Annotated in this window: 44 protein-coding genes (1 of these 44 cut by a window edge); 12 read left to right on the top strand and 32 right to left on the bottom strand. The window is 60.0% G+C overall.

What is annotated here, in order from left to right:
- From AD663_RS27730 to AD663_RS27755, 6 genes are all read right to left on the bottom strand, one after another.
- Window positions 1-435 carry the 5' end (the start) of a DUF3142 domain-containing protein gene (locus AD663_RS27730; protein ID WP_053214892.1) on the bottom strand. Its footprint begins 759 nt before the window's first position, so 435 of the gene's 1,194 nt are visible here — the first part of the coding sequence; its start codon is at window positions 433-435; the stop codon falls past the left edge of the window.
- A 62-nt stretch (window positions 436-497) separates the two neighbouring features.
- Window positions 498-1,319 (bottom strand): class I SAM-dependent methyltransferase, encoded by an 822-nt coding sequence (locus tag AD663_RS27735; protein WP_003187148.1) that lies wholly within the window; start codon window positions 1,317-1,319, stop codon window positions 498-500.
- Window positions 1,313-2,467 carry an acyltransferase gene (locus tag AD663_RS27740; protein WP_053214893.1) on the bottom strand — a complete coding sequence of 385 codons (1,155 nt, stop codon included), beginning with the start codon at window positions 2,465-2,467 and terminating at the stop codon, window positions 1,313-1,315. Before AD663_RS27740 ends, AD663_RS27735 begins: the two co-directional genes overlap by 7 nt.
- A complete protein-coding gene (locus AD663_RS27745) occupies window positions 2,464-3,348 on the bottom strand; it encodes a bifunctional 2-polyprenyl-6-hydroxyphenol methylase/3-demethylubiquinol 3-O-methyltransferase UbiG (protein WP_053214894.1) in 885 nt (294 codons plus the stop codon). Before AD663_RS27745 ends, AD663_RS27740 begins: the two co-directional genes overlap by 4 nt.
- Complete coding sequence (locus AD663_RS27750; RefSeq protein ID WP_003187151.1) at window positions 3,345-4,637, bottom strand: glycosyltransferase; 1,293 nt, start codon at window positions 4,635-4,637, stop codon at window positions 3,345-3,347. The genes AD663_RS27745 and AD663_RS27750 overlap by 4 nt, the downstream gene beginning before the upstream one ends.
- A complete protein-coding gene (locus AD663_RS27755) occupies window positions 4,631-6,268 on the bottom strand; it encodes a glycosyltransferase (protein WP_053214895.1) in 1,638 nt (545 codons plus the stop codon). Before AD663_RS27755 ends, AD663_RS27750 begins: the two co-directional genes overlap by 7 nt.
- A gap of 424 nt (window positions 6,269-6,692) precedes the next feature.
- On the opposite strand from AD663_RS27755, the gene AD663_RS27760 reads away from it, so the two are divergent.
- Genes AD663_RS27760 through AD663_RS27795 form a run of 8 tightly spaced genes read left to right on the top strand, consistent with a single transcriptional unit; the run spans window position 6,693 to window position 15,696 of the window.
- On the top strand, window positions 6,693-7,607 hold the full coding sequence (locus tag AD663_RS27760) for a GDP-mannose 4,6-dehydratase (RefSeq protein WP_003187153.1): 915 nt from the start codon (window positions 6,693-6,695) through the stop codon (window positions 7,605-7,607).
- On the top strand, window positions 7,604-8,572 hold the full coding sequence (gene gmd, locus AD663_RS27765; protein ID WP_003187154.1) for a GDP-mannose 4,6-dehydratase: 969 nt from the start codon (window positions 7,604-7,606) through the stop codon (window positions 8,570-8,572). The genes AD663_RS27760 and gmd overlap by 4 nt, the downstream gene beginning before the upstream one ends.
- A gap of 3 nt (window positions 8,573-8,575) precedes the next feature.
- The gene (locus AD663_RS27770; RefSeq protein WP_053214896.1) at window positions 8,576-10,018 is read left to right on the top strand and encodes a mannose-1-phosphate guanylyltransferase/mannose-6-phosphate isomerase; all 1,443 of its coding nucleotides are present in this window, start codon (window positions 8,576-8,578) and stop codon (window positions 10,016-10,018) included.
- Window positions 10,018-10,815 carry an ABC transporter permease gene (locus tag AD663_RS27775; RefSeq protein ID WP_003187156.1) on the top strand — a complete coding sequence of 266 codons (798 nt, stop codon included), beginning with the start codon at window positions 10,018-10,020 and terminating at the stop codon, window positions 10,813-10,815. Before AD663_RS27770 ends, AD663_RS27775 begins: the two co-directional genes overlap by 1 nt.
- On the top strand, window positions 10,815-12,080 hold the full coding sequence (locus AD663_RS27780; RefSeq protein WP_003187157.1) for an ABC transporter ATP-binding protein: 1,266 nt from the start codon (window positions 10,815-10,817) through the stop codon (window positions 12,078-12,080). Before AD663_RS27775 ends, AD663_RS27780 begins: the two co-directional genes overlap by 1 nt.
- Window positions 12,077-13,444 carry a glycosyltransferase family 1 protein gene (locus tag AD663_RS27785; RefSeq protein ID WP_053214897.1) on the top strand — a complete coding sequence of 456 codons (1,368 nt, stop codon included), beginning with the start codon at window positions 12,077-12,079 and terminating at the stop codon, window positions 13,442-13,444. The genes AD663_RS27780 and AD663_RS27785 overlap by 4 nt, the downstream gene beginning before the upstream one ends.
- Window positions 13,435-14,565 (top strand): glycosyltransferase family 1 protein, encoded by a 1,131-nt coding sequence (locus AD663_RS27790; RefSeq protein ID WP_053214898.1) that lies wholly within the window; start codon window positions 13,435-13,437, stop codon window positions 14,563-14,565. The genes AD663_RS27785 and AD663_RS27790 overlap by 10 nt, the downstream gene beginning before the upstream one ends.
- The gene (locus AD663_RS27795) at window positions 14,566-15,696 is read left to right on the top strand and encodes a glycosyltransferase family 4 protein (RefSeq protein WP_053214899.1); all 1,131 of its coding nucleotides are present in this window, start codon (window positions 14,566-14,568) and stop codon (window positions 15,694-15,696) included.
- Between the two features lie 78 nt (window positions 15,697-15,774).
- Here the strand turns inward: AD663_RS27795 and AD663_RS27800 are convergent, their stop codons facing one another.
- Together AD663_RS27800 and AD663_RS27805 are read right to left on the bottom strand one after the other, a co-directional pair.
- Window positions 15,775-16,401: a glutathione S-transferase family protein gene (locus tag AD663_RS27800; RefSeq protein ID WP_053214900.1), complete on the bottom strand. Its 627-nt coding sequence runs from the start codon at window positions 16,399-16,401 to the stop codon at window positions 15,775-15,777.
- A 125-nt stretch (window positions 16,402-16,526) separates the two neighbouring features.
- Window positions 16,527-17,429 carry a LysR family transcriptional regulator gene (locus AD663_RS27805; RefSeq protein WP_003187164.1) on the bottom strand — a complete coding sequence of 301 codons (903 nt, stop codon included), beginning with the start codon at window positions 17,427-17,429 and terminating at the stop codon, window positions 16,527-16,529.
- Between the two features lie 267 nt (window positions 17,430-17,696).
- On the opposite strand from AD663_RS27805, the gene AD663_RS27810 reads away from it, so the two are divergent.
- The gene (locus AD663_RS27810) at window positions 17,697-19,910 is read left to right on the top strand and encodes an LTA synthase family protein (RefSeq protein WP_172680646.1); all 2,214 of its coding nucleotides are present in this window, start codon (window positions 17,697-17,699) and stop codon (window positions 19,908-19,910) included.
- Between the two features lie 76 nt (window positions 19,911-19,986).
- Here the strand turns inward: AD663_RS27810 and nudK are convergent, their stop codons facing one another.
- The 4 genes from nudK to AD663_RS27830 form a co-directional block, all read right to left on the bottom strand.
- A complete protein-coding gene (gene nudK, locus AD663_RS27815) occupies window positions 19,987-20,583 on the bottom strand; it encodes a GDP-mannose pyrophosphatase NudK (RefSeq protein WP_003187166.1) in 597 nt (198 codons plus the stop codon).
- A gap of 130 nt (window positions 20,584-20,713) precedes the next feature.
- Window positions 20,714-21,547: an ammonia-dependent NAD(+) synthetase gene (gene nadE, locus AD663_RS27820; protein ID WP_053214902.1), complete on the bottom strand. Its 834-nt coding sequence runs from the start codon at window positions 21,545-21,547 to the stop codon at window positions 20,714-20,716.
- Between the two features lies 1 nt (window position 21,548).
- Window positions 21,549-22,778 carry a nicotinate phosphoribosyltransferase gene (gene pncB / locus AD663_RS27825; protein WP_053214903.1) on the bottom strand — a complete coding sequence of 410 codons (1,230 nt, stop codon included), beginning with the start codon at window positions 22,776-22,778 and terminating at the stop codon, window positions 21,549-21,551.
- A 9-nt stretch (window positions 22,779-22,787) separates the two neighbouring features.
- Complete coding sequence (locus AD663_RS27830) at window positions 22,788-23,435, bottom strand: isochorismatase family protein (protein WP_053214904.1); 648 nt, start codon at window positions 23,433-23,435, stop codon at window positions 22,788-22,790.
- Between the two features lie 180 nt (window positions 23,436-23,615).
- On the opposite strand from AD663_RS27830, the gene AD663_RS27835 reads away from it, so the two are divergent.
- Both AD663_RS27835 and AD663_RS27840 read left to right on the top strand, forming a co-directional pair.
- Window positions 23,616-24,161, top strand: a complete 546-nt coding sequence (locus AD663_RS27835) for an adenylyltransferase/cytidyltransferase family protein (RefSeq protein WP_003187172.1) — start codon at window positions 23,616-23,618, stop codon at window positions 24,159-24,161.
- Window position 24,162: 1 nt separating this feature from the next.
- Window positions 24,163-24,870 carry an NUDIX hydrolase gene (locus tag AD663_RS27840; protein ID WP_053214905.1) on the top strand — a complete coding sequence of 236 codons (708 nt, stop codon included), beginning with the start codon at window positions 24,163-24,165 and terminating at the stop codon, window positions 24,868-24,870.
- Between the two features lie 110 nt (window positions 24,871-24,980).
- On the opposite strand, the gene AD663_RS27845 is transcribed toward AD663_RS27840, so the two are convergent.
- From AD663_RS27845 to mnmG, 20 genes are all read right to left on the bottom strand, one after another.
- A complete protein-coding gene (locus tag AD663_RS27845; RefSeq protein ID WP_053214906.1) occupies window positions 24,981-26,114 on the bottom strand; it encodes an alkene reductase in 1,134 nt (377 codons plus the stop codon).
- Window positions 26,115-26,144: 30 nt separating this feature from the next.
- A complete protein-coding gene (locus AD663_RS27850) occupies window positions 26,145-27,614 on the bottom strand; it encodes an NAD-dependent succinate-semialdehyde dehydrogenase (RefSeq protein WP_003187175.1) in 1,470 nt (489 codons plus the stop codon).
- Between the two features lie 106 nt (window positions 27,615-27,720).
- Window positions 27,721-28,410 carry a type 1 glutamine amidotransferase domain-containing protein gene (locus AD663_RS27855; RefSeq protein ID WP_053214907.1) on the bottom strand — a complete coding sequence of 230 codons (690 nt, stop codon included), beginning with the start codon at window positions 28,408-28,410 and terminating at the stop codon, window positions 27,721-27,723.
- A 365-nt stretch (window positions 28,411-28,775) separates the two neighbouring features.
- Window positions 28,776-29,378, bottom strand: a complete 603-nt coding sequence (locus AD663_RS27860) for a TetR/AcrR family transcriptional regulator (RefSeq protein WP_003187178.1) — start codon at window positions 29,376-29,378, stop codon at window positions 28,776-28,778.
- A gap of 179 nt (window positions 29,379-29,557) precedes the next feature.
- On the bottom strand, window positions 29,558-31,390 hold the full coding sequence (gene glmS / locus AD663_RS27865) for a glutamine--fructose-6-phosphate transaminase (isomerizing) (protein ID WP_003187180.1): 1,833 nt from the start codon (window positions 31,388-31,390) through the stop codon (window positions 29,558-29,560).
- A gap of 1 nt (window position 31,391) precedes the next feature.
- Complete coding sequence (locus AD663_RS27870) at window positions 31,392-32,171, bottom strand: DeoR/GlpR family DNA-binding transcription regulator (RefSeq protein WP_172680647.1); 780 nt, start codon at window positions 32,169-32,171, stop codon at window positions 31,392-31,394.
- Window positions 32,172-32,419: 248 nt separating this feature from the next.
- Window positions 32,420-33,787, bottom strand: a complete 1,368-nt coding sequence (glmU, locus tag AD663_RS27875) for a bifunctional UDP-N-acetylglucosamine diphosphorylase/glucosamine-1-phosphate N-acetyltransferase GlmU (protein ID WP_003187184.1) — start codon at window positions 33,785-33,787, stop codon at window positions 32,420-32,422.
- Between the two features lie 114 nt (window positions 33,788-33,901).
- The gene (locus tag AD663_RS27880; RefSeq protein ID WP_003187185.1) at window positions 33,902-34,327 is read right to left on the bottom strand and encodes a F0F1 ATP synthase subunit epsilon; all 426 of its coding nucleotides are present in this window, start codon (window positions 34,325-34,327) and stop codon (window positions 33,902-33,904) included.
- A gap of 45 nt (window positions 34,328-34,372) precedes the next feature.
- Window positions 34,373-35,749, bottom strand: coding sequence for a F0F1 ATP synthase subunit beta (gene atpD / locus AD663_RS27885; protein ID WP_003187186.1), 1,377 nt, complete (start codon window positions 35,747-35,749; stop codon window positions 34,373-34,375).
- Window positions 35,750-35,776: 27 nt separating this feature from the next.
- A complete protein-coding gene (gene atpG, locus AD663_RS27890) occupies window positions 35,777-36,637 on the bottom strand; it encodes a F0F1 ATP synthase subunit gamma (RefSeq protein ID WP_003187188.1) in 861 nt (286 codons plus the stop codon).
- A gap of 50 nt (window positions 36,638-36,687) precedes the next feature.
- Entirely contained in the window at window positions 36,688-38,232 is a 1,545-nt protein-coding gene (gene atpA / locus AD663_RS27895; protein WP_003187190.1) for a F0F1 ATP synthase subunit alpha, read from the bottom strand.
- Window positions 38,233-38,253: 21 nt separating this feature from the next.
- Complete coding sequence (locus AD663_RS27900) at window positions 38,254-38,790, bottom strand: F0F1 ATP synthase subunit delta (protein WP_003187192.1); 537 nt, start codon at window positions 38,788-38,790, stop codon at window positions 38,254-38,256.
- A gap of 12 nt (window positions 38,791-38,802) precedes the next feature.
- Window positions 38,803-39,273, bottom strand: coding sequence for a F0F1 ATP synthase subunit B (locus tag AD663_RS27905; protein ID WP_003187193.1), 471 nt, complete (start codon window positions 39,271-39,273; stop codon window positions 38,803-38,805).
- 58 nt (window positions 39,274-39,331) lie between these two features.
- The gene (atpE, locus tag AD663_RS27910) at window positions 39,332-39,589 is read right to left on the bottom strand and encodes a F0F1 ATP synthase subunit C (RefSeq protein WP_003097235.1); all 258 of its coding nucleotides are present in this window, start codon (window positions 39,587-39,589) and stop codon (window positions 39,332-39,334) included.
- A 132-nt stretch (window positions 39,590-39,721) separates the two neighbouring features.
- Window positions 39,722-40,591 (bottom strand): F0F1 ATP synthase subunit A, encoded by an 870-nt coding sequence (atpB, locus tag AD663_RS27915; RefSeq protein ID WP_003187195.1) that lies wholly within the window; start codon window positions 40,589-40,591, stop codon window positions 39,722-39,724.
- A gap of 16 nt (window positions 40,592-40,607) precedes the next feature.
- The gene (locus AD663_RS27920; protein WP_033046359.1) at window positions 40,608-41,015 is read right to left on the bottom strand and encodes a F0F1 ATP synthase subunit I; all 408 of its coding nucleotides are present in this window, start codon (window positions 41,013-41,015) and stop codon (window positions 40,608-40,610) included.
- 148 nt (window positions 41,016-41,163) lie between these two features.
- Window positions 41,164-42,036, bottom strand: a complete 873-nt coding sequence (locus AD663_RS27925) for a ParB/RepB/Spo0J family partition protein (RefSeq protein WP_003187197.1) — start codon at window positions 42,034-42,036, stop codon at window positions 41,164-41,166.
- Window positions 42,037-42,045: 9 nt separating this feature from the next.
- Entirely contained in the window at window positions 42,046-42,843 is a 798-nt protein-coding gene (locus AD663_RS27930; RefSeq protein ID WP_003187199.1) for a ParA family protein, read from the bottom strand.
- Window positions 42,844-42,861: 18 nt separating this feature from the next.
- Complete coding sequence (gene rsmG, locus AD663_RS27935; protein WP_172680648.1) at window positions 42,862-43,497, bottom strand: 16S rRNA (guanine(527)-N(7))-methyltransferase RsmG; 636 nt, start codon at window positions 43,495-43,497, stop codon at window positions 42,862-42,864.
- A 5-nt stretch (window positions 43,498-43,502) separates the two neighbouring features.
- On the bottom strand, window positions 43,503-45,395 hold the full coding sequence (mnmG, locus tag AD663_RS27940; protein ID WP_003187201.1) for a tRNA uridine-5-carboxymethylaminomethyl(34) synthesis enzyme MnmG: 1,893 nt from the start codon (window positions 45,393-45,395) through the stop codon (window positions 43,503-43,505).
- Between mnmG and AD663_RS29200 the strand changes: the two genes are divergently transcribed.
- On the top strand, window positions 45,348-45,581 hold a 234-nt coding region (locus AD663_RS29200; protein ID WP_218187231.1), incomplete at its 3' end, for a hypothetical protein. The genes mnmG and AD663_RS29200 overlap by 48 nt on opposite strands.

A 45,581-nucleotide genomic window follows, 5' to 3' on the forward strand; every position in this document is an offset into this window, starting at 1 on the left:
TCGACCCAGGAATGATTCATAGGCGGGCAAACGTGCGTTGCCCGCGTCGTGGTCGATCTCCACGCCCACCGGCGCCAGGCCCTGGGCGCTCCAATCAGCCAATACCTGCTGAATCTGCCCGATCACATCGTTCTGGTCCAAGGACTTGAGCTGGCCGTCCAGGCGAATCACAGCGATCAGCGGGCGGCCGTCAGCCTTGAGCAAGGCCGGATCGATCCGCGCACGACTCCAACCCGCCCCGGGAAAAGCTTGCAACGCCAGCACCCGCAGGCTCGAGAAATCGCCCCGACTCTGGCGCAGCGCCTGCTCGTGAGCCGGTGTCCACTGGCGCTGCCAGATATAGAGTTGTTGATCGAGCGCCGCAGTAGGTGGCTTTTCGCAGCCGCTCAAGAGCAAGGCGGCGAGGGCCAGCGAAAGCCGGGGAAGTACAGTCATGAAGCCTCACCGCAAAAGCCGAGCAGATTACCGTCACCCGGGCACCGCGAAAACAGCGGCTATCAAACCCCGCCAGGCTTACGCGCAATAATGACCTGACTCTTGGCCACCACCCCATCGAGCGCCTGCTTGATCTGCGCACCGCGGGGCGAATTCAACACGGCCTGCCATGTGTCGGCCCAGTGGTTGAGCAATGGATGATCGGCGTTGCTGAAGTCGACCTTGGCCTCCCAGAACAAGAGCATCCACATCGACCAGTAAAAGCCGTATTGGCTATGGCTCAACACCTCCAGCCCGGCCTCGCTGACCATCGCCTTGAACTGCTCTTCGCTGATGATGCGAATGTGGTTGGGCTTCTGGAAATACTCCGGCGCGGCGATGTCCTTTTGCAAGTCCTCGGAGCTTGGGTGCGGCACGCTCAGCAGGTACAACGCGCCGGGTTGGCCGACCCGCACCAGTTCAGCAAGAAATTGCGCCGGATCGTCGACGTGCTCGATGACCTCGGTGGAGACCACGCGGGTGGCCGTGGCGTCGGCGATGGGCAACGGATTGCAGTCCGTCACGTGGCACTCGATGTCGCGCGCGGGTGTATCGCCCAGGCGCTGGCGGGTGGCTTCGACCTTGGCCGCGTCGATGTCGGCAATGATGATCTTTGCCCCGCGCATGCCGCAGAAATGCACATTACCGCCGTCGCCACAGCCCACATCCAATAGCGTGTCCTGGGCGGTCACCGGGAAACCGCTGAACAATTCGCCGGTCTGCTGGTTGAACCAGCCACTGAGCATCGCATCGTGCAGCCCGAGCATGTACGGATCGACTTTTTCGACCGCAGGCGTTGCGGGTGCGGGCGCGCCCGTGGCGAGTTTCTTAAAAAGGCTCAGCATGAAGGGGCTCCAGAGACGGGAAGGACGGTTCGAGCGGCGGACAGGCGTGCAACGAGGCGGGCGCCTCGGTTACGCATGGGCATTTCCACCCAACGGTAATTGAGTTCGCTCAGCAGCCCGATCAACAGCAAGGCGCAGGCCAGGGCCAGCCAAGGGTGGCTCGCCGGGTCCGGCGAGCCCAAGGGCGAGAAACGAAACCACAGCTCGCGCAACAGGAAAAACACCGGGATGTGGATCAGGTAGATCGCGTAGGAACGACTGCCGACCCAGACCAGCGCTGTTTTCAACCGGCCACGGGGCATCAGGTAATCGCGGTCATAGGAGGCCACCCACACCAGTACGGCACTGGACACTGCAATGACGCCGAGGCGATAGAACGACAGATTGAAATGCTCGGTGGCGATCCAGGCCATCAACCCACCGAGGAGCCCGATCAGCAGCACGCCCAGTCCAGGCCAGCGCAACCATGTGGGCTCGAACCGCCAATAGCTGGAGCGCAAGCTCCAGATCGACAGCAACACCCCGAGGGCCAGGGCGTCGGTGCGGATGACCGACAGCCACAGCGCCCGCCAGGTGAAAAACTGCACCAGTACCACCGCCAGCAGTACCCAGATCAGGTACCGGCGCGAGACAAACACCAGCAGCGGCAGGATCAGGTAGAACTGCTCTTCCAGCGACAGCGTCCAGTACACGAAGCTCGCTCCGTATTCATAACGCATGAACGCGTCGGCAAAACGCAGGTTGGCAAATTGCAGCAAGCCGGCCACGGTCGCCTGCAGGTTGGCCTCGACGCTGCCGAACGCGCCGGAACGGTTGAGGAAAAACACGGCGAACAGCACCAGCAGCAGCCAGAGCCAGGCCGAGGGCAACAGGCGGAAGGCGCGGCGAATCCAGAAATCCCGTGTCGTGGCCCAGAACTGCCGTCGCGTATCACAACGGCGCAGCTGCGCAATCAAGCTGCGCCCGATGACGAACCCCGATATGGCGAAAAACAGGTCCACGCCCCACCACAACTGAAAACTGCCGGACAGGGCCGTCAGTCGCGGCCATCCACCAGGAAACGGCATGCCTTGCAGGTGGTGGAACAGCACCCCTATCACCGCGACGGCGCGCAGCAACTCGATGTCCATGATCCGCTTGCTGCTCATGAAGTTCTCCCGGACAAAGGGTCGGGCTTGCGCGCGATGATCACCTGGCTCTTGGGCATGAACCGGTCCAGTACCTGCTTGACCGCCAACCCGCCGGGTTGCGTCAACAAGTCTTGCCAGACGCCCGCCCAGCTCTCCATCAGGGGTGGATAAGGAGCGTGGATGCGGTCGCGCACGGCGCCCTCGGGATTGCGCCCCGCCGCCTGTTCGCTGGCCCAGAAGAAAATCATGCCCATGACCCAGAAAAATCCACTGGCCTGGCGATGCTCGATGACCAGCCCGGCATCCTCCACCAGGGCGGCAAATCGTTCGGCGCTGAAAACCTGAACATGGTTGGGCGACTGGAAGTAACTCGCCGGTGCGATGCCTCGCTGTAGATCTTCTCCTACCGGCGCTGGCACGCTGAGAAGGTACTGTGCCCCCGGCCGGCCCATGCGCACCAACTCCGCCATGAACGGTTCGGGATCATCGACGTGTTCGAGCACCTCCATGCAGACGATTTTGTTCGCGCAGCCATCAGCCAGGGGCAGCGGCAAGCTGTTGCTGACCAGCCCCAGGAAAGGCGCGGCGCCCTGGGCTTCGACTTGGCGAGCCAACTCTCGGACCTTGTCCTGTTCGCTGTCGGTAAAGATCACTGAAGCGCCTTGGCGCACCGCGAACAGCGTCGCCACGCCCTCGCCGCAGCCGACGTCGAGCAAGGTGTCACCCGCCGTGATGGCAAAGCCCTTGAGCAACTCGCCGGTTTCATTGCGGAACCAGCCATCGAGCATCGCGTCGTACAGGCCGGCGTCGCGGGGCGAAACAGCCGCCGCGGATGGCGCCGTCGACGGCGGCGACGGTTCGACCGGCGGCCTGAGCCAGGACAGTAATCGCCGGATCATGGCTGCGGGGCGTTCCGGCGACGCTCGCAGGCCTGTTCAATAAATGCCCGCAAGCCTTGCTCGGCGTTGGCCTGGCTGCAGAATTTTTCCAGGCTGGTCACGGCATGGGCCGACATCCGGCGATAGCGCTCGGGATCATTGATGGCCACGTCGTAGCTCGCGCGGTAGGCCGAGCACAGCGAGTCCCAGTCGGTGACGTAGCGCAGGGTCCGATAGGCCGCTCGTGGGTCGTGGGGCCAGGCGGTCAGTTCTTCAGTCGAATCCACCACGAAGGCATTGTCGTGATCGATGTAGTCGGCCATCGCCGTGTTCAAGGGTGCGATGGCCGGACGGCCGCAGGACATGAACTCCATCAGCGGCAAGCACTGCCCTTCTCCGTAGGAACAATTGACCACGTAGCGGGTGGCTTCCACCAGTCGCTCGTAGTCCGCGTCCGCCAGGTAGCCGTGGATCAGCACAATGCGGCAACGGTAGGACTGGTTCTTGTAGACGTGATGCAACATGTCGGTCAGCGCAGCGCTGACGTCGTGGTGGGTCAGCTTGAGCACCAGGGTCGCGTCAGGAACGTCGCGGAACGTCGTGCAAAACGCGCTGATCATGTCCTTCCAGTTCTTGCGCCCGTCGTAGGGGTTGAACACCGAGGTGTAGATCACGCCGTCCAGCAGCAACTCACAATCCTGCGCCGGGCCATCGAGCACCAGCGGAGTACCAGCCTGATGCGCCGGCGGGCCGTAGGGCCGCAAGTCAGTGGTGCGGCTGTCGATCAGCAGGCCACGCAATTGCAGGCGCATGTGATCGACCGTCGGCCGCTGGGCCAGCAGCGCGCCCCGGGCGGCAAACCGGTCCCAAACCGGCGCCGCGATGGCGACAATGGGGAAATCCGCGCCCATCGCTTCCCGGACGGTATCGACGGTGAAACTGGAATGTGTGATTGCCATGCCGGTTGTGCCAAGCACCACTCGCCAGTCATGGCGGGGTTCGCCCTGCCAGCTTTCGGTCGGGATGGTGCTGAATTCCCAGGCAAACACGGGGATGGTCGGGCAGGCATAGTGCACTGCGGTGCGATGAGGTGGTGAGAACGACAGGAACACGCAGTCTTCGCCACGCCGCAGGCAATCGGCATGCAGCAGGTCGACCTCTTCGTCCGGCCGGGTCACTTCCACGACTCGCCCCAGCCGTTCGAGTACCGGACGGAACTCCTTGAGCACGAAGTAGTAGCTGTACTCGGGCTTGCCAAGGTTTTCGAGGATGTTGCTCTGGTTGGTTTCCGAATGAATGATGATCAGCATGATGCGGACCCCGCCTCGACCACCAGCGACAACTCATCGCCTTCTGGCACCGCGAGAAAATCAACCAGGCGCTGCTGCACCGGAGCAAAACCGCAATAACGGCGCATGCGCTCGTTGGCGGCCACGGCCATGGCCTGGTAGGCCTGCGGCTGGAGTTTGGCCAGGGCATAACTCTGCTGGTAGGCAAGCTTCAATGAACCCCAGTCGGGCCGATGGCGCAGGGTGCGGTACAAAATGCGCGAATCTTCCGGCCAGATGGTCGGTTCGCGGCTGGACTTGACGATAAAGGCCACCTCGGCGTCGATGTAGTCGCGCATCGCCGTATGGTCCGGCGCAATGACCGGTCGCCCGCTAGACATGAACTCCATCAGCGGCAGGCACAGGCCTTCGCAGCGGGACGCATTGACGTAAAAACTCGCCGCACCATACAGCCGGGCGAATTGCTCGTCCTCCAGATAACCGTGCATTACCACCACTCGACAACTGAACGGCGACAACTGGGACAGCAGCGTCAGCAGTTCGACGTAATAGGTCGACAGGTCGTTCTGGGTCATTTTCAGCACCAGCGTGGCGTCCTCGACATCCCGCAGGGCCCAACAGAACGCGGTGATCAGGTGATGCCAGTTCTTGCGCCCGTCATCGGGGTTGAACACGCTGACATACACCACCCCGTTGACTTCGATTTCCACCACCTGACTGGTGTCCGGCAGCACGGCTTGGGGATGATCAACGGGAGCTGGCTCTGGATCTGGCGCCGGCAATGGCTCGACAATCGGCAGTGACGGCGCCGAGCGCCCCCTCAGGATCCGGCTGACCAGCACACGTGCAGGCACCGGCACCAAGTCGCGGACCGCTTCGCGGTACCAGCACAGCAGATTGTGCTTGAACAACCACAACGGACCCTGCTCGGCCTTGCCGGTGAAGGCACGAATGACCTCACGCAAATAATGACGGGAAATGAACGCGCGGCGCCGCCAGGTCAAGGGTGGCGGCTCGATGATCGGTTCTGGTTCTGGTTCTGGTTCCGGCTCCGGTTCTGGCACCGGTGTGTCTTCCAGCATTGGTGCGATCAAGCCATCGGCAGAGAGCCCGAGGGGGCGGCTATCGATAATGCAGCCCTTGATCTGCAGGACTATCCCCGGGTTGACCGGCCTGCTCGGAAATTGCTCACGAACCGTCGCGAAACGCTCCCATAGCGGCGTCGGCAAGACCAGTACCGGGAATTCCTCGCCCAAGGTACGGCGGATCGCTTCGGCCGTGTGGCTGGACAAGGTAATCACCCGGCCATGACGGGCCAGGGTGCGGCTCCAGTCGTGGCGCAGGTCATCGTCCCAGTGCTCGGCCGGGATCGAATCGAACTCCCAGGCCACCACGCAGACCATTGGGCAGAGCAGATCGACAGGCGTCTTGTGGGGTGGGGAAAACGAAAGGAACAAGCAGTCCTGGCCGGCCTGCCGCAATTTCTGGTAAAGCGGATCGACTTCCGCGACCGACGACACCACATGCACCGGGCCCAGGCTTTCAAGCACGGGCCGGTAAGCCTTGAGCACGAAATAATAGCTATATTCAGGGCGGCCAAGGCTCTGGCTGATGGAGTGATCGTTTACGTCCGAGTAAAGAATGAAATTCATGGCATCCCATCATGGAGCCGCCATCCCGGCCACTCCACTTCATGACGGTCGAGTCTCGAATCGAACCGGCCTGGGGCCGCATCCATTCGATCGTCTTCTGACCCGTCTCGTTCTTGTTTTTAGTAGCCCTGGCCGTGCGCTTCGATCCGAGAATCAGAATCGGGCCGGCGTAGTGACGAGGGCATTCTAAACACATCCACCAAGCGTTCGTGAACCGCTCGATGAGAATAAACCGGCTATAAATATGAGAACTGACCGGTCACGGTCTGCGCTGTTGAAATTGCGTTGAAATTGGCACAAATTGGCAACCAAACAACTACAACAAACGCTTCTCTACGCTGATTGTTGAGTGACTTTTCCCCGAACTTACGGAAATTTCCCACTCAGTTTGCGATAGACGAGGCAACCGTACGGGGGCTAGTGCTTGAAAAAACGTCTGTTCGTTACGGGCCTCAGCGGTTTCGTTGGACGCCACCTCAAATCTCGACTCAATGGTCATGATTCGACGTGGCAGTTGATGCCTGTCGCCGCCCGCTATGACCTGACAGAGGCAAAGACCCTGGAAGGCCTCTGGCCCGAGATTCCCGACGCCGTCATCCACCTTGCCGGCCAGACGTTTGTCCCCGAAGCCTTTCGCGATCCGGCGCGCACCTTGCAAATCAATCTGCTCGGCACCCTGAATCTGCTTCAGGCCCTCAAGGCCCGGGGGTTCACCGGGACATTCCTGTATGTCAGCACCGGCGATGTCTACGGCCAAGTCGCTGACAACCAACTGCCGATCACCGAACTGCACGCCCCGGCCCCACGCAATCCTTATGCCGTGAGCAAACTCTCGGCCGAGCTGCTGAGCCTGCAATGGGGCATGAGCGAAGGCTGGCCGGTGCTGGTGGCCCGCCCGTTCAATCACATCGGTCCCGGCCAGAAAGACAGCTTCGTCATTGCCAGCGCCGCCCGGCAGATCAGCCGTATCAAGCAAGGACTGCAACCGGCGCGTCTGCAAGTGGGCGATATCGACGTGACCCGCGATTTTCTCGATGTCAGCGACGTGATCTCGGCCTACCTGGCGCTGCTGGAAAAGGGTATGGCGGGGCAGGTCTACAACATCTGCTCGGGTCGCGAGCAGAGCATTCGCAGCCTGATCGAACAACTGGGCGACATCGCCCAGGTCGATGTGCAACTGATCCAGGACCCGGCGCGTCTTCGCCGTGCAGAACAGCGTCGCGTCTGTGGTAGCCCCGCCAAGCTACGACAGGCAACGGGATGGACGCCTGAAACAACAACACAACAATCCTTGCGGGCGATCCTGTCCGACTGGGAGATACGGGTACAAGAAGAATGAAAAGTGCACTCATCACAGGGATCACCGGCCAGGATGGCGCGTATCTGGCCAAGCTGCTGCTCGACAAGGGTTACAAAGTCCATGGGCTGGTGGCGCGACGAAGCAGCGATTCACGCTGGCGGTTGCGCGAGATGGGGATCGAGCACGACATCGTTTACCTGGACGGTGACATGGCCGACGCCTGTTCGGTGCAGCGAGCCGTGATCAAGTCGGCGCCGGACGAGCTGTATAACCTCGCCGCGCAAAGTTTCGTTGCCGCATCCTGGGACCAGCCGGTAACCACCGGCATCGTCGACGGGCTGGGGGTCACCCACCTGCTCGAAGCCATTCGCCAGTTCAGCCCGCATACCCGCTTCTACCAGGCGTCCACCAGCGAAATGTTCGGCTTGATCCAGGCCGAGCAACAGGACGAACACACGCCGTTCTACCCGCGCAGCCCGTATGGCGTGGCGAAACTGTACGGCCATTGGATCACCGTCAACTACCGTGAAAGCTTCGGCCTGCATGCCAGCAGCGGCATCCTGTTCAATCACGAGTCGCCCTTGCGCGGCATCGAATTCGTCACCCGCAAGGTCACCGACGCCGCCGCGCGTATCAAGCAGGGCAAGCAGCGGGAATTGCGCCTGGGCAATATCGACGCCAAGCGCGACTGGGGCTTTGCCGGCGACTATGTCGAGGCCATGTGGCTGATGTTGCAACAGGACAAGCCCGACGATTTCGTCGTCGCCACGGGCGTTACCACGACCGTCAGGGACATGTGCAAGATCGCCTTCGAGCACGTGGGCCTGGACTACCGTGACTTCGTGAAGATCGACCCGGCGTTTTTCCGCCCGGCCGAAGTCGAGGTGCTGCTCGGCAACCCGGCCAAGGCCCAACGGGTATTGGGCTGGAAGCCCAGGACTGACCTCGACACCTTGATCCGCATGATGATGGATGCGGACATGAAACGCGTCGCCAAGGAGTAGGCCATGCTCATTCCCGTAATTCTCTCCGGCGGCGCCGGGACGAGATTGTGGCCGGTGTCCCGCGAGGGCCATCCCAAGCCATTCATGATCCTGCCCGACGGCCAGTCACTGCTGGGCAAGACCTATCGACGCGCCGCCGGGTTGTTCGACGGCCGGGGCGACATCGTCACTGTCACCAATCGCGAGTACTACTTCCAGAGCCGCGACCACTATCAAAGCGCTCATCTGGAGCGTTATCGCGGGCACTTCGTGCTGGAACCGACGGGGCGCAACACCGCGCCGGCCATCGCCGCCGCTACCTTGGCGGTGCAGGCCCTGCACGGTGACGACGCCATCCTGGTGGTCATGCCCGCCGACCACCTGATCCAGGACGAGGCGGCTTTCAAGGCCTCCGTGGGGCACGCGGTGGAGTTGGCAAAAAGCGGTCACCTGGTGACTTTCGGTGTGTTGCCCACGACACCGGAAACCGGCTTCGGCTACATCGAACGGGGCAAGCCCCTGGACACCAAGGGCGCGGCCAAGGTCGTGCGCTTCGTCGAAAAACCCGACCTGCCGACCGCAACCCAGTATCTGGAAAGCGGCCGCTTCCTGTGGAATTCGGGCATGTTCTGCTTTTCGGTCAAGACATTGCTGGCGGAGCTGCAAGCCCATGCGCCCGACTTGCTCGAACAGGCTCGTGCCTGCGTCGCGGCCAGCACGGCGGTGGAAACCTCAGGGTGCGTGCAACAGGAATTGTCGGCAACGCACTTCGCCGAAATGCCGGACATTTCCATCGATTACGCCCTCATGGAACGCTCCGCCAACGTGGTGGTGATTCCAGCCGCATTCGACTGGAGCGATATCGGCTCCTGGAGCGCCGTCGCCGGCCTGGTGCCCGCCGATGCTCAGAACAACCGCGCCACGGGCGAGACCTTGTTCATCGACAGCCAGAACAACTTCGTCCAGAGCGACGGACGATTGGTGGCCGCGCTGGGTGTGGAAAACCTGATCATCATCGACACCGCCGACGCCGTACTGGTGGCCCATGCCGACCGCGCCCAGGATGTGCGCCGCGTCGCCCGGCAACTCAAGGACAAGGAACACGAAGCCTATCGCCTGCACCGCACGGTCAGCCGCCCGTGGGGCAGCTACACCGTGCTCGAGGAAGGCCCGCGCTTCAAGATCAAGCGCATCGTGGTCAAGCCCGGCGCGTCGCTGTCCCTGCAAATGCACCATCACCGCAACGAACACTGGGTGGTGGTGGAGGGCATGGCCAAGGTCACCAACAACGGTTCGGGTTCGCACCTGGTGGCCAAGAACGAGTCGACCTTCATTCCCGCCGGCCACAAGCATCGCCTGGAAAACCCCGGTGTCATCGACCTGGTGATCATCGAGGTGCAGAGCGGCGAATACCTGGGCGAAGACGACATCGTTCGTTTCGAAGACCATTATGGCAGGGCCGTCTGATGTTGCTGACCTTGCAACGCACACTGTGGAGCTATCGCGGCTTCGTCCTGGGTAGCGTCAAGCGCGAGTTCCAGGCGCGGTATCGCAACTCGCTGTTCGGCGCGTTGTGGACGGTGCTCAATCCGCTGTCGATGATCCTGGTCTACACGGTGATTTTTTCCCACATCATGCGTGCCCGCCTGCCCGGGGTCGAAGACGGCATGGCCTACAGCGTCTACCTCTGCGCCGGGCTGCTGACTTGGGGCCTGTTCGCGGAGATCACCACCCGCAGCCAGGGCATGTTCCTGGAAAACGCCAACTTGCTGAAGAAGATCAGCTTCCCGCGGATCTGCCTGCCGGTCATTGTCTTGTTCAATGCCGGCATCAACTTCGCGATCATCCTCGGGCTGTTCCTCGGTTTCCTCCTCATCACCGGGCGCTGGCCGGGCATGGCCTTGCTGGCGTTGGTGCCGTTGCTGGTCTTGCAAGTGCTGTTCGCCGCCGGGCTGGGCATGTTGCTGGGGATTCTCAACGTGTTTTTCCGCGATGTCGGGCAACTGTTCGGTATCTGCCTGCAGTTCTGGTTCTGGCTCACGCCGATCGTCTATCCAATGACAATCCTGCCGCCGTCGATCCAGCAACTGCTCGCCTTCAATCCCATGACCGCGCTGATGCAGAGCTACCAGAACCTGTTTCTGTACAACCAGTGGCCGGTCTGGAGTTCGTTGGTACCGTTGCTGGTGGTCGGCCTGCTGTTATGCACCTTGGGCTTGCGCATGTTTCGCCGGCGCGGCGGTGAAATGGTGGATGAACTCTGATGGGACATTTGCGCGTCACTGGCCTGGGCAAGGCCTATAAGCAGTATCCGAACCGCTGGAGCCGGCTGTTCGAATGGTTGATTCCCTTTTCCCGGCCGCGCCATCAGTTGCACTGGATCCTGCAAGGCGTGGATTTCGAGATCCAGCCCGGCGAAGCGGTGGGCATCGTTGGGGTCAATGGCGCCGGCAAGAGCACCCTGCTCAAGATGATCACCGGCACCACCCAACCGACCTGCGGCCACATCCAATTGCAGGGGCGCGTCGCCGCGTTGCTGGAACTGGGGATGGGCTTTCATCCCGATTTCACTGGCCGGCAGAACGCCTTCATGGCCGGTCAACTACTGGGCATGCAGGTGGAGGAAATCGAAGCCCTGATGCCAGAGATTGAGGGGTTTGCCGAAATCGGCGACGCCATCGACCAACCGGTGCGCACCTACTCCAGCGGCATGCAGATGCGCCTGGCGTTCAGCGTCGCCACCGCCCGGCGTCCAGATATTCTGATCGTCGACGAGGCGCTGTCGGTGGGTGATGCCTACTTCCAGCACAAGAGCTTCGAGCGCATCCGCAGCTTTCGCAAGGCCGGCACCACGTTGCTGATCGTGTCCCACGACCGTTCGGCGATCCAGTCGATCTGCGACACCGCCATCCTGCTCGAACACGGGCGCATGGCCATGCGCGGCAAGCCGGAAGAAGTGATGGATTACTACAACGCCATGCTGGCCCAGCGCGAGGGACAGGTGGTGCGCCAGGAGATGCTCGCCAACGGCCAGGTACGCACCATTTCCGGCACCGGTGAGGCCGGCATCCTCGATGTGCAATTGCTCAACAGCCAGGACCAGCCGGTGGAAGTGGCCGAGATCGGCCAGCCGATGGTGTTGCAGGTACGCGTGGAAATCCGCCAGGACATCGAGCGTCTGGTGCTGGGTTTCCTGATCAAGGATCGCCTCGGCCAGCCCATGTACGGCATCAATACTCATCGCCAGGACAAAGCCGTGACCGACCTCAAGGCCGGCGAACAGATCACCTTCCGCTTCAGCTTCGACATGCGCCTGGGCAAGGGCAACTACTCCGTAGCCCTGAGCCTGTCACGGCTGGATTCGCACCTGGACCGCAACTTCGAATGGCGCGACTACGGGCTGGTGTTTCACGTCATCAACAATCGCCAGGAAGACTTCGTCGGCTGTTCCTGGCTCCAGGCGCGGACCAGTATCCAGCGCTCGAGCCAGACTGCCGTCCAAGCGTTGCCGCAAAAGGAGCTGCCATGACCCGTCTACTGGTGGAGTGCACTTACGTATTTGAACATCCGGAAATCAATTCCGGCATCCAGCGCGTCGTGCGCAATGTGATTCGCGAATTGCCCGCCAAGGACGGTGAGCAAGAATGCATCCCCGTGGTCATGCTGGAAGGAAAGTTATACGAGGCCAAGAGCCTGGCACCGCTGTCGACCGATAAACTGGACCTGGTCAGCCTGCGGATCCGCTGGGAACAGATGGCCAACCTGTTCTGGTTCTGGCACCGGACACTGGCACGGCAGTGGCCCTTCGGCCGATCATCGTGGGCCCGCCGAATCCTGTATGTCGGCTGCCGCCTGTTCGCCCTGGGCTGCTTGAGCATTCCGATACGCTTGCTCGACCGCGCGCTCAAGGGCAAAGAACTACCGAAACGTTGCGTACCGCTGAAACATCGGGCAGGCGATCAACTGGTCTTGCTCGATTCATCCTGGCATTCGGATATCTTCCCCCTGGCCGAACAGCTCAAGCGTGATGGCGTCGGGATCATCTCGGTGGTCTACGACCTGATTCCCCTGTCCCATCCGCAATTTTGCGACGCGGGTCTGGTCAAGGTGTTCAACCATTGGTTCGACTGGATTGCCCGTACCGCCGACGGCTACATCGCCATCTCCGCCACCATCCGCGACCAGCTTCGCCAGGAAATGGTCCGACGCATTGGCGAGGAGCAGGTGCAGGAACGCTGGTTCGACTATTTTCATCTGGGCAGCGAGCTGGACCAGATTAATCCCGCCCACGCCGTCGATACGCAATTGCTGCGACTGTTCAAGCGCCCCGAGCCGGTATTCCTGATGGTCAGCACCATCGAGCCGCGCAAGAACCATGCTTATCTGCTCGATGCGTTCGAGCGGGCCTGGACCGCCGGTTCACAGGCGCGCCTATGCATCGTCGGGAAGATCGGCTGGAAATGTGAGGCGTTGATCGAACGTATCGAGCGTCATCCACAACTCAACAGCCGTCTGTTCATGTTCAATCGCCTCTCGGACCACAGCCTGGAACACGCCTATCGGCACTCCACCGCGCTGGTCTTCCCGTCTTATGTGGAAGGCTTCGGCCTGCCGCTGGTGGAAGCCATGCAGCGCGGCTTGCCGGCAATGGGCAGCGACATTGAAGTGTTTCGGGAAATCGGCGGTGAGTTCATGGCCTACTTCGACCTCGAGGATCCTCAAAGCCTGGCGAACCTGGTCACCGAGATGGAACGCACCGGGGTCTTCCCGGCCAGTCGCAACCTGGATCAATGGCAATGGCTGAGCTGGCGCCAAGCCAGTGCGCAATTGGTCGAGCGAATCGAGCGACGCGTCGAAGCGGTGATTGTCGACAGGGAAACAGCATGCGGATAGCCCTCAACGCGCGCATCCTCCAGGCGCCACGCACCGGCATTGGCCAATACGTGTCGGAATTGGCCACCGCCCTGGCCCGCGAACCGGATGTGCAGTTATCGCTGTTTCACGGCTGGGGCTGGAACTCGCAGCTGCCACAAGCACCCGCGCCTGGCTATTCAAGGTTCAGCCCCTTGCTGCGGCGAGTTCCGGGGGCCTATCAGGCTCGCCGCTGGCTGGAACAGAAGCGCTTCGATCAAGGCCCTTCAAAAGCCATCGACCTGTATCACGAACCCAGCCTGTGGCCGCTGGCTTTTGACGGCCCGACGGTGATGACCCTGCATGACCTCACCCATGTGCGGTATCCCGAGACGCAACCGCCGGCACGCCTGAAAGAAATCGAGCGACGGCTGGCCCGGGCGGTGGAACAGGCGCAGCTGATCATGACTGTTTCTCAGTTCATCGCCGATGAAGCCCAACAGTATTTCGGCCTCCCAGCCGAGCGCCTGTGCGTCGCTCCATTGGGCGTGGCCGCACGTTTCCATCCACGCGAACCCGAGGCCATCGACGGGGTACTCAAGGCCCATGGCCTGGAGGCGGGTCGTTATTTCCTCTGTGTGGGTACCCTGGAACCGCGCAAGAACCTGTCACTGGCCCTGCGCGCCCATGCCGGACTCCCAGAATCAGTGCGTCAGACCTTTCCTTTATTCATTGTAGGAATGAGCGGATGGCAACAGGCACAGCTCAATGATGAGTTGAAACGCGCCCTGGCTGGAGGGCATGTTTGTCTGGCGGGTTACCTGCCTGACGAACAGGTCGCCCAATTACTGGCGGGGGCACGGGCACTGGTTTTCCCTTCGCACTACGAAGGCTTTGGCCTGCCGGTCCTCGAAGCCATGGCCAGCGGCACGCCGGTTATCACCACGCGTTGCTCGGCCATGCCCGAGGTGGCGGGGCCGGCCGGCAATTATTGCGACCCGCAGGATCCCGAGGGCTTGCGCGAGGCGATGCTCCGCTTGATCGAAGATCACCCGCATTGGCAAGCCTGCCGGGAAGCAGGATTGCAGCAAGCGGCGCTTTTTTCCTGGGAACGCTGTGGGAAAGTCACTGCCCAAGCGTATCGCCAGGTTCTGGGAGGTTGAATGCGAGTCCTGCACTTTTACAAAACCTATCTGCCTGAGTCCATGGGCGGCATCGAGCAGGTGATTTTCCAGCTGTGCGACAGCACTGACCGGATGAGTATCGATAACACTGTGCTTGCTTTGAGCGGGAATCCGTCCCCCACCCCTCTCCAGATTCGACAGCATGTCGTTCATCAATCCCGAATGGACTTCCAGCTCGCCTCCACCGGTTTTTCCTACAGCGTTTTCAAGAAGTTCCGCGAGCTCGCCGCTGAAGCAGACGTGATCAACTACCACTTCCCGTGGCCGTTCATGGATGTGGTGCATTTTTGCAGTGCCGTGAAAAAACCCTACGTAGTCACTTACCATTCGGACATCGTTCGCCAGCGGCACCTGCTGACGCTGTATCGGCCCCTGATGCGGCGCTTTCTCGACGGCGCCGATCGCATCGTGGCGGCGTCGCCGAACTACGTGCACACCAGCGACGTGCTCAAGCAATACCCCGATAAAACGCGGATCATCACCTACGGGCTGAACAAAAGCAGTTATCCACAGCCGGACGCCGAGCGCATGGCCGGATGGAAGGCCAGGCTCGGTGAGCGCTTCTTTCTGTTCGTCGGAGTGATGCGCTACTACAAGGGCCTGCACATTCTGCTCGACGCCCTCAAAGGCGTGGATTATCCCGTGGTCATCATGGGGGCCGGTCCCCTGGAAAAACAACTGCATGCCCAGGCAGCGGCATTGGGTCTGCGCCATGTGCATTTCCTTGGGCGCCTGGGGGACGAGGACAAAGTCGCCTTGCTGGAACTGAGCTACGCCATCGTGTTTCCGTCGCACCTGCGTTCCGAGGCCTTCGGTATCTCATTGCTCGAAGGGGCGATGTTCGGCAAACCGATGATCTCCAGCGAAATCGGCACCGGTACCAGCTACATCAATATCCACGATGAAACCGGCCTGGTGGTGCCTCCCAGCAATCCCGAAGCGTTCCGGGAGGCGATGCGTACCCTATGGGAAAACCCCACGCTGGCGCAGGCCATGGGCGTCAGGGCCGAAGCCCGTTACCGGCAGTTGTTCACCGCCGAGGAGATGGGTCGCAAGTGGGTGCAGCTGTATGAAGAGTTGCTGGAGGAAAAGGCGCTTTCCTACGCCTAGCAGCCTCTCATCCAACGAAATGCCCGCTGTGGCCAGGGCGCTTGCTCACTGGCCACAGCGGGCATTCAGCCTTGATTGTCAGGCATGTGTTTGCAAACCGATCACTGTACGCGGCATGCCCACAAACCCAGGCAAGGCTTCGATACGCGCCAGCCAGGCTCGCACATTCCCGTAGTCCTGCAATGACACATTGCCTTCCGGTGCGTGGGCGATGTAGCTGTAGCCGGCCACATCGGCAATCGTCGGCGCATCGCCGGCCAGATAGGCGCTGCCGCTCAACTCTTGGTCGATGACTTTCAGCACGTTATGGGAACGCGCGATCACGTCTTCAGCGTTATAAGGCGCACCAAACACCGTGATCAGCCGTGCCGTGGCCGGCCCCGCATGAATCGGCCCCGCGGCAGCCGACAACCAACGCTGCACCCGGGCCGCGCCGATCGGATCGGTCGGCAACCAGCGGCCCTTGCCGTATTTTTGCGCCAGGTACACCAGGATGGCGTTGGAGTCCGCCAGCACCACGCCATCATCGTCGATGATCGGTACTTGGCCAAAGGAGTTGAGCGCCAGGAAATCCGCCTGTTTGTGCGCCCCCTTGGCCAAGTCGACGAAGACTTCCTCGACGGGCAATTCGAGCAACGAAAGCATCAGCTGGACGCGGTGGGAATGGCCGGAAAGCGGGAAGTGATAGTGCTTGATGGGGTTCATGGTCGACTCCGGGGGAAGTGACGCCATCAGCACAACGGCGTCGATGGGGTCATCTTCCTCCCCAAGCCAAAACAAGAGAATCACCCGCAAACGCAATCCATTATTTCGTCTTTTGAAACAATACCTCAGCCGCTCAAGGCCGGATGTTCGCGCAACGCGTTAACGGTGAAATCGACAAAACTGCGAACCCGCGCCGGTGCATTGCGCCCGCCCTGATACACCACATGGATCGGCAGCGGCGGCAATTCGAAGTCAGCCAGGACGATTTCCAGCTCACCGGCCGCCACATTGCTCGCCACTTGATAGGACAACACCCGGGTCATACCCAACCCTTGGCAGGCAGCGGTGATCGCGGCCTGGTTGGCCGTCACCACCAGGCGCGGCACAGGCCGGACGGCCAGCGGTTGGCCTGCATCGATGAAGGTCCAGCTTTTGATCTGGCCAATGGCCGATGACGCCACCACCGGCATTCGCTCCAGATCCTCTGGATGTCGAGGCCGGCCGTGGCGGTCGAAGAATGCCGGGGAGCCACAAACGACCCTGCGCACCTCACCCACACGCACGGCGTGCAGATTGCTGTCCGGCAACTCGCCGATGCGCACGGCCACATCGATGCCCTCCTCGACCATGCTGACCGTACGATCCAGCAGCAAGGCATTAATACAGACCTCGGGATACCGGTGCAGATAATCGACCAGCAGCGGGGTGACGAACAACTGGCCGAACAATACCGGCGCAGTCACCGTCAGTTGTCCTCGGGGTTGGACATGGCTGCCGGCCGCCGAGTCCTCGGCTTCCTGCAGCTCACCCAGGATCCGCCGACAGTCCTCGAGAAAGCGCTGGCCCGCTTCGCTCAAGTAGACGCTACGGGTGGTGCGCACCAGCAGGGGCGTACCGATGCGTTGCTCCAACCCTGCCACCGCACGCGTGACGCTAGCCGCCGACAGCCCCAGGCGCCGCGCCGCTGCCGAAAATCCGGCGTCCTGGGCCACCGCGACAAACACCTGCATTTCCTGGAACCTGTCCATCCATCCCCCGATGAGAAATCCTGATACAAGTTTTTCGCGGCGTCTCAACGCAGCGCAGGGCCGCCATTGTAGAGGCCTGGGCCAGTGAACCACAGCGTAGCGCAGCCGGACACCGGGACATTGATCCGGCCACGGAAGGTGCCCCTTGGTACCATCGCGTTTCATGACCATTTTATGACCTGGAAAATAACCCTGTGGGAGCAAGCTCGCTCCCACAAGGTCCGCCTGCTGTTTTATGGATTGGCTTCAACTGAAAGGCCTGTTGCTGTGAAAGTTCTTTACCGCCGTTTAACTCATCCTCTCGCCTCACCGATCATGCTGGTCGGGTGCGTATTACTCGTCCCGATGATCCTGCGCCTGGCCCTGGGTTGGTCCGACCCGCTGGGCTATCTCTCGGACCTGGGCATTGGCGGCTTGCTGATCGTGTTGCTTCATCGCCGTCCCTGGTGGCTGGCGCTTCCGGTATTGCTCGCCTGGAGCGTGTTGACCCTGGCCAGCATCGAGCTGGTCAGCGCCGTCGGACGGATGCCCACCCCCTCGGACATTCACTACCTGATCGACCCGCAATTCGTCGAAAGCTCCACCAGCGGCGGCTTCGCGCATCCTTGGCTGGCTGTGTTGCAATTGGCCGCGCTGGCGTTATGGCTGATGACCCGCTGGGCCAGCCGACCCAGCTTGACGCCGCGTTTGCCGCGCCACGCCTGGGCGTTGCCGGTCATGCTCTGGCTGGCCCACGGTGCGTTGCAATCCTGGCGTCCTACCGAAGCAGACCAATGGAATGTCTTCAACCTGCCCCATCAACTCGTTACGGCGGGCATTGTCGCGGGGCAGGAACGGGCCGAGCAGTGGTTCGAAGGCGATACGGTCGATCCGCTCCCGCCCATGGAAGGTCTTACCAGGCTGGACCTCGATGGCGCGAAACTGCTGGCCGAACCGGGGGGCGCGCGCAACGTCTTGGTCATTGCTCTGGAAGGCATTCCCGGGGCCTACCTGAGCACCAATCGCCAAGCCCTGAACCCCCGCTATCAGGAAAACCTGATGCCGCGCCTCAGCGCCTGGGCCGAACGCGGCATGAACACGCCCGATTACGTCTTGCACAGCCACCAGACCATCCGTGGCTTATACGCAATGTTGTGTGGCGACTACGACAAACTCAACGACGGCACGCCCAAAGGCGTCGAGATGCTGAACCAGAGCCAGCGCAACCAGGACTGCCTGCCCGCCCAATTGCGCCAGAACGGTTTTTCCACCCATTTCCTGCAGGGCGCGGGGCTACGTTTCATGGCCAAGGACCGGATCATGCCGCATATCGGCTTCGACACGACCCTGGGCATGGACTGGTTCACCCAACCGGCGTACTTGGAATTTCCCTGGGGCAAGGACGACAAGACCTTCTTCGAAGGCGCGCTGGATTACGTCGGGCAGCTTCAGCAAGCGGACAAGCCATGGATGCTCACCCTGCTGACCGTGGGCACCCACCAGCCCTACTCCGCGCCGGACGACTACCTGCAACGCTACGAGTCCGCCAAGCAGGCCGCCGTGGGTTACCTCGACGACGCCCTGGACAGTTTCCTGACGGGCCTGGAACGCCAGGGCATCCTGGAAAATACCTTGGTGGTCATCACCTCGGACGAATCCCACGGCATCGACGATGTGCGCCTGGCATCGTCCTGGGGGTTCAACCTGACGCTGGCACCGGAGCCATTGCCCACGATCAAATCGGGGACCTACGGCCATGTCGACTTGACCGCCTCGATCCTTGATTACTTCAGTTATGCGGTGCCCACGTCGCTGTCCGGCCGCTCGCTGTTCCGGGACTACGCAACCGGCCGGGAAATCATGTCGTTCACCAACGGCAAGCTGCGCCACCACGATGGCAAGGGAACGTTTACCGAGTGTGATTTCCAGCAGCGTTGCCGTTATTACACCAGCGAAGGCTTCATTGCCGAACGCGCCCTCTATCGCGGGCAATACAGCGGCCAGCGCGCCCGGCTGATCAGCGCCCGGGCCACGGCGCTGGACCAGACCCTGCTGAGAACGCCGCTGAACCAGCATTATCAGTTTGGCAGCGCCGACAAAATCCCATTGCCGGCCACGGTCACCAACGACTGGACCGATAACCTCATCGGCGCCCAGTACCTGGAAATGCCCAAAGGCTCACAGACCCGCGTCAGCCTGACCATTCGCGCGGTGGAGGCAGACCACGCGGCCTACATTTCGCTCAAGGCCAAGGAGTTCGAGCGGGATGTGCCGATAGATTTACCCACAGACGTGGCGGTGACACACGAGCAACCACTGGTGATGGACATCCGTTTCGACAACCCGCTTCCGCGCAAGGCATTTTCTTTCCATTTGCTCGGCCATGGGGCCGGCGCCATCGAGATCAGCGATTTCAGCGTCGTGACCGAATTGCCGGACCAGACCGACCAACCGCAATACCTGGACGACATGCAGGACGACAGCGAGGCCCAATCCAGCTGAACAAAAAACCCGCAGCCCTGGAGCAAGGCTGCGCGTTTTTTGGGCTCATCCGACTTGATCATATAAAAGCGTCGGGCTAATCCAGCAATCGATGCAGCTTGGCGTACTGCAACAACATGATGGTCTTGCCATCACAAATCTCGCCGGTTTCGATCATGCCCAGGGCCTGATCCAATGGCATCTCCAGCACCTCGATTTCTTCACCCTCCGCTTCCAACCCGCCGCCTTCGTGCTGCTTGTCTTCATCGAAGTACTCGCCGACGAAAAAATGCACTCGCTCCGTCACGGAGCCCGGGCTCATGAAGGCCTCGAACACCTTGCGCACGTCCTGGATGATATAGCCGGTTTCTTCCTGGGTTTCCTTGCGGATGCAAGTGTGCGGATCGTCGTTGTCCAGCAGGCCGGCGCAGGTTTCGATCAACAGGTCATTATGCCCGTTGACGAAGGCTGGGAAGCGGAATTGCCGGGTCAACACCACGGTCTGCTTGGCCTTGCTGTACAGCAGGATGGTCGCGCCGTTGCCACGGTCATAGGTTTCACGCGTCAGTTCGCGCCACTGGCCGTTGCGGCCCAGATAGTCATAGGTGGTCTTGCGCAGCACGTACCAATTGTCCGAGAGGACTTCGACTTGTTTGATGCGCACGCGATCCCTGATGCCGGTTGCCTGTGTCATTCACCCACTCCATTTAGGGACTAGAGGTCCCGTTTGAAAGCCTGTTCAGCCATCGCCGATGCTCACAAAACGTTCAAGATGGCCTAACTTCTGTTCCAGTTCGACTGAAAACTGTCGCAACCATTCCCGCTCACAACGATGAGGGGACACGTGGCAGTGCGCGTTTATGAGCCGTCCGCAGGTAGGCGCGTTCGATGATCTGTCGTACCTGGGGCGACACCTCTTCGCCCATCAGGTATGCATCGATTTCCTCGTAGCTGCATCCATGCGCCATTTCATCCAACTTACCAGGTGCCAAGTCTTCCAAATCAGCGGTCGGCGCCTTGCGCACCAGGTGCGGGGGCGCACCCATCGCATCAGCCAGCCACCGCACCTGGGTCTTTGTCAGCCCGGACAGTGGCGCCAGGTCGCAAGCGCCGTCGCCGAATTTGGTGAAGAAACCCATCACCGCTTCTGCACCATGATCGGTGCCGACCACCAACCCATTGCTCAGATTGGCGATGGCGTATTGCGCCAGCATCCGCGCCCGGGCCTTGACGTTGCCTTTGGCAAAGTCGATGAGTTCGGCCGAAGGCTGCAACCCGTCGATGGCGATATGGCTCATCAACCCGTCGACACAAGCGGCGATGTTACTGGTAGTCGTCGAGTCCGGCCGGATGAAGTCCAGGGAGTCCTGGGCGTCTTGCTCATCGGCTTGGGCCTTGTAGGGCAGTCGGACTGCGATAAAGCGCGCCTCATGACCTTCGTCCCGCAACTGCTGCACCGCCAACTGGCACAGGCGCCCGGCGGTGAGGGAATCGACGCCGCCACTGATACCGAGTACCAGGGACTGGCAACCCGACTCACGCACCATCTGCTTGATAAACTCGACGCGGCGGGCAATTTCAGTGGCTTCGCCGCCCTGTTTGAATTGACGGTCGATGCCCAGTTCCCGGGCAATGCTTTCTTGCTGAAGCGAAGTCATATCAGGCTCCCAGTTGTGGATTGACAAGGGTGACGTTGAACACTTGCGCGGCATAACGCAGGAATGAGGCATCCTCGCAGACGTTCTTGATCGGGTCGTCGGAGAACTTCACCACCGGCTCGCCGTGGACCCGCACCAGTTTCATGACGATGCTCAGCGGCTCGACGCCGTCGACATCGCAGGCCAGGCTGGTGCCCATGCCAAAACCGAATCTGGCCTTGCCACGAACGTGGCGCAGGATCGGCAGGCATTTTTCGAAATTGAGGCCATCGGAGAACATCAGGTCCTTGGTGCGCGGGTCGATACCCAGCTGCGCATAGCGCCCCAGTACCTTGTCGGCCCAGACGATAGGGTCACCGGAATCCTGGCGCAGGCCGTCATAGAGCTTGGCGAAGTAGAGGTCGAAGTCCTTGAGGAAAAAATCGGTGCTGATGCAGTCCGTCAGCGCGATACCGAGCCGACCGCGATATTCGTGCACCCAGTTTTCCAACGCCGCGTTCTGGCTCTCGCGCAACCGCCCGAGTTGCTGGTGCACCATCAGCCACTGGTGGGCCATCGTGCCAATCAGCGGAAGATCGAACTCATAAGCCAAGTGAGCGTTGCTGGTGCCGACAAACACCCCAGGGAAATCGCTGCGCATGACATTGACCACTTCACGCTGGGCCCTGAACGACAGGCGCCGACGGGTGGAGAAGTCCGAAACACGAAACTCGGCGAGTTCTTCACGGCTGGCATTTTTCTCCAGCCATTCGAACTTCTGGTAGAGCTTGCGGGTGACGTCGGCCAACTCGACTTCGGGATATTTCTCGCGGTTGCGCAGTTCGCTGACCATCGCCAATACCGGTTGCTCGAACATGATGCAGTGCAGCATCGGGCCACGGACGCGGATGTGCAGTTGGCCGTCGACTTCGGCAACGTGTATGTAGCGCAGGTTGAAGCGGAACAAGCCGAGAAACTGTTCGAAGTCCGGGGTCAGGTACTCTCGGAAACGCTTGTTGAACAGAAACCGTTGCTCGCCTTCACGCAGCTGCAAGCCGGCGAGTTTCTCCAATTCGACACGAATGTCCGGGATCAGGTGGCCGAGCCGCTCCTTGGAACGCACGATGAATTGATATTCCACCTCTACGTTTGGGTGCTGGTGCAACACCGCCTGCATCATGGTGAAGGTGTAGTAGTCGGTATCCAGAAGACTCTGGATGGTGGCGCTGCTTGTATCGAATGCACTGTCCATGGCTCTTCCTTATGCGTTTGCCAGACGGATCGTTTCTTCGCGAGTCGCGGCCACCGAGACCCCTGCTTGCTGCAAGCCTTCAATGGCTTGAACGGCCCCCTCCTCGCTGATTGCGCGACAGGCCGGGAGGTGAACGATCACCTTGAAGCCGGCGGCGGCCAGTTGCAGGGCGGTGGTCTTGACGCAGAAATCCAGCGCCAGCCCGCCGACAATCACCTGTTCCACCTTCAGGCCTTTCAAATACTCGATCACCCCGGTGGACAGCTTGCCGTGCAGGTCGTGGTAGCAAGCGCCGTAGGGGTGCAGATCGGGCTCGACGCCCTTCCAGACGAAATAGTCGTAGTCGTATGGGGTCGGCAGTTCGTCCAGCAGGGTGAAACCCTCGGTACCGGGAACACAGTGGCTGACCCAAGTGATATCGGCGTGCTCGAGCCCGGTTGGCACGAACATCTGCGAATGATCGGCGACCACCCAAGGTGCCAGTGGCGAATGGGCGTCCTTGCTGCCGATGCGAATACTGGCCAGGGATGCGATGAAATTCAGCTCACTGCCGATCTGGTGACCACCTGGTACGGGAAGCTCATCAGGGCAAAGCGGTGTGAAGCTCTTTTGCGCATCGACATCGAAGGAAGCCGTTTTTCGGGTCAGGCTGTTCATGCTGGTTTTCTCCTGTTGACGATCGAAAGAGTACACAACGTGTACTTTCATAACAAGCGCCAAACAGAAATATTTTACAGCCTCCATTTTTCTGGATATTCGAGCGGACATAAGATCTCGCTGTCCAAAATCTAGACTTCACTGATAGAGTACACGTGGTGTACCTATCGGAGATAAGCCATGTTCGAGATAGCCCTTTATGGCGGCGCTTTCAACCCGCCGCATGCCGGTCACGCCCAAGTGATGATCGAAGCCTCGTGCCAAGCCAGACGTGTGCTGGTCGCCCCCAGCTTCAGGCACCCCTACGCAAAGCGAATGATCGATTATGAGGTTCGCCTGAACTGGCTCGAATCGATCGCCCGGAAGGTCCAGCCACTGTGCCGTGCGCAAGTACGCGCAAGCCGGGTGGAGCAGGTCGTGGCGCGGGATGTAGAAGGCCCGATCTACAGCTACACCCTGCTCACCCACCTCGCCGACAGCCTGGCCCTGGACGGCAAGCAGATAGCGTTGGTGGTCGGCCAGGATGTCGCGCAACTGCTGCCGACCTTCTATCGCGGCGAAGCATTGCTGGAGCGCTTTTCCATCGTTTGCGTGGAAGAAACGATCCACGTGCGCAGCACCGTGGTTCGCGAGCGACTGGCCTTGGGCGAGCCGCTTCCCACCCACTGGATGGCACCCGGTATGAACCCGTTAAACTATGACCTTTACGCAACCCACGGAAATTGACATGCCGAACCGCACAGCCCCCGCGCGCGACTACCTGCACACCATCGACCTGTGTGTGCTGCGCTTCTGCCGGGAAGCCCAGGCGCTTGAAATCCTGCTGAACCGACGCGAAACCGAGCCGTTCGCCGGCCATTGGGCGCTGCCGGGAATCGTGGTCAATGGGGGGGTTGAAGACCTGACGCTGAACGACGCCGTAGAACGGCTGCGTAGCTCGAGCAAAGTGGGCATGCCGCTGGCCTGGATCGAACAAGTCGGCACCGTCGGCGACGCGTTCCGCGACCCGCGCTGCTGGTCGTCGTCGACGTTCTACCTGGCGATCGTGAGCGATGCGGTGCAGCTCGCCGAGCACCAGGGATTTTTCCCGCTCAAGGACGTCGCCGACGCCTCGATCAAACTCCCTTTCGATCACAACAACCTGGTGGCCACCGTACAGGAGCGCTTGTTCTCCAAAGCCCTCTACAGCAGCCTACCGCTGATGTTCCTCGGCCCTGAGTTCAGCGCGCCGCAAGCGGTGAGCGTTTTCTCCGTGGTGCTTGATCGCCCGGTGCTCAAGACCAGCATGCGCCAGCGTCTGCTGAAGATGACCGAAGCAGGCTATTTACAGGAAACTGGCCGCAAGAAAAGCGGCGACGGCGGCCGTCCACAACGCACGGTGGAAAACCTCAAGCCCGGCAGCGTCTATCTTTTCGATCGTTGTTTTCTGGATTAACGCGCGGACAAGCGCTAGACCACTTCGGCGCAGATGCCGGTGCTGCCGCCTGTGGTCAGCAATACTTTTGCTTCAATACCTTGGCGTATGGCAGCACCTTTTTCTTTACGTCAAATTTCAGAGCAAGCATACAGCGGGTAGTCCGTGAAGCCTCGCTCACCGCCGCCATACAGGTTAGCGGCGTCCAGGGCATTGAGTGGCCAGCCCTTCTCGATGCGCTGGGGCAGGTCGGGGTTGGCGATAAACGGCCGGCCGAACGCAATCAGGTCGGCCAGGCCCGCATCCACTAGACGCGCGCCACGCTCGGCGGTGTACAGGCCTGCATACAGGATGCGGCCGCTGAAGGTGCTTCTGACCTCCCGGCGAAACGCGTCAGGCAGGTCTGGGGCATTCGGCCAGTCGGCTTCGGCAATCGACAGGTAAGCGATACCTGCTTGTTCCAGCACTTTGATCGCCTCGATATAGGTCTGATGCGGATCATCCTCGACGAAGCCGATATACACCCGATCTTCATCGGTACTGGTGAACAGCGGCGTGAAGCGTACCCCGACGCGGTCAGGTCCAACCACGGCGCTGACGGCTTGCACTACTTCGCGCAGGAAACGCAGGCGGTCATGCAGCGAACCGCCGTATTCATCGGTGCGCTGGTTGGCGTGGGTGGAAATGAACTGGTTGACCAAATAACCATTGGCCGAGTGAATCTCAACGCCGTCGAAACCGGCGCTGAGCGCATTGCGTGCCGCCTGGGCGTAGAGCTCGACCAGCGCCTTGATTTCCGTCACGGTGAGCTCCCGTGGCAGGGACGGTTCGACCAGGGTGCCGATACCCGGGGCCGTTTCAATGAAGGCTTTGGCCTTCCGGGCCTGGATCGCCGACGGCGCGACGGGTGCGGCATTGTCCGGTTGCAGGCCGGTGTGTGAGACCCGGCCGACGTGCCAAAGCTGGGCGAAAATCACGCCGCCTTCTGCATGTACCGCGTCGGTGACGGTGCGCCAGCCGTCGATCTGCGCCTGGCTGTAGATCCCTGGCGTCCAGGCATAACCCTTGCCGCGCGGTTCGATCTGGGTGCCTTCGCTGATGATCAAACCGGCGCTGGCGCGTTGCTGGTAATAAGTGGCCATCAGGGCCGTTGGCACGTCGCCGGGCTGGCCGCTGCGCTGACGCGTCAGGGGCGGCATGACGATGCGGTTTTTCAGTGTTAGCGGCCCGAGGGTAGTCGGTTCAAACAGGGAGCTGTGTTGCATGATTCGATTCCTTTTTTGCATCAGTCGGGCTTACAGACCGCCTAGGCTGAGGTACTTGAGGTTCAGGTATTCATCCAGGCCGTGGCTTGAGCCTTCACGACCAATGCCGCTGTCCTTGACCCCGCCAAACGGGGCTTCCACGGTGGTGATCACCCCGGCGTTGATGCCGACCATGCCGCTCTGCAGGGCACGGGATACGCGGAAAGTGCGCGCCAGGTCACGGGTGTAGAAGTACGCAGCGAGGCCGAATTCCGAGGCGTTGGCGGCGTCGATAGCCTCTTGCTCGGTACTGAAGCGCAACAGCGCGGCTACCGGGCCGAAGGTTTCTTCGTGGGCGATGAGCATGTCGGCGGTGGCGTCGGCGATCACGGTCGGCTCGAAGAAGGTCGCGCCTAGCGCATGGCGTTTGCCGCCGAGTAATACGCGTCCACCTTTGGCTTGGGCATCTTGAACGTGGGCTTGGACTTTGCTGACGGCGGCCTGGTTGATCAGCGGGCCTTGTTCGACGCCGTCCTCGAAGCCGTTACCGACCTTCATCTGGCGCACGCGGTCGGTCAGGCGGCGGGCGAATTCGTCGTAGATGCCGTCCTGCACGTAGAAGCGGTTGGTGCATACGCAGGTCTGGCCGCTGTTGCGGAATTTTCCGGCGACGGCGTTTTCCACGGCCAGGTCCATGTCGGCATCGTCGAAAATAATCGTCGGTGCGTTGCCGCCCAATTCCATGGAGAGTTTTTTCATGGTGTCGGCGGATTGTTTGTAGAGCAGCTTGCCCACACGGGTCGAACCGGTGAAGGTTATTTTGCGCACCAGAGCGTTGGAGGAGAACTCTCCACCGACGACGGCGCCGTCACCGGTCACGACATTGACCACACCGGCGGGAATCCCGGCTAGCTGGGCCAGTACGCCATAAAGCAGGCCGGAAAATGGTGTGAACTCGGATGGCTTGATGACGATGGTGCAACCGGCGGCAAGCGCCGGGGCAATTTTGCGCGATAGCATGGAAAATGGGAAATTCCACGGTGAAATCGCGCCTACTACACCGACGGGTTCACGGGTAACCAGGATCTGGCGGTCTTTCCAGGGCGACGGAATGATCTCCCCATTGATGCGCCGTGCTTCTTCGGCAAACCACTGGATGTAATCGGCGCCGAGTTTCATTTCGTTGCGTGCTTCGGCCAGCGGCTTACCTTGTTCAAGGGTGAGCATGCTGGCGAGAATGTCGATGTTGTCGCGCACGATCTGCGCCATGCGGCCGAGAAAGCCTGCACGTTCTGCGGCGGTGGTCATCGACCAGGCGCTGAAGGCATCTTGTGCGGCATCGATGGCGCGGCGCGTTTCAGGGGCCCCCACCCATGGGATCTGGCCAATCTGGGCTTCGGTGGCCGGGTCAATGACGCTATAGACGTTGGCGTCATCCGCCGCCACCCATTGTCCACCGATGTAGTTGGCTTCCTTCAGCCAGCCAGCGGCTTTGATTTGCTCCACGTTGAACGTTGTCATGGTGTCTCCAGAGGTTGAGTGGCCTGCACCGAAGCCCCGGCGGGGCCTGCGGATGGGAATAGGGAATAGCGACGGGAGATGTTCGAGTCTCCCGTCAGCGGCGAGCTCAAGCGTTGGATTGGTTCAGTTTGGCGATCAGGAGTTGGGCGGCTTCGGTGGACGAACCCGGGTTCTGGCCGGTGATCAGCAAGCCGTCGCTGACGACGTAGGAGGACCAGTCAGCGCCCTTGGAGTACATGCCACCGTTGGCGATCAGCATGTCTTCAACCAGGAAGGGCACGACGTTGGTCAGGCCTACGGCTTCTTCCTCGGTATTGGTGAAACCGGCGACTTTTTTGCCTGCAACCAGTGGCGTACCGTCTGGATTTTTCACGTGGCGCAGCACGCCGGGAGCGTGGCACACCAGGCCAGCAGGCTTGCCGGCGGCCAGGAATGCCTCGATCAGTCGGATCGACTTCGGATCTTCAGCCAGGTCCCACAGTGGGCCGTGGCCGCCTGGGTAGAACACTGCGTCGAAATCATTCTGGGAGACGCTGTCCAGTCGCACGGTGTTGGCGAGCTGGGCGGTGGCCGCGGCATCGTTCTCGAAGCGGCGGGTCAGGTCAGTCTGGAACGATGGCTCATTGCTCTTCGGGTCCAGCGGTGGCTGGCCGCCTTTGGGCGAGGCCAGGACGATTTCGGCGTTGGCCGCGAGAAAGGTGTAGTAGGGGGCCGCCAGTTCTTCCAGCCAGAAACCGGTCTTGCGGCCAGTGTTGCCCAGGGTGTCGTGGGAGGTCAGCACCATAAGAATTTTCATGTTAAGCATCCTGTTTTCAGTTTGGGGTCGTGGGGTCGCAATAAATGAAGCAATTTAATTAGACTGGTCGTCTACAAACCGGGCAGCAAAAAGAGCGATGGGGAGATAAAGGCCAGCTTGGTACGGGTGCTCATCGCTGTAACCTTTGCCGGGGTGAGTGAATGTGCGACTACAGTATCTACGATTAGACCAGTCGTCTAGTAACTTTTTAAAGTTTTTTAACGCGGCGCTTCTCAGGGGTTTTTCCAAGCGAGGAAAGGCTGCGAAAAAAGCGGCGGATTTATGTTCGAGGAGGATTGCGGGGGTGCTAAAGCAACGTGAGCGGTGCAGCGCCGCGATAGGCGATACACCACTCACGCCATGAATCAGGATAGGTTGAGAATCTGGCGGGTCGTGGCCATCGCCGTCTCGAAGGGCTGAACACTTTTGGTAATTTTCACCATGACGCTGGCGCCAAGCCACAATTGATAAAGGCTTTGCGCAACATTGTGAGGCGTACCGGTGACCGCCAAGGAACCTTCAGCCACACCGATTTCAATCCCGTTCGCAAGGCGATCGATAATCCCGGATGTACCGCGCTTGAGCACGGCACGCATGGTTTCCGAAAGATCGGCAACTTCCACGCCCAACTTCACGGCAAGGCACTTGCCCTGGCAATCCTGGAAGGACTGGGTGTCCTGCCAGATCTGGAAGTAGTTCTGCAGCCGCTGCGCCATTGTCTGGTTGGGCTGGGCGAGCGTCTGGTCGATGTCGTCGAGGTACGCCTCGAAATAGTTTTCGAGCAGGGCTTCGCCAAACGCGTCTTTGGAGCCGAAGTAGTGATAGAAGGAACCCTTCGGCACACCGGCAGTGGCCAGGATCTCGTTCAAGCCCACGGCGGTATACCCTTTGGCAGCCATGATTCGCTGGCCTACATCAAGGATTCCCTGGCGGACGTCGGATGTTTCGCGGGTCTTTGGAGTGTTCATGGGAGGATGGTAGTCGTTTGTAGTTGATCGGTCTACTAGGCGCCCTGATTCTCCACACACACCATGCGGCTGGGTTTAACAGCCGAGGGATCGATCGATCCCTGGCCGTTTCCAACAGTATTTAATTTTCCAGCGACACGTCTAAATCCAAAGCCAGGGCTTGGATCAGGCGGTGCGACTCACTCCACCGTCACAGACTTCGCCAAGTTACGCGGCTGGTCGACATCGGTGCCCTTGAGCACGGCAACGTAGTACGACAGCAATTGCAGCGGGATGGTGTAGAGAATCGGCGACAGGATGTCGTGGATGTGCGGCATGTGCACCACGTGGGTGCCTTCGCCATTGGTCATGCCGGCTTTCTCGTCAGCGAACACAATCAACTGGCCGCCACGGGCGCGCACTTCCTGCAGGTTGGACTTGAGCTTTTCCAGCAGCTCGTTGTTCGGCGCCACGGTGACCACCGGCATGTCGTTGTCCACCAGGGCCAACGGGCCGTGCTTGAGTTCACCGGCCGGGTAGGCCTCGGCGTGTATGTAGGAGATTTCCTTGAGCTTCAAGGCCCCTTCCATCGCCACCGGGAATTGCGCGCCACGGCCAAGGAACAGGGTGTGGTTCTTCTCGGCGAACAGCTCGGCGATTTTCTCCACGGTGCCGTCCATCGCCAAGGCCTCGCCGAGGCGGGCCGGCAGGCGGCGCAGTTCTTCGACCAGCTTGGCCTCGACGCCCTCGCCCAGCGTGCCGCGTACCTGGCCCAGGGACAATGTCAACAACAGCAGGCCCACCAACTGCGTGGTGAACGCCTTGGTCGACGCCACGCCGATTTCACGGCCGGCTTGGGTCAGCAGGGTCAGGTCGGACTCGCGCACCAGCGAGCTGATCCCCACGTTGCAGATCGCCAGGCTGGCGAGGAAGCCCAGCTCCTTGGCGTTGCGCAGGGCAGCCAGGGTGTCGGCGGTTTCGCCGGACTGGGAGATCGTGACGAACAAGGTGTCTGGTTGCACCACCACCTTGCGATAGCGGAACTCGCTGGCCACTTCGACCTGGCACGGAATGCCCGCCAGCTCTTCCAGCCAATAACGGGCGACCATGCCGGCGTGATAACTGGTGCCGCAAGCCACGATCTGCACGTTACGGACCTTGGCGAACAGTTCGGCCGCTTGTGGACCGAACGCCTGGACCAGCACCTGACTTTGGCTCAGGCGGCCTTCCAGGGTACGTTGCACCACGGCCGGTTGTTCGTGGATTTCCTTGAGCATGAAGTGACGGAATTCGCCTTTGTCGGCCGCTTCGGCACCGTCGCGGTACTGAACGGTCTCGCGTTCCACAGCTTTTCCATCGATGTCCCAGATCTGCACGCTGTCACGGCGAATCTCAGCGATGTCGCCTTCTTCCAGGTACATGAAGCGGTCCGTGACCTGACGCAGCGCCAACTGATCGGACGCCAGGAAGTTCTCCCCCAGGCCCAGGCCAATGACCAACGGGCTGCCGCTACGGGCCGCCACCAAGCGATCGGGCTGTTTCGCACTGATGACCGCCAGGCCATAGGCACCGTGCAGTTCCTTGACCGTTGCCTTGAGGGCGACGGTCAGGTCCACCAAGTCCTTGAGCTTGTGATTGAGCAGATGGGCGATGACCTCAGTGTCAGTGTCCGAAGTGAACACATAACCGAGCGCCTTGAGTTGTTCACGCAGGGCTTCGTGGTTTTCGATGATGCCGTTGTGCACCACGGCCAGGTCGCCGGAGAAATGCGGGTGGGCGTTACGCTCGCATGGGGCGCCATGGGTGGCCCAGCGGGTGTGGGCAACGCCGAGGCGACCCACCAGCGGTTCGGCGTCGAGCGCCTGTTCAAGCTCGCTGACCTTGCCCGGGCGACGCATGCGCTCAAGCTTCTCGTCGTTGGTGAACACCGCCACACCGGCGCTGTCGTAGCCGCGATATTCCAGGCGCTTGAGGCCTTCGAGCAAGATTGCTGTGATGTTGCGTTCAGCAACGGCGCCGACAATTCCACACATGCTATTTCTCCTGGCTGACAGGCGCGCAGATCACGGTGATGCCGCGGGCCTGAATCTGATCGCGAGCCTCTACGGGCAGGCGATCATCGGTAATAAGGGTATGGACGCTGCTCCACGGCAGCTCCAGGTTGGGAATCTTGCGGCCGATCTTGTCGGCCTCCACCATCACGATCACTTCGCGGGCCACTTCGGCCATGACACGGCTCAAGCCCAGCAATTCGTTGAAGGTGGTGGTACCTCGAACCAGATCGATGCCGTCGGCACCGATGAACAACTGGTCGAAATCGTAGGAACGCAGGACCTGCTCAGCCACCTGCCCCTGGAAGGACTCGGAATGAGGGTCCCAAGTGCCTCCGGTCATCAACAGCACCGGTTCGTGCTCCAGCTCGCTCAAGGCATTGGCTACATGCAGGGAGTTGGTCATCACCACCAGGCCCGGCTGCTGGCCGAGCTGAGGAATCATGGCCGCCGTGGTGCTGCCGCTGTCGATGATGATGCGCGCATGTTCGCGGATCCGCTGCACAGCGGCCCCGGCAATGGCTTGTTTGTACTTGGAAACGGTTTGCCCGTTATCGGCCACCAACTCCTGCGGCATGGGAACCGCGCCACCGTAACGGCGCAGCAGCAGACCATTGGTTTCCAGGGCGGCGAGGTCCTTGCGAATCGTAACTTCCGAGGTTTCGAAGCGTTTGGCCAGCTCATCCACACTGACTTCGCCCTGCTCTTGGAGCAGCGCTAGGATGTTGTGGCGGCGTTGTGGCGTGTTGCGCTTCGACATGATGGCTTAAGTTTCGATTCGAAAGATAACGTAAGCAATCAAAACCTATTGTGGAGAAGTCGTCAAGGCGCAAGGAGAAAAATTCAGAAAGGAGATTCCCTAGGGATTTAGGCTGGGCACAGAACTCAAGTACACCTAGAACCCCTGTGGGAGCGGGCTTGCCGCGAAAGCGGCGGCACATTCAGCATCAATGTAGCTGAACCACCGCATTCGCGAGCAAGCCCGCTCCCACAGGACAGCTGTGGATAACTTTAAGGCTTCTTGATCTTCACAGGCCGCTTCCAGCCGTCGATGTTGCGTTGACGGGCGCGGGCCACGGCGAGTTGCGACTTATCCACATCCTGATTAATAGTCGAACCTGCCGCCGTGTTTGAGCCATCACCGATGGTCACGGGCGCAACCAGCGAGTTATTGGAACCGATGAACACGTCTTCACCAATGGTCGTCTGGTACTTGTTGGCCCCATCGTAGTTACAAGTGATGGTTCCGGCACCAATGTTGGTGCGGGCGCCGATTTCAGCGTCGCCCAGGTAAGTCAGGTGGCCGGCCTTGGCACCTTCGCCCATATGAGCATTCTTCAGCTCGACGAAGTTACCCACATGGGCCCGAGCCTCCAGCACAGTGCCGGGACGCAGGCGCGCGAATGGGCCGGCATCGCTGCCCTCGCCCATGATCGCGCCTTCGAGGTGACTGTTGGCCTTGATCACCACGCCTTTGCGCAAGGTGCAGTCCTTGATCACGCAGTTCGGGCCGATGGCCACATCGTCTTCAATGACTACCTTGCCTTCAAGGATGACATTGATGTCGATGACCACGTCGCGCCCCACGCTGACCTCACCGCGTACGTCGAAACGGGCCGGATCGCGCAAAGTCACGCCCTGCGCCATCAGGCGGCGAGCGGCCCGCAGTTGATAGTGGCGCTCCAACTCGGCCAGTTGCCGACGGTCATTGGCGCCCTGCACTTCCATGGCGTCCAGCGGTTGCTCGGTGGCGACGACCAGGCCGTCGCTGACAGCCATGGCGATAACGTCGGTCAGGTAATACTCGCCCTGTGCGTTGTTGTTGGACAAGCGACTCATCCAGGCGCCCAGGTGTTCAGCCGGTACCGCCAGAATCCCGGTGTTGCCCTCAGTGATAGCGCGCTGCGCTTCGTTGGCGTCCTTCTGCTCGACAATCGCTGTTACCTGACCATCGGCGTTACGCACGATGCGGCCATAACCGGTGGGGTCGTCCAGCTCGACCGTCAACAGACCCAGCTGTTGCGGCGCAACATGCTTGAGCAGGCGCTGCAAGGTCTCGACTTCAATCAGCGGCACATCACCATAGAGAATCAATACGGTATCCGCCGTAATGAACGGCACGGCTTGGGCCACGGCATGACCGGTGCCCAGTTGTTTGTCCTGCAGGACGAAATTCAAGTCGTCTGCCGCCAAGCGCTCACGAACCGCATCGGCGCCGTGGCCGATTACCACATGGATGCGCTGTGGATCAAGTTGCCGGGCGCTGTGGATAACATGGCCGAGCATGGAATTGCCGGCTACCGGGTGCAAGACCTTGGGTAACGCCGAACGCATGCGGGTGCCTTGACCGGCCGCGAGGATAACGATTTCAAGAGACATGACTGCTACCAATCCTGGGTGGTCAGCGGCTGCGACCAGATGAAGGGTGTCGGGAAAAGAAAAAAGGGTAGCCGAGGCTACCCTTTTTAATCAATCGCACAGAAAGCAGACGGCTTAGCCGCCGAACTTCTTGCGGATCTGCTGGACGGTACGCAGCTGGGCTGCGGCCTCGGCCAGACGTGCGGCAGCAGAACCGTAGTCGAAGTCCGCGCCTTTTTCGTGCAGAGCCTTCTCGGCGGCCTTGACGGCCTCCAGAGCGGAGGCTTCGTCCAGGTCGGCAGCACGTTGCACGGTGTCGGCAAGAACCTTGACCATGTTCGGCTGAACCTCGAGGAAACCACCGGAGATGTAGAACACCTCCCTTTCCCCGCCCTGCTTGGTCAGAGTAATCGGACCTGGCTTCAAGCTGGTGATCAGCGGTGCGTGACCCAGGGCGATACCAAGATCACCCAGCTCACCGTGCGCAACCACAAACTCGACCAGACCGGAGAAAATTTCCCCTTCCGCACTGACGATATCGCAATGGACTGTCATAGCCATCTGATTGCCTCAACCTAAATTAGCGCCCGTTGCCGGGCGCCGGGATTACAGTTTCTTGGCTTTCTCGATCGCTTCTTCGATGCCGCCGACCATGTAGAACGCTTGTTCTGGCAGGTGGTCGTAGTCACCGTTGAGGATGCCTTTGAAGCCAGCAATGGTGTCTTTCAGGGAAACGTATTTACCCGAGGCACCGGTGAAGACTTCAGCCACGAAGAACGGCTGCGACAAGAAACGCTGGATCTTACGAGCACGGTTTACCAACTGCTTGTCGGCTTCCGACAGCTCGTCCATACCCAGGATCGCGATGATGTCCTTCAGTTCCTTGTAACGCTGCAGCACGTACTGAACGCCGCGAGCGGTGTCGTAGTGCTCCTGGCCGATCACGTTCGGGTCCAGCTGGCGCGAAGTCGAATCCAGTGGGTCTACCGCTGGGTAGATACCCAGGGAAGCGATGTCACGGGACAGAACGACGGTGGCGTCCAAGTGGGCGAAGGTGGTCGCTGGCGACGGGTCGGTCAAGTCGTCCGCTGGTACGTATACCGCTTGGATCGAGGTGATCGAGCCTTGCTTGGTCGAAGTGATGCGCTCTTGCAGCACGCCCATCTCTTCAGCCAGGGTCGGCTGGTAACCTACTGCCGAAGGCATACGGCCCAGCAGTGCGGATACTTCGGTACCGGCCAGGGTGTAACGGTAGATGTTGTCGACGAACAGCAGTACGTCGTTACCTTCGTCACGGAATTTCTCGGCCATGGTCAGGCCGGTCAGTGCTACGCGCAGACGGTTTCCCGGCGGCTCGTTCATCTGGCCGTATACCAGTGCCACTTTGTCCAGAACGTTGGAATCCTTCATCTCGTGGTAGAAGTCGTTACCCTCACGAGTACGCTCACCCACACCGGCGAACACGGAATAACCGCTGTGCTCGATGGCGATGTTACGGATCAGCTCCATCATGTTTACGGTCTTGCCTACACCGGCACCACCGAACAGACCGACTTTACCGCCCTTGGCGAACGGGCAAACCAGGTCGATAACCTTGATGCCTGTTTCCAGCAGTTCGTTGCCACCCGCCTGCTCAGCGAAGGTTGGCGCAGGACGGTGAATGCCCCAGCGCTCTTCGGTGTCGATCGGGCCAGCTTCGTCGATCGGGTTGCCCAGTACGTCCATGATCCGGCCCAGGGTCGCTTTACCGACCGGTACGGAGATGGCTGCGCCAGTGTTGTTGACGTCCAGACCGCGCTTCAAGCCTTCGGTGGAGCCCATCGCAATGGTACGAACCACGCCGTCGCCCAGCTGCTGCTGAACTTCCAGGGTGGTTTCGGCGCCTTGAACTTTCAAGGCGTCGTAGATGCTCGGTACGCTGTCGCGTGGGAATTCCACGTCGATAACGGCGCCGATGATTTGAACGATACGTCCGCTACTCATAGCTGGATCCTCTGAATATTTGAACCGTTAAACCGCGGCAGCGCCGCCGACGATTTCCGAGATCTCTTGGGTGATCGCAGCCTGACGCGCCTTGTTGTAGATCAGCTGCAAATCGCTGATCAAATCACCGGCGTTGTCGGTAGCGTTCTTCATCGCGATCATCCGCGCCGCTTGTTCAGCTGCGTTGTTCTCGACCACCGCCTGGTAGACCTGCGACTCCACGTAGCGGACCATCAAGCCGTCAAGCAGCTCCTTGGCATCCGGTTCGTAGAGATAGTCCCAGTGGTGCTTGAGTTCCTGTTCCGGGGTTGCCACCAGTGGAATCAACTGCTCCACGGTTGGCTGTTGCGTCATGGTGTTGATGAACTTGTTGGATACCACGGACAGGCGGTCGATCCGGCCTTCCAGGTAAGCATCCAGCATCACCTTGACGCTGCCGATCAGGTCATTGATCGACGGTTCTTCACCCAGGTGGCTGATAGCGGCGACGACGTTACCGCCGAAGTTGCGGAAGAAAGCCGCACCCTTGCTACCAACTACACACAGATCGATCTCGACGCCTTGTTCGCGGTTTACCGCCATGTCCTTGACCAGAGCCTTGAACAGGTTGGTGTTCAAGCCACCGCACAAACCACGGTCACTGCTCACCACGACGTAACCGACGCGCTTGATGGCGCGGTCGATCATGAACGGATGGCGATATTCCGGGTTGGCGTTGGCCAGATGACCAATCACCTGGCGGATGCGCTCCGCGTAAGGACGGCTAGCAGCCATGCGCATTTGTGCCTTGCGCATTTTGCTGACCGCCACTTTTTCCATGGCGCTGGTAATCTTTTGCGTGCTTTTGATGCTCGCAATCTTACTGCGAATCTCTTTTGCGCCTGCCATGTAACACCTATCAGGTTAGCAAGCGGGAGCCTTGCGGCTCCCGCTGCGGCTTACCAGGTTTGGGTGGCCTTGAACTTCTCGATACCAGCCTTGAGGCCAGCGTCGATTTCGTCATTGAAGTCACCCTTCACGTTGATCTTCGCCATCAAATCGGCGTGATCGCGGTTGAAGAAAGCAATCAGCGCTTGTTCGAAGCTGCCGATCTTGGCGATTTCAATGTCAGTCAGGAACCCACGCTCAGCGGCATACAGCGACAGCGCCATGTCAGCGATCGACATCGGTGCGTATTGCTTCTGCTTCATCAGCTCGGTAACGCGCTGACCATGCTCAAGTTGCTTACGGGTCGCTTCGTCCAGGTCAGAAGCGAACTGGGCGAATGCTGCCAGTTCACGGTACTGGGCCAGGGCGGTACGGATACCACCGGACAGCTTCTTGATGATCTTGGTCTGAGCGGCACCACCCACACGGGATACCGAAACACCGGCGTTCACAGCAGGACGGATGCCCGAGTTGAACATGGCCGATTCCAGGAAGATCTGACCGTCGGTGATGGAAATCACGTTGGTCGGAACGAACGCGGAAACGTCGCCAGCCTGGGTTTCGATGATCGGCAGAGCGGTCAGGGAACCGGTCTTGCCAGTCACTGCGCCGTTGGTGAACTTCTCTACGTATTCTTCCGAAACGCGCGATGCGCGCTCCAGCAGACGGGAGTGGAGATAGAACACGTCGCCTGGGTAGGCTTCACGGCCTGGTGGACGGCGCAGCAGCAGGGAAATCTGGCGGTAAGCCACTGCTTGCTTGGACAGATCGTCATAAACGATCAGCGCGTCTTCACCGCGGTCGCGGAAGTATTCGCCCATGGTGCAACCGGAGTACGGTGCCAGGAACTGCAGCGCGGCCGATTCGGAGGCACTGGCAGCAACGATGATGGTGTTAGCCAGTGCACCGTTTTCTTCCAGCTTGCGAACAACGTTGGCAATGGTCGATTGCTTCTGACCGATTGCCACGTAGACGCAGAAAATGCCGCTGTTTTTCTGGTTGATGATCGCGTCGATCGCCAGAGCGGTCTTACCGATCTGACGGTCACCGATGATCAGCTCGCGCTGGCCACGGCCGACAGGAATCATGGCATCGACAGCCTTGTAGCCAGTCTGTACAGGCTGGTCTACCGACTTACGCCAGATCACGCCTGGAGCAACTTTCTCGACCGCGTCGGTCTCGGTGTTGTTCAGCGGACCTTTGCCGTCAACAGGGTTACCCAATGCGTCGACTACGCGACCCAGCAGTTCCTTACCCACTGGAACCTCGAGGATGCGGCCGGTGCACTTGGCGCTCATGCCTTCAGCCAGACTCGTGTACGCGCCCAATACAACGGCACCTACAGAGTCTTGCTCCAGGTTGAGGGCCATACCGTAGACGCCGCCCGGAAACTCGATCATCTCGCCGTACATGACGTCGGCCAGACCGTGAATCCGCACGATGCCGTCAGATACGCTGACGACAGTGCCTTCGTTACGGGCTTGGGAGGTCACATCGAGCTTATCGATGCGGCCCTTGATAATTTCACTTATTTCGGAAGGATTGAGTTGCTGCATTGCTCTGCTGCCCCTTCAAACTCAAGATTTCAATGCTTCGGCAAGTTTCGCGATTTTGCCGCGAATCGAGCCATCGATAACCAGGTCGCCGGCGCGGATTACAACGCCCCCTATCAGGGACTTGTCTTCCTCGACTTGCAGGCGCACTTCCCGGTTGAGTCGTGCACTGAGAACCTTGGCGAGTTTGTCTTGCTGTTCTTGGTTCAATGCAAAAGCACTGGTTACTTCCACGTCTACCGATTTCTCTTGCTCGGCCTTGTACAGGTCGAAAAGAGCGGCGATCTCCGGCAAAAGCGGGAGACGGTCGTTTTCGGCAACGACGTGAATGAAATTCTGTGCCTTGGCATCGAACTTGTCGCCGCACACGTCAATGAACGTGGCGGCCTTTTCTGCGCTCGTCAGTCGCGGGGCCTTGAGCACGCGCTGCATGGTGTCGTCTTGCGACACCGCTGCTGCCAGGCCGAGCATGGCTGACCAATTGGCCAGTTGCTGGTGGGCCTGAGCGTGCTCGAAGGCCGCCTTAGCGTAAGGTCGGGCCAACGTGGTCAGTTCTGCCATGATCGCCCTCGCTTAGATTTCAGCAGCCAGTTGGTTTACCAGCTCTGCGTGCGCGTTTTGATCGATTGTGGCACCCAGGATCTTCGAAGCACCGCCAACGGCCAGAGCACCCACTTGGGCACGCAGCGCGTCTTTGACACTGTTGAGTTCCTGTTCGATCTCGGCTTGAGCCTGAGCCTTCACACGGTCAGCTTCGACGCGAGCCTGTTCACGGGCTTCGTCGACAATCTGGGTACCGCGTTTCTTGGCTTGCTCGATGATTTCAGCTGCTTGAGCCTTCGCTTCGCGCAGTTGCTGACCCACTTTCTCATGGGCCAACTCCAGGTCGCGAGCTGCACGGCTGGCAGCGTCCAGACCATCAGCGATCTTCTTTTGACGTTCGTGCAATGCCGCAATGACCGGAGGCCATACGAACTTCATGCAGAACAGTACAAAAATCAGGAACGCAACGGACTGGCCAATCAGGGTCGCATTAATGTTCACGCCAACACCTCGCAGTTACGTTGTCCATCACACCAATCTACTCGAGACATCCGAGTAATTAGCCAGCGATTTGACCAACGAACGGGTTCGCAAAGGTGAAGAACAGCGCGATACCAACACCGATCATGGTCACGGCGTCGAGCAGACCGGCCACGATGAACATTTTGACTTGCAGCATTGGAACCATCTCTGGCTGACGCGCTGCGCCTTCCAGGAACTTGCCGCCCAACAAGCCGAAACCAATTGCGGTACCCAGTGCGCCCAGGCCGATCAACAGTGCAACAGCGATAGCGGTTAGACCAACTACAGTTTCCATCTTTCCTCCCGACTTTTACGTCGTATGGTTTAGGTTTTTTAGATTAAAGCGGTAAAACAAATCGTTTCATCAGCCCTGGTCGGGCTCCTTCCCGTTTGACCGGGAAGGACATCAGACTAGTCGAGACTGGCCTTAATGGTTTTCTTCGTGCGCCATCGACAGGTAGACGATGGTCAGCATCATGAAGATGAACGCCTGCAGGGTGATGATCAGGATGTGGAACACAGCCCACGCCCATTGCAGGACCACGCCCAGGCCACTGAGCCACAGCAGGCCGCTGCCGAACATCACGGCGATCAGGATGAACACCAGCTCGCCGGCATACATGTTGCCGAACAGACGCAGTGCCAGAGAGATTGGCTTGGCAATCAGGGTCACGAATTCCAGCAGGAAGTTCACTGGGATCAGCAGGGCCTGAACGAGGATGTTCTTGCTGCCGAACGGGTGCAGGGTCAGTTCGCCGATGAAGCCGCCGATGCCCTTGACCTTGATGCTATAGAAAATGATCAGTGCGAAAACCGAGAACGCCATGCCCAGGGTCGCGTTCGGGTCGGTGGTCGACACGGCGCGGAACGGGATGTGGTGGTCACCGGAGATGAGGATGGCCAGCTGAGGAATCCAGTCGACCGGTACCAGGTCGACGGCGTTCATCAGGAACACCCACACGAAGATGGTCAGTGCCAGCGGCGCGATGACCGGGCTGCGGCCATGGAAGCTGTCTTTCACGCTGCCATCGACGAATTCGACCAGTACTTCAACGAAGTTCTGCAGTGCACCGGGCTGACCGGAAGTCGCTTTCTTGGCCGCCATGCGGAAAAGAAGCACGAAGATCAGACCCAGTGCGACCGACCAGCCGAGGGTATCGACGTGGAAAGCCCAGAAACCCATTTCCTTGGCTTCTGCAGCGGAGTGGGCAAAGCCCCAGCCGCCGTTGGGTAGCTGACCGAAAGTCAGGTTCTGCAAGTGGTGCTGGATATAGCCCGAAGCGGTTGTCTCTGCCATGGTTGCCTCAAACGCCCTAAGGTCTCGAAAGTCTTGTTCTCATTAGCAGGGGGGAAAACCAGCTGACCAGTTGGGTCAGCACGAAGACGCCGAATACAGCCAGCGGCGCCAATGGCTTCACACCTGCGAACGTCAGTGCAAACAGCACTGCCGTCAAAATCAATTTCCCCGCTTCCCCGGCATAAAACGACCGGACGATAGCCTGGGCTGCTCGGGCGCCGGAAAACCGAAAGGCCCTGTGAGCGAAATAAATATTGGGGAGCAAGGCTATCAGGCCTCCGCAAAGACCTGAGTATCCGGCGACGACTCCTTTCCATTGCCAGAGCGCCAATGTGGCGATCAGTACAACGGCGAATTGGGCCATCAAAACCGGGAAAACTGCCAGGCGATGAAACGGCAAGCGGTTTGGCGTGCGGGTTTCCATCGCTTTTACTCTCCAGTGGTCGGCTGCCATGATTCAATAACTTGGCATAATTTGTGCCGACAAAATGCGCGCAGAGTATAGGGGCGGTTCTGCCCCTATTCAACCTTCGGGTAGTGATTTCCGACTGCGCGCTACAAGAGCAATTGTTTCAGCGAATGTGTGCAAGGACACCCTGCAACTCATCGAGGGAGTTATAGCCAATCACCAGTTGCCCTTTGCCCTTCTTGCCGTGGCGAATCTGCACCGCAGAGCCCAGGCGCTCGGCCAGGCGCTGTTCCAGGCGAGCGATATCAGGATCGGTTTTGGGGGCTTCCACTGGGGCCGGTTTGCCGCTCAGCCACTGACGAACCAGTGCCTCGGTTTGGCGCACGGTGAGGCCCCGTGCGACAACATGTCGCGCCCCTTCAACCTGTTGATTTTCCGGCAAACCAAGCAATGCCCGGGCATGACCCATTTCCAGATCGCCATGGGACAGCATGGTCTTGATGACTTCCGGCAACGCAATCAGGCGCAATAGGTTGGCCACGGTCACGCGGGACTTGCCCACCGCCTCGGCAACTTGTTGCTGGGTCAGCTGGAATTCCTGTTGCAGACGTTGCAGCGCCACTGCCTCTTCGATCGGGTTGAGGTCTTCGCGCTGGATGTTCTCGATCAGCGCCATGGCGATGGCGGTTTCGTCCGGGACGTCGCGGACCATCGCCGGAATGGTTTCCTGGCCGGCCTGCTGGCTGGCGCGCCAGCGACGTTCACCGGCAATGATTTCGAAGCGCCCGTTGGCGATCGGTCGCACCACGATCGGCTGCATCACGCCCTGGCTCTTGATCGACTGTGCCAGTTCTTCCAGCGCCTGCGGGTCCATGTCCCGGCGTGGCTGGTATTTGCCGCGCTGGATCAGGTCCAGCGGCAGGTGTTGCAGCTCACGCTGATCGGCCTGTACCGCCTGTTCTTCAAGCGAGCTGACAGTCGGACCGCTGAGCAATGCATCCAGTCCACGTCCGAGACCTCGTTTCTTGACGGCCATGGGGTTTCCTTAAGTTGGCTGGGCTGCAGCTGTGCGTGGGTTACGGCGCTGACGACGAACCATCTCGCCCGCCAGGGCCAGGTAGGCCAGTGCACCACGGGATTGTTTGTCGTAGGCCAAGGCCGGCATGCCGTAGCTTGGCGCTTCGGCCAGGCGGATGTTACGCGGAATGACCGTGTCGTAGAGCTGCTCGCCAAAATGTTCCTTGAGCTGGGCCGACACGTCATTCATCAGGCTCAGGCGCGGGTCGTACATGGTCCGCAACAGGCCTTCGACTTTCAGCTCGGGGTTCAGCAGCTCGGCGATGCGCTTGATGTTATCCACAAGGTCGCTCAAGCCTTCCAATGCGAAGTATTCGCATTGCATGGGGATAATTACCCCATCGGCGGCCACCAGGGCGTTGAGCGTCAGCATCGACAGCGACGGAGGGCAGTCGATCAGGATGTAGTCGTAGTTTTCCCGGATCGGCGCCAAGGCACTGCGCAGGCGGCTTTCCTTCATCTGCATTTCCAGCAGGACCACTTCGGCCGCCGTCAGATCACGGTTGGCCGGCAGCAGTTGATAACCGCCGTGTTCGGAGAAATGCATGGCCTGACCCAGATCGCATTCACCGATCAGTACGTCGTAGATGGAGTTTTCCAGGCCATGTTTATCCACACCGCTACCCATGGTGGCGTTGCCCTGTGGATCGAGATCGATCAACAGCACCCGACGCTTGGTCGCGACCAGGGATGCTGCGAGGTTGATACAGGTGGTGGTCTTGCCCACGCCACCCTTCTGGTTCGCTATCGCGAATACCTTAGCCATTCTTGCTTGTGTTCCCAATCATGCCGTGCGGCGCAGTATCAGCAGATGGCGTTGGCCTTGGCAACCGGGTACGGCCAAGGCGTGTTCGCTATCGAGGTGGAAGTCTGCCGGCAATGCTACCAGCTCATCGGCCGGATGAACGCCCTTCATTGCCAGCCAGCGCGTGTCGGTGTCGCCCAAGTGGCGTGTCCAGTTGCTAAAATTCTCCATGCTGCTGAATGCCCTGGAGATAATCCCGTTGAACGGCTGCGCAGGCTGGAACGCTTCGACACGGCTGTGGATAACTTGCAGGTTATCCAGTTTGAGTTCGAGTTTGACCTGGGTCAGGAACCGGGTTTTCTTGCCGTTGCTGTCCAGGCAGGTCACTTGCGACTCAGGAAACAGGATTGCCAGTGGGATTCCCGGCATGCCCCCGCCACTGCCCACATCCAGCCAGCGACCGTTTTCGATGAAAGACATGACGCTCAAACTGTCGAGCAGATGCCGGGAAACCATTTCATCTGGATCGCGCACGGCGGTCAGGTTGTATGCCTTGTTCCATTTGATCAACAAGGCCAGATAGCCCAGCAATTGCCCATGCTGGGCTTCACTCAGGCTGACGCCGAGTTGGCGGGCGCCTGTGGATAACTCTTCGGCGTGTTGCGAGGTGACCATCGAACTCAAGCGCTTTGCTCCAACTGACGGCCCGCGCCGCGTTTTTTCAAATGGATCATTAACAGCGAAATGGCCGCCGGGGTTACGCCAGGGATACGCGAAGCCTGGCCCAAGGTTTCTGGGCGCGTCGCTCCGAGCTTGCTCTGGATTTCTTTCGACAATCCGGAAATGCCGGTGTAATCGATATCCACAGGCAGCTTGGTGTCTTCGCTGGCGCGCAGACGGGCGATTTCATCCTGCTGGCGATCAATGTAGCCGGCGTATTTGGTCTTGATCTCGACCTGCTCGGCCACTTGCGGATCTTCCGCGCCCTGGCCGGTGACTTCCACTAGCCCGACGTAATCGATTTCCGGACGGCTCAACAGGTTGAGCAGGTTGTATTCGTGAGTCAGCGGCGTGCCGAATTTGGCTGCAATGGCATCGCCCTGCTCGGTACCGGGACGAACCCAGGTGCTTTTCAGGCGTTGTTCTTCCAGCTCGATGCTCTCGCGTTTCTTGCAGAATGCTGCCCAGCGCACGTCATCGACCAACCCCAGCTCACGACCTTTTTCGGTCAGGCGCAGGTCGGCGTTGTCTTCGCGCAGGATCAGGCGATATTCGGCGCGGGACGTGAACATCCGATACGGTTCCTGGGTACCCAGGGTAATCAGATCATCCACAAGCACACCGATGTATGCCTCATCGCGACGCGGGCACCAGCTGTCTTTGCCCTGGGCGCGAAGTGCGGCATTGGCGCCGGCCAACAGGCCCTGGGCACCGGCTTCTTCGTAACCTGTGGTGCCGTTGATTTGCCCAGCAAAGAACAAGCCGCCGATGACTTTGGTTTCCAGACTGTATTTCAGGTCACGCGGGTCGAAATAATCGTACTCGATGGCGTAGCCCGGTCGAACGATGTGGGCGTTTTCCATGCCGCGAATCGACTGCACGATTTGCAGTTGCACGTCGAACGGCAAGGAGGTGGAAATCCCGTTCGGGTACAGCTCATGTGTCGTCAGGCCTTCGGGCTCGATGAAGACCTGGTGGCTTTCCTTGTCGGCAAACCGATGAATCTTGTCTTCGATCGAAGGGCAATAACGCGGGCCGATACCCTCGATGACGCCGGAATACATCGGCGAACGATCCAGGTTAGCGGCAATGATTTCGTGGGTACGGGCGTTTGTATGGGTAATCCAGCAGCTCACCTGTCTCGGGTGCTGCTCCTTGGAGCCCATGAACGACATCACCGGAATCGGCGTATCGCCTGGCTGCTCGGACATCACCGAGAAATCCACGGAGCGACCATCGATACGCGGCGGGGTACCGGTTTTCAGGCGACCGACACGCAGCGGCAATTCACGCAGGCGCTGGGCCAGGGCAATCGATGGCGGATCGCCGGCGCGGCCGCCGGAATAGTTCTGCATGCCAATGTGGATAAGTCCACCGAGGAAGGTGCCGGTGGTCAGCACCACGGAATCGGCGAAAAACCGCAGGCCCATTTGTGTGACGACACCGCGGACCTGCTCCTGCTCGACAATCAGGTCATCGGCTGCCTGTTGAAATATCCACAGGTTCGGCTGGTTTTCCAGGATCTCGCGAACCGCGGCCTTGTACAGGACGCGGTCGGCCTGGGCGCGGGTGGCGCGCACGGCTGGGCCTTTGCGGCTGTTCAATACGCGGAATTGGATGCCGCCCTTATCGGTGGCCATGGCCATTGCGCCACCGAGGGCATCGATTTCCTTGACCAGATGGCTTTTACCGATGCCACCAATGGCGGGGTTGCAACTCATGGCGCCGAGGGTTTCCACGTTATGCGTCAGCAACAGGGTCTTTGCTCCCATGCGTGCTGATGCAAGTGCTGCCTCGGTACCGGCATGACCGCCGCCGATGACGATCACTTCAAAACGGGAAGGGAAATCCACCACGCACCTCGTGCCTGCTTAATTCAGGTAATTCGGGAATTAGGTTTTGGGTTCGGCCCTGGGTGTCTTTCGAGCCAGGTCGGCAAGTATAGGGACTTCGCCCCTCCTAAAGAACCCTTTGGACAAAATTTAACCAGCTGTGGAGAACTCGCGGTTAAAAAAATAAAAAAGAAAGAAATTTATAAA

Source organism: Pseudomonas sp. Q12-87 (genome assembly GCF_001269755.1).
GTDB classification, from domain to species: domain Bacteria; phylum Pseudomonadota; class Gammaproteobacteria; order Pseudomonadales; family Pseudomonadaceae; genus Aquipseudomonas; species Aquipseudomonas fluorescens_S.

Bases quoted from the DNA above. Each gene is read 5' to 3' on its own strand.
- AD663_RS27735 (WP_003187148.1), bottom strand. From the start codon at position 1,319: ATGCTGAGCCTTTTTAAGAAACTCGCCACGGGCGCGCCCGCACCCGCA.
- AD663_RS27740 (WP_053214893.1), bottom strand. From the start codon at position 2,467: ATGAGCAGCAAGCGGATCATGGACATCGAGTTGCTGCGCGCCGTCGCG.
- AD663_RS27745 (WP_053214894.1), bottom strand. From the start codon at position 3,348: ATGATCCGGCGATTACTGTCCTGGCTCAGGCCGCCGGTCGAACCGTCG.
- AD663_RS27750 (WP_003187151.1), bottom strand. From the start codon at position 4,637: ATGCTGATCATCATTCATTCGGAAACCAACCAGAGCAACATCCTCGAA.
- AD663_RS27755 (WP_053214895.1), bottom strand. From the start codon at position 6,268: ATGAATTTCATTCTTTACTCGGACGTAAACGATCACTCCATCAGCCAG.
- gmd (WP_003187154.1), top strand. From the start codon at position 7,604: ATGAAAAGTGCACTCATCACAGGGATCACCGGCCAGGATGGCGCGTAT.
- AD663_RS27770 (WP_053214896.1), top strand. From the start codon at position 8,576: ATGCTCATTCCCGTAATTCTCTCCGGCGGCGCCGGGACGAGATTGTGG.
- AD663_RS27775 (WP_003187156.1), top strand. From the start codon at position 10,018: ATGTTGCTGACCTTGCAACGCACACTGTGGAGCTATCGCGGCTTCGTC.
- AD663_RS27780 (WP_003187157.1), top strand. From the start codon at position 10,815: ATGGGACATTTGCGCGTCACTGGCCTGGGCAAGGCCTATAAGCAGTAT.
- AD663_RS27785 (WP_053214897.1), top strand. From the start codon at position 12,077: ATGACCCGTCTACTGGTGGAGTGCACTTACGTATTTGAACATCCGGAA.
- AD663_RS27790 (WP_053214898.1), top strand. From the start codon at position 13,435: ATGCGGATAGCCCTCAACGCGCGCATCCTCCAGGCGCCACGCACCGGC.
- AD663_RS27795 (WP_053214899.1), top strand. From the start codon at position 14,566: ATGCGAGTCCTGCACTTTTACAAAACCTATCTGCCTGAGTCCATGGGC.
- AD663_RS27800 (WP_053214900.1), bottom strand. From the start codon at position 16,401: ATGAACCCCATCAAGCACTATCACTTCCCGCTTTCCGGCCATTCCCAC.
- AD663_RS27805 (WP_003187164.1), bottom strand. From the start codon at position 17,429: ATGGACAGGTTCCAGGAAATGCAGGTGTTTGTCGCGGTGGCCCAGGAC.
- nudK (WP_003187166.1), bottom strand. From the start codon at position 20,583: ATGACACAGGCAACCGGCATCAGGGATCGCGTGCGCATCAAACAAGTC.
- nadE (WP_053214902.1), bottom strand. From the start codon at position 21,547: ATGACTTCGCTTCAGCAAGAAAGCATTGCCCGGGAACTGGGCATCGAC.
- pncB (WP_053214903.1), bottom strand. From the start codon at position 22,778: ATGGACAGTGCATTCGATACAAGCAGCGCCACCATCCAGAGTCTTCTG.
- AD663_RS27830 (WP_053214904.1), bottom strand. From the start codon at position 23,435: ATGAACAGCCTGACCCGAAAAACGGCTTCCTTCGATGTCGATGCGCAA.
- AD663_RS27835 (WP_003187172.1), top strand. From the start codon at position 23,616: ATGTTCGAGATAGCCCTTTATGGCGGCGCTTTCAACCCGCCGCATGCC.
- AD663_RS27840 (WP_053214905.1), top strand. From the start codon at position 24,163: ATGCCGAACCGCACAGCCCCCGCGCGCGACTACCTGCACACCATCGAC.
- AD663_RS27845 (WP_053214906.1), bottom strand. From the start codon at position 26,114: ATGCAACACAGCTCCCTGTTTGAACCGACTACCCTCGGGCCGCTAACA.
- AD663_RS27850 (WP_003187175.1), bottom strand. From the start codon at position 27,614: ATGACAACGTTCAACGTGGAGCAAATCAAAGCCGCTGGCTGGCTGAAG.
- AD663_RS27855 (WP_053214907.1), bottom strand. From the start codon at position 28,410: ATGAAAATTCTTATGGTGCTGACCTCCCACGACACCCTGGGCAACACT.
- AD663_RS27860 (WP_003187178.1), bottom strand. From the start codon at position 29,378: ATGAACACTCCAAAGACCCGCGAAACATCCGACGTCCGCCAGGGAATC.
- glmS (WP_003187180.1), bottom strand. From the start codon at position 31,390: ATGTGTGGAATTGTCGGCGCCGTTGCTGAACGCAACATCACAGCAATC.
- glmU (WP_003187184.1), bottom strand. From the start codon at position 33,787: ATGTCTCTTGAAATCGTTATCCTCGCGGCCGGTCAAGGCACCCGCATG.
- AD663_RS27880 (WP_003187185.1), bottom strand. From the start codon at position 34,327: ATGGCTATGACAGTCCATTGCGATATCGTCAGTGCGGAAGGGGAAATT.
- atpD (WP_003187186.1), bottom strand. From the start codon at position 35,749: ATGAGTAGCGGACGTATCGTTCAAATCATCGGCGCCGTTATCGACGTG.
- atpG (WP_003187188.1), bottom strand. From the start codon at position 36,637: ATGGCAGGCGCAAAAGAGATTCGCAGTAAGATTGCGAGCATCAAAAGC.
- atpA (WP_003187190.1), bottom strand. From the start codon at position 38,232: ATGCAGCAACTCAATCCTTCCGAAATAAGTGAAATTATCAAGGGCCGC.
- AD663_RS27900 (WP_003187192.1), bottom strand. From the start codon at position 38,790: ATGGCAGAACTGACCACGTTGGCCCGACCTTACGCTAAGGCGGCCTTC.
- atpE (WP_003097235.1), bottom strand. From the start codon at position 39,589: ATGGAAACTGTAGTTGGTCTAACCGCTATCGCTGTTGCACTGTTGATC.
- atpB (WP_003187195.1), bottom strand. From the start codon at position 40,591: ATGGCAGAGACAACCGCTTCGGGCTATATCCAGCACCACTTGCAGAAC.
- AD663_RS27920 (WP_033046359.1), bottom strand. From the start codon at position 41,015: ATGGAAACCCGCACGCCAAACCGCTTGCCGTTTCATCGCCTGGCAGTT.
- AD663_RS27925 (WP_003187197.1), bottom strand. From the start codon at position 42,036: ATGGCCGTCAAGAAACGAGGTCTCGGACGTGGACTGGATGCATTGCTC.
- AD663_RS27930 (WP_003187199.1), bottom strand. From the start codon at position 42,843: ATGGCTAAGGTATTCGCGATAGCGAACCAGAAGGGTGGCGTGGGCAAG.
- rsmG (WP_172680648.1), bottom strand. From the start codon at position 43,497: ATGGTCACCTCGCAACACGCCGAAGAGTTATCCACAGGCGCCCGCCAA.